44 protein-coding genes are annotated in these 43660 nt (G+C 68.3%); 13 read left to right on the top strand and 31 right to left on the bottom strand.

The window, feature by feature from the left end; translation table 11 throughout:
* On the bottom strand, positions 1 to 4148 hold a 4148-nt coding region (locus PQI23_RS12815), incomplete at its 3' end, for an Ig-like domain-containing protein (RefSeq protein WP_339975141.1).
* Between the two features lie 280 nt (positions 4149 to 4428).
* Between PQI23_RS12815 and PQI23_RS12810 the strand changes: the two genes are divergently transcribed.
* Positions 4429 to 5358 carry a 3-methyladenine DNA glycosylase gene (locus PQI23_RS12810; RefSeq protein ID WP_445238435.1) on the top strand — a complete coding sequence of 310 codons (930 nt, stop codon included), beginning with the start codon at positions 4429 to 4431 and terminating at the stop codon, positions 5356 to 5358.
* 37 nt (positions 5359 to 5395) lie between these two features.
* Here the strand turns inward: PQI23_RS12810 and PQI23_RS12805 are convergent, their stop codons facing one another.
* Positions 5396 to 6454 carry an Rv2578c family radical SAM protein gene (locus PQI23_RS12805; RefSeq protein ID WP_339975139.1) on the bottom strand — a complete coding sequence of 353 codons (1059 nt, stop codon included), beginning with the start codon at positions 6452 to 6454 and terminating at the stop codon, positions 5396 to 5398.
* A gap of 40 nt (positions 6455 to 6494) precedes the next feature.
* Positions 6495 to 7421: a helix-turn-helix domain-containing protein gene (locus PQI23_RS12800; RefSeq protein ID WP_339975137.1), complete on the bottom strand. Its 927-nt coding sequence runs from the start codon at positions 7419 to 7421 to the stop codon at positions 6495 to 6497.
* A gap of 198 nt (positions 7422 to 7619) precedes the next feature.
* Between PQI23_RS12800 and fdhA the strand changes: the two genes are divergently transcribed.
* On the top strand, positions 7620 to 8831 hold the full coding sequence (gene fdhA, locus PQI23_RS12795) for a formaldehyde dehydrogenase, glutathione-independent (RefSeq protein WP_339975135.1): 1212 nt from the start codon (positions 7620 to 7622) through the stop codon (positions 8829 to 8831).
* 71 nt (positions 8832 to 8902) lie between these two features.
* On the opposite strand, the gene PQI23_RS12790 is transcribed toward fdhA, so the two are convergent.
* The 4 genes from PQI23_RS12790 to PQI23_RS12775 all read right to left on the bottom strand — a co-directional run bounded on the left by PQI23_RS12790 (position 8903) and on the right by PQI23_RS12775 (position 11552).
* Positions 8903 to 9205 (bottom strand): chorismate mutase, encoded by a 303-nt coding sequence (locus PQI23_RS12790; protein ID WP_339975133.1) that lies wholly within the window; start codon positions 9203 to 9205, stop codon positions 8903 to 8905.
* A gap of 14 nt (positions 9206 to 9219) precedes the next feature.
* Positions 9220 to 10506, bottom strand: coding sequence for an adenylosuccinate synthase (locus PQI23_RS12785; RefSeq protein WP_339975131.1), 1287 nt, complete (start codon positions 10504 to 10506; stop codon positions 9220 to 9222).
* A 104-nt stretch (positions 10507 to 10610) separates the two neighbouring features.
* Positions 10611 to 11027, bottom strand: a complete 417-nt coding sequence (locus PQI23_RS12780) for a DUF3151 domain-containing protein (protein WP_339975129.1) — start codon at positions 11025 to 11027, stop codon at positions 10611 to 10613.
* Between the two features lie 36 nt (positions 11028 to 11063).
* Positions 11064 to 11552, bottom strand: coding sequence for a YajQ family cyclic di-GMP-binding protein (locus PQI23_RS12775; RefSeq protein WP_339975127.1), 489 nt, complete (start codon positions 11550 to 11552; stop codon positions 11064 to 11066).
* 315 nt (positions 11553 to 11867) lie between these two features.
* On the opposite strand from PQI23_RS12775, the gene PQI23_RS12770 reads away from it, so the two are divergent.
* On the top strand, positions 11868 to 13259 hold the full coding sequence (locus PQI23_RS12770; protein WP_339975143.1) for a dicarboxylate/amino acid:cation symporter: 1392 nt from the start codon (positions 11868 to 11870) through the stop codon (positions 13257 to 13259).
* 140 nt (positions 13260 to 13399) lie between these two features.
* On the opposite strand, the gene PQI23_RS12765 is transcribed toward PQI23_RS12770, so the two are convergent.
* From PQI23_RS12765 to PQI23_RS12755, 3 genes are read right to left on the bottom strand one after another with little or no spacing between them, the layout of a single operon-like run.
* A complete protein-coding gene (locus PQI23_RS12765; RefSeq protein WP_339975125.1) occupies positions 13400 to 14110 on the bottom strand; it encodes a hypothetical protein in 711 nt (236 codons plus the stop codon).
* Positions 14107 to 15021: an ABC transporter ATP-binding protein gene (locus PQI23_RS12760; RefSeq protein ID WP_339975123.1), complete on the bottom strand. Its 915-nt coding sequence runs from the start codon at positions 15019 to 15021 to the stop codon at positions 14107 to 14109. The genes PQI23_RS12765 and PQI23_RS12760 overlap by 4 nt, the downstream gene beginning before the upstream one ends.
* Positions 15018 to 15377: a GntR family transcriptional regulator gene (locus PQI23_RS12755; protein WP_339975121.1), complete on the bottom strand. Its 360-nt coding sequence runs from the start codon at positions 15375 to 15377 to the stop codon at positions 15018 to 15020. Before PQI23_RS12755 ends, PQI23_RS12760 begins: the two co-directional genes overlap by 4 nt.
* Positions 15378 to 15573: 196 nt before the next feature.
* Here PQI23_RS12755 and PQI23_RS12750 point away from each other — a divergent pair, with 196 nt between their 5' ends.
* A complete protein-coding gene (locus PQI23_RS12750) occupies positions 15574 to 16392 on the top strand; it encodes a siderophore-interacting protein (protein WP_339975119.1) in 819 nt (272 codons plus the stop codon).
* Between the two features lie 191 nt (positions 16393 to 16583).
* On the opposite strand, the gene PQI23_RS12745 is transcribed toward PQI23_RS12750, so the two are convergent.
* The 4 genes from PQI23_RS12745 to PQI23_RS12730 all read right to left on the bottom strand — a co-directional run bounded on the left by PQI23_RS12745 (position 16584) and on the right by PQI23_RS12730 (position 20493).
* Positions 16584 to 17222, bottom strand: a complete 639-nt coding sequence (locus tag PQI23_RS12745) for a response regulator transcription factor (RefSeq protein WP_339975117.1) — start codon at positions 17220 to 17222, stop codon at positions 16584 to 16586.
* A complete protein-coding gene (locus tag PQI23_RS12740; RefSeq protein WP_339975115.1) occupies positions 17219 to 18511 on the bottom strand; it encodes a sensor histidine kinase in 1293 nt (430 codons plus the stop codon). The genes PQI23_RS12745 and PQI23_RS12740 overlap by 4 nt, the downstream gene beginning before the upstream one ends.
* A 198-nt stretch (positions 18512 to 18709) precedes the next feature.
* Positions 18710 to 19606, bottom strand: coding sequence for an ABC transporter permease (locus PQI23_RS12735; protein ID WP_339975113.1), 897 nt, complete (start codon positions 19604 to 19606; stop codon positions 18710 to 18712).
* Positions 19607 to 19611: 5 nt separating this feature from the next.
* The gene (locus PQI23_RS12730; RefSeq protein WP_339975111.1) at positions 19612 to 20493 is read right to left on the bottom strand and encodes an ABC transporter ATP-binding protein; all 882 of its coding nucleotides are present in this window, start codon (positions 20491 to 20493) and stop codon (positions 19612 to 19614) included.
* Positions 20494 to 20608: 115 nt separating this feature from the next.
* On the opposite strand from PQI23_RS12730, the gene PQI23_RS12725 reads away from it, so the two are divergent.
* Positions 20609 to 21679: a threonine aldolase family protein gene (locus tag PQI23_RS12725; RefSeq protein WP_339975110.1), complete on the top strand. Its 1071-nt coding sequence runs from the start codon at positions 20609 to 20611 to the stop codon at positions 21677 to 21679.
* Positions 21680 to 21742: 63 nt separating this feature from the next.
* Here the strand turns inward: PQI23_RS12725 and codB are convergent, their stop codons facing one another.
* From codB to PQI23_RS12700, 5 genes are read right to left on the bottom strand one after another with little or no spacing between them, the layout of a single operon-like run.
* A complete protein-coding gene (gene codB, locus PQI23_RS12720) occupies positions 21743 to 23026 on the bottom strand; it encodes a cytosine permease (RefSeq protein ID WP_339975108.1) in 1284 nt (427 codons plus the stop codon).
* Positions 23023 to 23529: a nucleoside deaminase gene (locus PQI23_RS12715; protein WP_339975106.1), complete on the bottom strand. Its 507-nt coding sequence runs from the start codon at positions 23527 to 23529 to the stop codon at positions 23023 to 23025. Before PQI23_RS12715 ends, codB begins: the two co-directional genes overlap by 4 nt.
* Positions 23530 to 23555: 26 nt before the next feature.
* Positions 23556 to 25091 carry a tripartite tricarboxylate transporter permease gene (locus tag PQI23_RS12710; protein WP_339975104.1) on the bottom strand — a complete coding sequence of 512 codons (1536 nt, stop codon included), beginning with the start codon at positions 25089 to 25091 and terminating at the stop codon, positions 23556 to 23558.
* A 2-nt stretch (positions 25092 to 25093) separates the two neighbouring features.
* Entirely contained in the window at positions 25094 to 25735 is a 642-nt protein-coding gene (locus PQI23_RS12705; RefSeq protein ID WP_339975102.1) for a tripartite tricarboxylate transporter TctB family protein, read from the bottom strand.
* Positions 25732 to 26733, bottom strand: coding sequence for a tripartite tricarboxylate transporter substrate binding protein (locus PQI23_RS12700; protein ID WP_339975100.1), 1002 nt, complete (start codon positions 26731 to 26733; stop codon positions 25732 to 25734). Before PQI23_RS12700 ends, PQI23_RS12705 begins: the two co-directional genes overlap by 4 nt.
* 157 nt (positions 26734 to 26890) lie before the next feature.
* Here PQI23_RS12700 and PQI23_RS12695 point away from each other — a divergent pair, with 157 nt between their 5' ends.
* Together PQI23_RS12695 and PQI23_RS12690 are read left to right on the top strand one after the other, a co-directional pair.
* The gene (locus PQI23_RS12695; RefSeq protein ID WP_339975098.1) at positions 26891 to 28126 is read left to right on the top strand and encodes a sensor histidine kinase; all 1236 of its coding nucleotides are present in this window, start codon (positions 26891 to 26893) and stop codon (positions 28124 to 28126) included.
* Positions 28123 to 28893, top strand: a complete 771-nt coding sequence (locus PQI23_RS12690) for a response regulator transcription factor (RefSeq protein WP_339975096.1) — start codon at positions 28123 to 28125, stop codon at positions 28891 to 28893. The genes PQI23_RS12695 and PQI23_RS12690 overlap by 4 nt, the downstream gene beginning before the upstream one ends.
* A 27-nt stretch (positions 28894 to 28920) precedes the next feature.
* On the opposite strand, the gene PQI23_RS12685 is transcribed toward PQI23_RS12690, so the two are convergent.
* Entirely contained in the window at positions 28921 to 29535 is a 615-nt protein-coding gene (locus PQI23_RS12685) for a LysE/ArgO family amino acid transporter (protein ID WP_445238434.1), read from the bottom strand.
* A 90-nt stretch (positions 29536 to 29625) separates the two neighbouring features.
* Here PQI23_RS12685 and PQI23_RS12680 point away from each other — a divergent pair, with 90 nt between their 5' ends.
* The 3 genes from PQI23_RS12680 to PQI23_RS12670 all read left to right on the top strand — a co-directional run bounded on the left by PQI23_RS12680 (position 29626) and on the right by PQI23_RS12670 (position 32191).
* Positions 29626 to 30504: an ArgP/LysG family DNA-binding transcriptional regulator gene (locus tag PQI23_RS12680; RefSeq protein WP_339975092.1), complete on the top strand. Its 879-nt coding sequence runs from the start codon at positions 29626 to 29628 to the stop codon at positions 30502 to 30504.
* 25 nt (positions 30505 to 30529) lie between these two features.
* Positions 30530 to 31516 carry an AEC family transporter gene (locus PQI23_RS12675; protein WP_339975090.1) on the top strand — a complete coding sequence of 329 codons (987 nt, stop codon included), beginning with the start codon at positions 30530 to 30532 and terminating at the stop codon, positions 31514 to 31516.
* Between the two features lie 99 nt (positions 31517 to 31615).
* Positions 31616 to 32191, top strand: coding sequence for a nitroreductase family protein (locus tag PQI23_RS12670; protein ID WP_339975088.1), 576 nt, complete (start codon positions 31616 to 31618; stop codon positions 32189 to 32191).
* 82 nt (positions 32192 to 32273) lie between these two features.
* Here the strand turns inward: PQI23_RS12670 and PQI23_RS12665 are convergent, their stop codons facing one another.
* The 9 genes from PQI23_RS12665 to PQI23_RS12625 all read right to left on the bottom strand — a co-directional run bounded on the left by PQI23_RS12665 (position 32274) and on the right by PQI23_RS12625 (position 39804).
* A complete protein-coding gene (locus tag PQI23_RS12665) occupies positions 32274 to 32693 on the bottom strand; it encodes a hypothetical protein (RefSeq protein ID WP_339975086.1) in 420 nt (139 codons plus the stop codon).
* A gap of 3 nt (positions 32694 to 32696) precedes the next feature.
* Positions 32697 to 33488, bottom strand: coding sequence for a uroporphyrinogen-III synthase (locus tag PQI23_RS12660; RefSeq protein WP_339975084.1), 792 nt, complete (start codon positions 33486 to 33488; stop codon positions 32697 to 32699).
* A gap of 169 nt (positions 33489 to 33657) precedes the next feature.
* Positions 33658 to 33918 carry a DUF3618 domain-containing protein gene (locus PQI23_RS12655; RefSeq protein WP_339975082.1) on the bottom strand — a complete coding sequence of 87 codons (261 nt, stop codon included), beginning with the start codon at positions 33916 to 33918 and terminating at the stop codon, positions 33658 to 33660.
* On the bottom strand, positions 33915 to 34379 hold the full coding sequence (locus PQI23_RS12650; protein ID WP_339975080.1) for a phage holin family protein: 465 nt from the start codon (positions 34377 to 34379) through the stop codon (positions 33915 to 33917). Before PQI23_RS12650 ends, PQI23_RS12655 begins: the two co-directional genes overlap by 4 nt.
* Positions 34376 to 34858, bottom strand: a complete 483-nt coding sequence (locus tag PQI23_RS12645) for a YtxH domain-containing protein (RefSeq protein ID WP_339975078.1) — start codon at positions 34856 to 34858, stop codon at positions 34376 to 34378. Before PQI23_RS12645 ends, PQI23_RS12650 begins: the two co-directional genes overlap by 4 nt.
* A gap of 112 nt (positions 34859 to 34970) precedes the next feature.
* A complete protein-coding gene (locus PQI23_RS12640) occupies positions 34971 to 36440 on the bottom strand; it encodes a hypothetical protein (RefSeq protein ID WP_339975076.1) in 1470 nt (489 codons plus the stop codon).
* Complete coding sequence (locus tag PQI23_RS12635) at positions 36433 to 37611, bottom strand: CPBP family intramembrane glutamic endopeptidase (RefSeq protein WP_339975074.1); 1179 nt, start codon at positions 37609 to 37611, stop codon at positions 36433 to 36435. Before PQI23_RS12635 ends, PQI23_RS12640 begins: the two co-directional genes overlap by 8 nt.
* Positions 37612 to 37829: 218 nt before the next feature.
* Positions 37830 to 39215 (bottom strand): glycine--tRNA ligase, encoded by a 1386-nt coding sequence (locus tag PQI23_RS12630; RefSeq protein ID WP_339975072.1) that lies wholly within the window; start codon positions 39213 to 39215, stop codon positions 37830 to 37832.
* 130 nt (positions 39216 to 39345) lie between these two features.
* Complete coding sequence (locus PQI23_RS12625; protein ID WP_339975071.1) at positions 39346 to 39804, bottom strand: hypothetical protein; 459 nt, start codon at positions 39802 to 39804, stop codon at positions 39346 to 39348.
* 149 nt (positions 39805 to 39953) lie between these two features.
* Between PQI23_RS12625 and PQI23_RS12620 the strand changes: the two genes are divergently transcribed.
* Positions 39954 to 40883 (top strand): LysR family transcriptional regulator, encoded by a 930-nt coding sequence (locus PQI23_RS12620; protein ID WP_339975069.1) that lies wholly within the window; start codon positions 39954 to 39956, stop codon positions 40881 to 40883.
* A gap of 21 nt (positions 40884 to 40904) precedes the next feature.
* Here the strand turns inward: PQI23_RS12620 and PQI23_RS12615 are convergent, their stop codons facing one another.
* Positions 40905 to 41846: a 2-hydroxyacid dehydrogenase gene (locus PQI23_RS12615; RefSeq protein WP_339975067.1), complete on the bottom strand. Its 942-nt coding sequence runs from the start codon at positions 41844 to 41846 to the stop codon at positions 40905 to 40907.
* Between the two features lie 147 nt (positions 41847 to 41993).
* Here PQI23_RS12615 and PQI23_RS12610 point away from each other — a divergent pair, with 147 nt between their 5' ends.
* Both PQI23_RS12610 and PQI23_RS12605 read left to right on the top strand, forming a co-directional pair.
* A complete protein-coding gene (locus PQI23_RS12610; RefSeq protein ID WP_339975065.1) occupies positions 41994 to 42728 on the top strand; it encodes an endo alpha-1,4 polygalactosaminidase in 735 nt (244 codons plus the stop codon).
* 136 nt (positions 42729 to 42864) lie between these two features.
* Positions 42865 to 43242, top strand: coding sequence for a hypothetical protein (locus PQI23_RS12605; RefSeq protein ID WP_339975063.1), 378 nt, complete (start codon positions 42865 to 42867; stop codon positions 43240 to 43242).
* 9 nt (positions 43243 to 43251) lie between these two features.
* Here PQI23_RS12605 and PQI23_RS12600 read toward each other — a convergent pair whose 3' ends face one another.
* A complete protein-coding gene (locus PQI23_RS12600) occupies positions 43252 to 43515 on the bottom strand; it encodes a helix-turn-helix transcriptional regulator (protein WP_339975062.1) in 264 nt (87 codons plus the stop codon).
* Positions 43516 to 43660 lie beyond the last annotated feature (145 nt).

Genomic DNA, 43660 nt, shown 5'->3' with positions numbered 1-43660 from the left:
GTCGCGGTTGAGGTCTCTCCCTCGTCGTCCGTCACCTGATAGGTGATCGGGGCCGGGTTGCCCGAGAAGCCCTCCTCGGGAGCGAACGAGATCGCACCCGTCTCAGGATCCACCGTCCACGTGCCCTCGCCCTCGACGACCAGCTCGGTCAGGAGCTCCTCGCCGTCCACGATCCGCACCGAGGCGGGATCGAGCGCACCCAGGTCATTCGCGAGCACCGGCACCGAAACCGTGGCACCCTGCGCGTTGTTCAGCGACTCGTCGTTCGTCGCCTCGGGAACGTACGTCACGGTCACCGTCGCGGTTGAGGTCTCTCCCTCGTCGTCCGTCACCTGATAGGTGATCGGGGCCGGGTTGCCCGAGAAGCCCTCCTCCGGAGCGAACGAGATCGCACCCGTCTCAGGATCCACCGTCCACGTGCCCTCACCGTCGACGACGAGTTCCATAACGAGCTCCTCGCCGTCCACGATGCGCACCGAAGCGGGATCCAGGGCACCCAGGTCATTCGCGAGCACCGGCACCGAGACCGTGGCACCTTGCGCGTTGTTCAGCGACTCATCGTCGGCGGCAGCCGGAGCATAGGTTACGGTGACCTCGGCCTCAGACGACTCCCCCTCGGTATCCGTCACCTGATAGGTGATCGGGGCCGGGTTGCCCGAGAAGCCCTCCTCCGGAGCGAACGAGATCGCACCCGTCTCAGGATCCACCGTCCACGTGCCCTCGCCGTCGACGACGAGTTCCATAACGAGCTCCTCGCCGTCCAAGATCCGTAGCGAAGCGGGATCCAGGGCGCCGAGATCATTCGCGAGCACCGGCACCGAAACCGGGGTGCCCTGCGCATTGTTCAGCGACTCGTCGTTCGCGGCGGCAGGCGCGTACGTCACCGTCACAGTGGCGCTCGACGTCTGATCCTCGACATCGGTCACCTCGTACGCGATCGGCGTCGGGTTGCCCGAGAAACCGTCTTCGGGAGCAAACACGATCACCCCGTTGATCGGGTTCACCGACCAGGTGCCCTGGCCCTCGACCTCGAGCTGCACCACGCGGTTCTCACCGTCGACGATCCGCACGGAAGCCGGGACGAGCGCGCCGAGATCGTTGGCGAGCACCGGCACCGAGACCGTAGCGCCCTGCGCGTTGTTCAGCGACTCGTCATTCGCAGCGGCCGGCGCGTAGGTCACGGTGACCTCGGCCTCCGACGTTTCCCCCTCGCTGTCGGTCACGCGGTACGTGATCGGGGCCGGGTTGCCCGAGAAACCCTCCTCGGGAGCGAACGAGATCACCCCCGTTTCAGGATCGACCGTCCACGTCCCCTGCCCGTCGACCACGAGCTCGGTCACGAGTTCGTCCCCGCTCAGGATTCGCACGGAAGCGGGGTCGAGAGCGCCGAGATCGTTCGCGAGCACCGGCACGGACACCGTTTCGCCCTGCGCGTTGTTCAGCGATTCGTCGGCCGCCGCGGCGGGCGCGTATGTCACCGTGATGACCGAGGCCACGGTCTGCCCCTCGGTGTCCGTCGCCTGGTACACGATCGGCGTCGGGTTGCCCGAGAATCCCTCCGCGGGAGCGAAGGAGATCGCACCCGTTTCCGGATCCACCGTCCACGTCCCCTCGCCGTCGACGACCAGCTGCGTGGCGACGTCCTCGCCGTTCGCGATGCGAACCGATGCGGGGTCGAAGTCACCGAGATCGTTATCGAGCACCGGAACCTCGACGGTCGCTCCCTGCGCGTTGTTCAGCGACTCATCCGTAACCGCTTCGGGGGCGTACGTCACCGTGACGCCCGCCTCGGTGGTCTCTCCCTCGGCATCCGTCGCCTGATAGGTGATCGGCGTCGGGTTGCCCGAGAAGCCCTCCGCGGGAGCGAACGAGATCGCACCGGTCTCCGGGTCCACCGTCCAGGTGCCCTGGCCATCGACTACGAGCTCGGTCACGAGCTCCTCGCCATCGATGATCCGCACCGAAGCGGGATCGAGCGCCCCCAGGTCGTTCGCGAGTACCGGCACCGATACCGTCTCGCCCTGCGGGTTGTTCAGCGACTCGTAGGCGACCGCCGTCGGCGCGTACGTCACGGTCACCGTCGCACCCGACGTCTCGCCGTCCGCATCGGTCACCTCGTAGGCGATGGGGGCCGGATTGCCGGAGAAGCCCTCCGCGGGAGCGAACGAGATCGCACCCGTTTCGGGATCCACCGTCCACGTGCCCTCTCCGTCGACGACGAGCTCGGTCACCCGCGCGTCTCCATCAGCGATCCGCACGGAGGCAGGATCGAGCGCCCCCAGGTCGTTCGCGAGCACCGGTACCGTAACGGTTTCGCCCTGCGCATTGTTCAGCGATTGGTCATTGGCGGACGCGGACGCATAGGTCACAGTGACCTCCGCTCGGGATGTCTCTCCCTCCGCGTCGGTCACCTGGTAGGTCACCGGTGTCGGATTTCCCGAGAAGCCCTCCTCGGGGGCGAACGACACCGCTCCCGTCTCGGGGTTCACCGTCCACGTGCCCTGTCCCGCCACGACCAATTCGGTCACGAGCTGGTCGCCGTCGACGAGGCGCACCGACCCCGCATCGAGCTCGCCCAGATCGTTGGCGAGCACCGGCACCGTCACGGTCGCACCCTGCTCGTTCCGCAGTGATTCATCATTCGCAGCGGCCGGGGCGAAGGTCACCGAGACCGAGTTGCGCGATGTTTCCCCATCAGCGTCGGCCACCTGGTAGGTGATCGGCGTCGGGTTGCCCGAATATCCTGCCTCGGGCGCGAACGAGATGGTTCCATTCACCGTGTCGACCGTCCAGACGCCCTGGCCCGCGACGGTGAGCGAGGTCACAAGTTCGTCCCCGTCGACGATGCGCAGCGAAGCCGGATCGACCGAGCCCCGATCGTTCCCGAGCACGGGCACGGTGACCGTTTCGCCCTGGGGATTGTTCGTCGACTCGTCGGCGCCCGTCTGAATCTGCTCCACGTTCGTGAACGAGCAGGAGACGCCGGGTGAGTTCGCGGGGAACACGAACGAGCCGTTGTTGCCCTCGCCCGACTGGACGACGGCGTTGGAGACCACGTCGGTGCACGTCCAGGTCGTGTCGTAGATCGCGATGTTGCCGGGCTTCGGCGTCTGGGTCACCGTGTAGGTCTCGTTCGGGAGCACGATGATCGGGCCGACGTCGGCGGTGCCGTCGGGATCCGCGGTCCCGGTGTTTCCCACGCTGATGCCCGGGCCGCCGATCGCGACGTCGAACGGCGCGTCGGGAGCGGCGCCGGAGGACGCGAGGTCGATGGTGCGCGGCGTCGCGCGGGAGCCGAGGTCGGTCAGCGGAGTGACCGGCGAGAGAGCACCCTGCTCGACGCGGTCGCCGGTGATGGGGCTGACCTTGAAGAATGTGCCGGTGCCGAAGAGGTACAGATATCCGTCGGCACCGAAGGAGATGGAGTTGACGCCGCCGACGTCGATGTTCGCGCCGATCGGAACCGCGGTCGCAGTGCCGGCGTCGAGCCCTTCGACATCGGCGCGATAGATCTGACCGCCCGGGGTGGCCGACGTTGCGGCGGCGACGAAGTACATGTTGCCGAGGCGATCGAACACGAGGTCGCCGTTGCCGCCGGGCGGGTTCGGCGCCGTGACCGTCACGATGCCCGGAATGAGCGTGTTCGTCGCCGGGTTGTAGCGGGAGAAGGTGAAGTTGTTCGTGCCCGACACCTGGCCGCCGTAGAAGAGGTACCCGGTGCGCGGGTCGACGCCGCCCATCGTGTTCGCGACGGTGGAGGGGCTCGGTCGCGCGACGGACGCCCACTGCTCGGTGTCGGTGCTGTAGCGGTACACCGTCGTCGGGTTGGTGACCATCAGGAACCTGCCGTCGACCGACACGCCGAGCTGGTTCAGCGTTGTGGATCCCGGCGCGGTCACCGAGTTGGTGACGGCCCGCGTCGCCGGGTTGACGGCGACGATGGTGCGACTGCCCTGAGTACCCGCAGGGGAACCCGCCGGAGCGGCTTGCGTCCCGTACAACAGCCCGGGTTCGAACGGCGGCGCGGCCTGTGCCGCCGAAGGAACGCCGAGAACGAGCCCCGACACCGCGATCGCCGCCGAGGCGATTCCGCTGAGAAATGTGACGAATGACGACCTGCCGCCGTCGCGTTTCGTGTCTTGCTGCACGACCCCTCCAAGTGCACGGTGCGCGCGAACGGCACCTTTTCGGCGCGACGAAGCAGCGTGTACGGCGCCCCGCCCCCTATGAAGATCGGCCCCGACGCGAGCTGCACAGATCTCGCCTCGAGTCCCGGTGACCGCCCCAACGGTCGCCCCGATCACTCAACATTCAATCAAAACGCTCGCAGGAATAACACCCCCTTCTGGGCGTCGACCGACCGTTCCCTGGGATCATCTGGGAACCGGCGGTTATCGGTCGGGCGTGTCTCGGCGCTACACTCGCGGGGTGTCTGTGGCTGCCCGAATACCTTCGCGCGAATGGCGCGGTCGGGCCGACCTCCACGCCGAGCGGGCTCATGCGCTGACCGCCGAGCATCGCGAGCGGCGGTTGCGGCGCGAGAGCCACCCGGTCGAGGATTTCCTCTGGACCTACTACTCCGTGAAGCCCTCGGAGCTCGCGAAATGGCATCCCGGCGCGGGCGTGCAGCTCGAAGATGCCTCGGATCGCGCTGCGTGGAAGCACTATCGCGTCGCGGGCGCCGGCGCCCCGGGCCCGAGTGACGTCACCGAGCATCCGACCGTGGAGGTCGACCTCCGAGCGTTCTTCGAGCGCCGCGGCGGAACCGTCGACTACGTCGAGCGGCTGCTCCGCGAAACGCTCTCGCGGCCTCCCCGGTTCGGGTGCTTCGGCCTCCACGAGTGGGCGATGGTCTACCGCATGACGCCGGAGCAGGTGCGCCACCGCGCGCTGCCCCTGCGCATCGGACACGCGGCGACGGACCGCGTGGTGGAGACGCACCCGATCGGCTGCTCCCACTTCGACGCCTACCGCTTCTTCACCGCCGACGCCGCGCCCCTCAACACGCTCAGCCCGACGCGGGAGACGCAGCCCGAGACGGAGCAGTCGGGGTGCCTGCACGCCGGAATGGACGTCTACAAGTGGGCGGCGAAGCTCGGCCCGATCATTCCCGGCGAGGTGCTGCTCGACGCCTTCGTGCTGGCGCGGGATATTCGCGAGGTCGACATGCGCGCATCGCCCTACGACGTCAGCGCGTACACGGGAGCCGACGGACGTCCACTCGCCGCGGTCGCGATCGAGACCCCGGAGGGGAAGCGCGAGTACGCTCACCTGCAGCGCGGCTTCGCCGAGCGCGGCGATGCGCTCCGCCGCCGCGTGCTCGACGCGATCGCGGTCGCGCGCACCGCTGCGGAGTAGCCCTCACCCTGAATGCGAGCGGGGCGCCGCGCGACGGTCAGAAGAGCGTCGGTGCGGGCGCGCCGGGCGTCGACTGCGCGGCGACCGTCTCGGTGTTCTGCGCGAATGTCCGAGTGCGCGAGGTGCCGGAGCGCTCGAGCCCGTAGCGGGCGATGAGCGGGCGGATCCGCCCGGCGAGCTCCACGCGGTAGGCCTGCGGGGCGCGACTCGCAGCGCCCGGGTAGAGCGACCGGTAGAGCGGCAGCAGCTCCGGATGCTCGCGCTCGAGCCAGGCGAGGAACCACGGCTTCACGTGCGACCGCAGGTGCAATGCACCGTAGACGACGGAGCGCGCCCCCGCGTCGCGGATGTCGCGGAGCAGTCTCTGGAGATGCGCCGGGTCGTCGGTGAGCCCGGGAAGCACGGGCATGAGGAACACGTCGGCCGCGAGCCCCGCGTCTCGGGCGGCGGCGATGGTGTCGAGTCGCGCGCGCGTGGAGGGGGTGCCCGGCTCGATCGACTGCTGCAGCTCGTGATCGCCGACCGCGATCGACATCGCGAGTTCGACGGGCACCCGTTCTGCGGCTTCGGCGAGGAGCGGCAGGTCGCGTCTGAGGAGCGTTCCCTTCGTCAGGATCGACATCGGCGTTCCGCTTCGAGCCAGTGCGGTGATGATGCCCGGCATGAGCCGATACCGGCCCTCGGCGCGCTGATACGGATCGGTGTTGGTTCCGAGTGCGACGCACTCCCGCGCCCACCCGGGCCGCGCCAGCTCGCGGCCCAGCACCTCGGCGACATTCACCTTCACGACGATCTGGGCATCGAAATCTCTGCCGGTGTCGAATTCGAGATACCGGTGCGACCCGCGTGCGAAGCAGTACACGCAGGCGTGCGAGCACCCCCGATACGGGTTGATCGTCCAGGAGAACGGCATCGAGGACTCGCCGTGCACGCGGTTCAGCGCACTCTTCGCGAGCACTTCGTGAAACGCGATGCCGGCGTACTCGGGCGATCGCACCGTGCGCAGATGACCCGGCACTGCTGCAACCTCCGCCACGGTCAGGCCCGCGAGGGCCCCGTCCTCCCGTGCAGCGACCGTCTGCCCGTTCCACCTCATACCCCCATTCGAACATATGTTCGAATGGGGCGCAAGTGCGTCAGCGGCGACGCCACTGCGTCGGCGAGCATCCGTGACTCCGCGTGAACGCCCGGATGAACGCGGCGGAGTCGGAGTACCCGGCCTCGCCGGCGATCGCACGCACCGTCATGCCCGTGCGGTGCCGCTCCTCGAGCAGCTCCGCCGCCCGGCTCAAGCGCATGCGACGCAGATACGCCGCCGGAGAGTCGGAAGCCTCCGCGAACAGCGCATGCACCTGTCGAACCGACAGGAAGTGGTGGGCCGCGAGGCGATCGACCGTGACGCCGGGGTCGCCGCAGTGATCTCGCAGCCACCGCTGCAGCACCACGAGGCGCGCTCGGCGATCCTCGTCCGGCGATTCGCCCCTCGCGAGAGCGCGCATCACCACTGCGAGCGTGTCGCTCACGGCGCGGGCGATGCCGGCTCCCGCGTGGGCGTCGAGCGAGAGCTGACTCGACTGCAGGCTGTACAGCAGTGCGCGGACCGCCGCCTGACCCGGCACGGACGGCCCCACCGAGCGCGCCACCGAACTGCCGATCGCGTGGCCGGAGAGACCGAGCGGTTCCCGGGTGAGTTGCAGCACGATGAGATCCTGACCGCGCGTCGGCACCGACATGCGATACGGCTCCCCCGCATCGACGAGGGCGAACGACCCGGCATCGAGTCGAGCTCCGCGCCCGCGCTGCGTCAGCGTCCAGCTCCCGCGCAACTGCATCATCACGAGCAGGTGATCGGCGGCATCGGCATCGACCAGCGCGCGCGGCCGCTCCGCTTCGTGCGCGTCGAACGCGACCCGACTCACCCACATCGACGGCGAGATGCGTCGCTGAGCGACCTGCGCCGCGAAACGGGATCCCTCCGCGCGGCACTGCAGCGGCACGAACATGCGACTGGCCAGGCGCTGCCACGCATCGATCCCTCGAACACTCAGCGGCTCCATTGGCATCCCCCGGCGCCTCGACACAGCTCGGTGCAACCTGTCATCTCGCACACGATCAGCGCCGGGCCACCCGCGCAGATACTGCCAACGCTCCTGCAGAAGCAGCACATATCGACGGGCGCTCGGTGCCTTACCGTGGTGCTACCGGTGATGCTACACGGTACCGAGCGGCGCAGCGCAGCGCCCCGTCAGAATGGAGTCTCCATGTCAGGCAACCGAATCGTCGTCTACAAGGGTCCGGGCGAAGTCGCCGTCGAGAACTTCGACTACCCGACGCTCGAGCTCCCGCAAGAAGTCGCCGAGGGGCTCGGGATCAAGCGATCCGCCCCGCACGCGGTCATCGTGAAGCTCGTCACGACGAACATCTGCGGCAGCGATCAGCACATGGTGCGCGGCCGCACGACCGCCCCCGTCGGCCAGACCCTCGGCCACGAGATCACCGGCGAGGTCGTGGAGGTCGGCGACGACGTGCTCTTCCACAAGGTCGGAGACATCTGCTCCGTCCCCTTCAACATCGCCTGCGGACGCTGCCGCATGTGCAACGAGGGTCAGACCGGCATCTGCCTCAACGTCAACCCGGCGCGCGCCGGCGCGGCCTACGGATACGTCGACATGGGCGGGTGGCTCGGCGGCCAGGCCGAGTACGTCATGATCCCCTACGCCGACTTCAATCTGCTCAAGTTCCCCGATCGCGACGAAGCCCTCGAGAAGATCCTCGATCTCACGATGCTCTCCGACATCTTCCCGACCGGCTATCACGGCGCCGTCTCCGCCGGCGTCACGACCGGCTCGACGGTCTACGTCGCCGGCGCCGGACCAGTGGGGCTCGCCGCGGCCTACTCCGCGCAGCTGCTGGGAGCCGCAACCGTCATCGTCGGCGACATGAACGCCGATCGTCTGCGTCAGGCCGAGAGCTTCGGGTGCGCTGCGGCCGACCTCTCGAAGGGCGATGCGCTCCCCGACATCATCGCCGACATCGTGGGCGAGCCCGAGGTGGATGCGGCCGTCGACGCCGTCGGATTCGAAGCCCGCGGCCACGGCCATGAAGCCGCCGAAGCTCCGGCAACCGTGCTGAACGACGTCATGAACGTCGCCCGAGCCGGCGCCTCGCTCGGCATTCCGGGCCTGTACGTCACCGGAGACCCGGGGGCGGTCGACGAGGCGGCCAAGCACGGCCAGATCGGTGTGCGCCTCGGTCTCGGCTGGGCGAAGTCGCACCGATTCGTCACCGGCCAGTGCCCGGTGAAGAAGTACAACCGGCAGCTCATGAACCTCATCCTGGCCGACCGCGCGCACATCGCGAAGGCCGTCGGGGCGACCACCATCGGCCTCGATGAAGCCGCCGAGGGGTACGCGCAGTTCGACGCCGGTGCAGCGCAGAAGTTCGTGATCGACCCCCACGGCATGGTGTCGTAGCGCTGCCGCAGCGATGAGGCGCTGCGCCCGCGAACCTCCGCGGGTACAGCGCCTCACTCGCGACCGGCTGCCTACGCCCGGTGCTCGTCGGCGATCTGCGTGTGGTGCTGAATCACCTCGGCGACGACGAAGTTGAACCACTTCTCGGCGAACTCGGGGTCGAGATGCGCCTCTTCGGCGAGCGTTCTCAGTCGATCGATCTGACGCGATTCGCGCGAAGGATCGGCCGCGGGCATGTCGTGCTCCGCCTTCAATCGGCCCACCTCCTGCGTGCACCGGAACCGCTCGGCGAGCATGTGCACGAGCGCCGCATCGATGTTGTCGATGCTCGATCGGAGCCGCTCGAGGCGTTCGACGGGAGTCAGGTCGCTCATGCGCGATCCTCCGCTTATCCCAGGAGGTCGTGCAGCACCACGACCTGCTCGCGCTCGGGCCCGACGCCGACCGCCGAGATGCGCGATCCGCTCATGCCTTCGAGTGCGACGATGTAGTCCTGCGCGTTCTTCGGCAGATCCTCGAAGCGGCGGGCACCCGAGATGTCCTCGTTCCACCCCGGGAACTCCTCGTAGATCGGCTTCGCGTGGTGGAAGTCGCTCTGGTTCACGGGCATCTCATCGTGCCGCACGCCGTTGACGTCGTAAGCGACGCACACCGGAATCGTCTTCAGGCCGGAGAGCACGTCGAGCTTGGTGAGCACGAAATCGGTGACGCCGTTGATGCGAGCCGCGTAGCGGGCCATGGGCGCGTCGTACCAGCCGCAGCGGCGCGGCCGGCCCGTGGTCGTGCCGAACTCGAAGCCCTGCTTGCGCAGGTAATCGCCCGACTCGTCGAACAGCTCCGTCGGGAAGGGCCCGGCGCCGACGCGCGTGGTGTACGCCTTGATGACGGAGATCACCCGGTCGAGCGCGTGCGGCGGCAGCCCGGAACCGGTGCTCGCCCCGCCGGCAGTCGCGTTCGATGAGGTGACGAACGGGTACGTGCCGTGGTCGATGTCGAGCATCGTCGCCTGACCCGCTTCGAAGAGCACGGTCTTCTCCGCCTGCATCGCCTCGTGCAGCAGCAGCGCAGTGTCGCACACCATCGGCTCGAGCATCTCGCGGTAGCTCAGCAGGTCTTCGACCACTTCGTCGGCCGAGATGGCGCGACGGTTGTAGATCTTGACGAGCACCTGGTTCTTGAAGTCGAGCGCGGCCTCCACCTTCTGGCGCAGGATCCCCTCGTCGAAGATGTCTTGGATGCGGATGCCGACGCGGTTGATCTTGTCGGCGTATGCGGGGCCGATGCCTCGACCGGTGGTACCGATCTGGCGCTTGCCGAGGAAGCGCTCCGTCACCTTGTCGAGCGTGCGGTGATACGCGGTGATGACGTGCGCATTCGCGCTCACCTTGAGGCGCGAGACGTCGACGCCGCGACCGCCGAGCGCTTCGAGCTCGCCGCGCAGCACCTCGAGGTCGACGACGACGCCGTTCGAGATCACCGGCGTCACGCCCGGTGTCAGAATGCCGGAGGGCAGCAGGTGCAGTGCATACTTCTCGGACCCCACGACCACGGTGTGACCGGCATTGTTGCCGCCGTTGAACTTGACGACGTAGTCGACGCGACTGCCGAGGAGGTCGGTCGCCCGACCCTTCCCCTCATCGCCCCACTGGGCACCGGTGATGAGCACTGCGGGCATTTCAGCCCCTTCCTTCGCAACGGCACGTACCGGCTCAGTCTAGCGAAGGGCGGTCTCTCCCGAGAGGCGGGGCGAACCCGGCGCGCTGGGGCGAAGCCGAAGACTCAGCGCTCGTTCTCGATCGCGGCGATCGCTGCCGCGTCCGCGCCGTCGAGGAACTTCGTGAGCCGCTCAACCTCGTTCGTCTCGCCGATGCGTTCGGCCGCGCGGCGCAGCGCGTAGAGCGCTCGGAGCACTCCCCGGTTGGGTTCGTGCGACCACGGCACCGGCCCGGCCCCGCGCCATCCCGCCTTGCGCAGCGCATCGAGTCCGCGGTGGTACCCGACCCGCGCGAACGCGTACGACTCGATCTCGCGCCCCTCGGAATCGGCGGCGTCGGCGAGCAGGGCCCACACGCGGGGAGACTCCGGGTGCTCGCGCACGACCGACTCGAGGTCGCGCCCCGATTCGAGCGCCTGCGACACCGCGGTGTCCTCGGCCAGGAGCGTGGGTTCGGGTTCGAGCAGATTCGCGCCGATCATCCTGTCAGTGTACCGAGGCGAACGGGGCGGCAGCGGTCAGCGATAGTTCACGAACTGCAGTGCGACATCGATGTCGGCGCCCTTGAGCAGCGCCATCGTCGCCTGGAGATCGTCACGGCTCTTGGACGACACGCGCAGCTCATCGCCCTGAATCTGCGACTTGACACCCTTCGGCCCCTCATCGCGGATGAGCTTGTTCAGCTTCTTCGCGGTCGCCTGATCGATGCCCTCCTTGAGCTGAGCGTCGATGCGGTACTCCTTGCCGCTGGCGTACGGCTCGCCGGTCTCGAGCGCCTTCAACGACAGGCCGCGCTTGATGAACTTCGAGTGCAGCACGTCGAGCACCGCGTTCGCGCGCTCCTCGGTGTTGGCCTTGATCTGGATCTTCTCGCCGGAGAGCGAGACATCGGCACCGACGCCCTTGAAGTCGTAGCGCTGCTCGACCTCCTTGCGGGCCTGGTTCACCGCGTTCTCGACCTCCATCGCGTCGATCTTGCTCACCACGTCAAACGAAGAATCAGCCATGCGCCCAGCGTACCCGAGGAGGGGCGCCGTGGCGCCCCTCCTCCACCGCCGCCCCTCCACCGCCGCCCCTCCACCGCCGCCTTCGGTTTTCGGAGCGGGGTCACTTCGGGAGGGTGTCGGCGCCTCGGCGCCCCGCGACACCCTCCCGAACCGACCCGGCTGTCGCATCGACACAAAAAGTAATGCCAGATATTCGCTAAACGAATGATTTGCTAAGCTGTCCGGGTTCTGCCCGATCGCACCCTCTCGAAAGGACTCCTCACCGTGTCTGCATCCCAGATCGCCCCGAAGAAGGAGCGCCGGCTTCCACGCTGGATGACGTCGTTCGGCTGGCAGATCCTCGCCGCGCTCGTCATCGGCCTCGTACTCGGCGGCATCGCGATGTCGCTCGGCCCCGACGCCGCCGACAACCCGAACGGGCTGCACGCGACACTGTCGACGATCGGAAGCAGCTACGTCTCGCTGCTCCGCGCAGCGGTGATCCCCCTCGTCTTCACCGCGATCGTGTCGAGCATCGTCGGGCTCCGCAAAGTCACGAATGCGGCTCGCCTCGCCGGGCAGACGCTGCTCTGGTTCGCGATCACCGCACTCATCGCGGTCACCATCGGCATCGCGCTCGGCGTCACCCTCCGCCCCGGTGCGGCGGCTTCGCAGACCGCACTGACGCCGGAAGCGCCGGGCTCAGTCGGCACCTGGTGGAACTTCCTCACCGGGCTCGTGCCCGCGAACTTCCTCGGCCTCGGCGTATCCGGCAGTGTCGACGCCGACAGCGGCGCGCTGTCAGCGAGCCCGAGCTTCAACGTGCTGCAGGTCATCGTGATCTCGGCGGCGGTGGGCATCGCCGCACTCAAGATCGGCGAGAAGGCGGAGCCCTTCATCGTGCTGACCGAGTCGGCACTCGCGATCATCCAGAAGATCCTCTGGTGGATCATCCGACTCGCCCCGATCGGCACCATCGGCCTCATCGGCAACGCGGTCGCCGAATACGGCTGGAACCAGATGGGCACGCTCACGTGGTTCGTGGCCGTGCTGTACCTCGGGCTCGCGATCGTGCTCTTCGTCGTGTACCCGATCCTGGTGAAGTCGCACGGCCTCTCCGTGAAGCAGTACTTCTCGGGCGTGTGGCCCGCGGTGCAGCTCGGCTTCGTGAGTCGCTCGTCGATCGGCACGCTGCCCCTCACGCAGCGCGTGACGGAGCGCAACCTCGGTGTTCCCCGCGGATACGCGTCGTTCGCCGTACCGCTCGGAGCGACGACGAAGATGGACGGCTGCGCGGCCATCTACCCCGCGGTCGCCGCGGTGTTCATCGCCCAGTTCTTCGGCATCGACCTCACGATCGTGCAGTACCTGTTGATCGTCATCGTCTCGGTGGTCGGCTCGGCCGCGACCGCGGGAACGACGGGCGCGACGGTCATGCTGACACTGACGCTGTCGACGCTCGGACTGCCGCTCGAGGGCGTCGGCCTGCTGCTGGCGGTCGACCCCATCATCGACATGGGCCGCACCGCGGTGAACGTCGCGGGGCAGGCGCTGGTGCCCGCTCTCGTGGCCAAGCGCGAGGGCATCATCGATCTCGACCTGTACAACGCTCCCCGTCAGGGCCTCGCGTTCGACAACAGCGACGTCGAGGCGGGAGAGGCATCGGACGAAGCGCTCCGCGACACGGAGAAGGCGTCGGAGAAGGAAGCGGCTGCCCGCCGCAGCTGAGCCCGCGCGGCCGACCGACTCGGGAACGCCGAACAACGCAGGAACGCATACGAGCGCCGGAGGGGCTGTGCAGGATGCCCCTCCGGCGCTCGTCCGCGTTGTCCGGCGCATGCACGGGATCAGCGGCGGATCGTCCCCGCCTACCGCACCGCGGCCCGCCGCATCGCGAACCAGGTGACGATCAGCGCCAGCACGATCGCTCCGATCGCCCCGAGAGCGATGTCGGCGCGCGTGATGCTCATCACGATCTCCGGCAGCTGCGGCGCGAACACCAGGAGCAGCGCCGCGAGCACGAGCCCGATGGCCGATCCCACGATCGCCGGGCCCTTCGCCCCGAAGCGGACCCAGATCGCTCCGAAGAACCCTCCGATCGTCAGGCAGAAGAGCACCCCGAGGAATCCGGTGGCCGCGAGCACCCACGGGTCTCCGGAACCGAGCATGTAGACGTCGAGCACGTACACCGACATGAACCAGTGGTCCGTGGCGAGCTCGATGCCGAGCAGCACGACGAGCAGCAGTGAGATGTACGCCGCCTGCAGCACATTCGAGAGCATCGTTCCGAGGATGAAGTTGCGACGCGTGGTGCCGAGCGTCAGCGCGAAGGGATAGGTCGTCGCGACCGCCTGCACGCCGTAGTAGACGAGGAAGCCGGGCAGCGACCAGACCACGCCTCCGTTCTGCCGCGCTCCGTCGACGTAATCGGCGCTTCCCACGCTCCCCGTCGCGCGCTGGATCGCGAGCGCGATCACGATCGAGATCACCATGACCAGCGCGAGGATGAGGATCGGGACGGAGATGAAACTCCCGATCTTGTTCATGTGCAGGCGGGTCACCTTCATGATGCGGTTCATGCTGCGCTCCGTTCCAGGTGGGAGTCCGCCGCGCCATCCGCGGCGGTGTCGCCGAGGCCGTAGGCGGCGACGAGGTCTTGCAGTGAGACGGGGGCGAGTTCGAGCCCGCCGGCGTTCGCCCGATGCTCGGGCGTCATCGGCGCATTGATCACGGCCGTCGCGAGTCCGCCGATGCGGCGTCGAGACAGAACCGGAAGGCCGGCGAGGAACTCGTCGACTTCGCTCGCCTTGCCCGCGACCTGGAAGGCGCTCCCCCGCATCGCATCCACGTCCTCGTGCCGCACGACACGACCCTGGTCGATCACGATCACGCGCTCCAGCAGTCGGTCCATCTCGTCGATGAGGTGCGTCGAGAGCACGATGGTGCGGGGGTGCTCGGCGTAGTCGCGCAGCAGTTCGTCGTAGAAGATCGCGCGGGCCGTCGCGTCGAGCCCGAGGTACGGCTCGTCGAAGAAGGTGATGGGCGAGCGGGATGCGAGGCCGAGCACGATGCCGAGCGCCGACAGCTGGCCGCGCGAGTACTTCTTCACGATCGGCTTGCTCGGAATGCGGAACGCGTCGATGAGACGGTCGGCGACCTCCTGGTTCCAGTTCGGGAACGAGAATCGCGCAGCGCGCGTCGCGAGCTTCAGCGTGTAGTCGTCGGGGTAGCGCTGGTTGTCGCGGACGAAGCACATCTGCTCGATGGTCTCCGCGCGCTCGAAGGGGTCGTGGCCGCCGACGGCGACGGCGCCCGAGCTGGGGCGATCCTGCGCCGTGATCAGCGACATGAGCGTGGTCTTGCCTGCGCCGTTGCGGCCGAGCAGACCGGTGATGGTGTTCGCGTGGACCTGCACGGTCACGTCGTCGAGGGCCGTGGCACCTCGATAGCGACGGGTGAGCCCGCGGGTCTCGATGGCGATCTGGGTCATTGTTCCGCTTCCTGTTCGATCAGTCGGATGACGTCGGTGTGGGCGAGGCCGAGTGCGGCGGCTTCGTGGAGGAGGGGGCGAACGAACCGTTCGGTGAGTCCGTGCTGTCGCTCCCTCGCGATGCGCGCCCTGGCCCCGGCGGCGACGAACATGCCGATGCCGCGCTTCTTGTAGAGAATGCCCTGGTCGACCAGCAGGCTGAGGCCTTTACCGGCGGTGGCGGGGTTGATGCGCATGTGTGCGGCGAGCTCGTTCGTTGAGGGAACCTGCTCGTCTTCGTCGTAGACGCCGCGCAGAATGTCGTCTGCGAGGCGGTCGGCGAGTTGGAGGAAGATCGGACGGTTGTCATCGAACACTCCTCACCTCGTTTCGGTCGGGGAAGCCGTGATCAGCAGCCTCCTTGGTTAGTTACTTCACTAATGAACCTACACACCCGCTCGCAACCTGTCAACGAGCGAGCGCGATTGGTTGCGAGCAAATCATCAGATGAACTACGGTGGGGGTGCCCCGGGCGTTCCAGCCCGTCGCCCGTTCGCACATCGAAGGACCCCCATGGCCTCCAGCAATCTCGTCGTCACGCACGCGGACACCGGTCTCGTCACCGCAGAGGTCGTTCGCGCCGAACGCATCTCGCCGAACTTCATCCGGATCACCATCGGCGGAGACGACCTCGCGCGCTGGCGCCATCTCGGGTTCGATCAGTGGTTCCGGCTCGCGATGCCCGTCGCGGGAGACGCCACCCGGTTCGATCGCATGTCCGACCGCTTCGATACGCGCGGGTATCTGAAGTACCTCGCACTCCCGAAGGCGACCCGGCCCGAGATCCGCAATTACACCGTGCGCGCGTTCCGGCCGGAGTCGAACGAGATGGACATCGACTTCGTCGTGCACGAGTCCGACGATCCGGCGCACGCCGGCGTTGCGGCGCCGTGGGCGATCTCGCTCCCGATCGGCGATCGTGTCGCCCTGATCGATCAGGGGTGCGGCTACCGCTCCGTCGAAGACACCGACCGGGTCGTGCTGGTGGGCGACGAAACGGCGTTGCCCGCGGTGCTCGGAATCCTGCGCGATATCGCGCCGGAGAGCGTCGGACACGCGATCATCGAGGTTCCCGAGGCGGCGGATCGCCAACCCGTCGAAGCTCCCGCCGGCGTCGACGTGCAGTGGATCGAGCGGAAGCCCGGCGAGCGGCCGGGCAGTCACGCCCTCGACGCGCTCCGCGGGCTGCCGGCGTCCGCCGCGGAGGGCGCCGTCTCGGCGTTCGTCGCCGGAGAGCAACAGCTCGCCACCGGGGGACGCCGCCATCTGGTGAACGAGCGCGGTGTCGCGAAGCAGGCCATCGACTTCTGCGGGTACTGGCGTCAGCGCTGACATCGCCTCGGAGAGACCGAATTACACACGTGTAATTCTTCACAGGTGGACGCGAGGGTGTGGAAACTCCACCTCTCAGGAGACCGGCGAACCGCCGACTTCCGCACGATGTCAACGGTTTCGAGCTGCGTGAACGGTGAATAACAGGGGTGTAGTTATCCACAGGCGGGGCGACTGCGGCGTACGAAGCGTCAGAGGATCCCGCACTCCATCGCCCGCGTGACCGCTCGGGTGCGGTCTGACACTCCGAGCTTCTCGAACGTTCGCAGCAGGTGCGTCTTCACCGTCGACTCCCCGATGAACAGCTGCGCCGCGATCTCCGGGTTGCTCAGCCCGGCACCGACCAGTCGCAGAATCTCGACCTCTCGTGGTGTGAGGCGGGGGCCGTTGTCCAGGCGATCCTCGCCGCGGGAGTGAGCACGCGTGACGAGCTGGGCTGCGATCGAAGGGGCGAGCACGGTCTGCCCCGCGGCGACCGCTCGCACCCCCGCTGCCAGTTCGTCTGCGGGCGCGGCCTTCACGAGGTAGCCGTTCGCACCGGCCTCGATCGCAGCGAGTATCTGGTCGTCCTCCTCGTAGGTGGTGAACACCAGTACCCGCGGCGGAGCATCGGGAAGTCGCGCCAGACGACGCGTGGCTTCGACACCGCCCATGCCGGGCATGCGCAGGTCCATGAGTACGACATCGGGGCGCGCCGCCGCCACCATATCGAGCAGCGCCTCGCCCGAGGCCGCCTCGCCGACCACCTCGAAATCCGGCTCCGTGGCCAGCAGCCCCGCGATGCCCGCACGCACGATCGGGTGATCGTCGACGACCAGAATGCGTATCATCGCTCGGCTCCTCCGCGGTGATCATCGAGCGGTGCCGTCGAGGACGTGGGCAGCCGCACTTCCAGTCGAGCCCCGCGCTCGGGCCCTCGACCGAACCGCACCTCGCCGCCGACGCCCCGGATGCGGTCGGCGAGACCCGTGAGCCCGTACCCTCTCGCGAGCGCGACACCGCCTCCTGCAACGCGCGCCTCACCGGCGGCATCCGGCCCCACGCCGTCATCGTCGACCCGCAGCACGACCGTGTCGCCCTCCGCGCGGGCGAGCGTCACCGACACCGCATCGGCGCGAGCGTGCTTGCGCGCATTCGCGAGCCCCTCCTGCGCAGCCCGCAGCAGCATCACCTGCCGCTCGCGATCCAGTTGCACCTGCTGGAGCTCGCAGGAGACCTGCAGACCGGTGTCCTCCTTCAGACGCGTCACCGTCCGCTCGATCGCCGCTTCGAGTCCGCCGTCGCCGATCGGCTGCGTCGTCGCCACGAGTGCTCGCGCCTCCTGCAGCGAATCTCGAGCCGCGGAACGCACCCGTTCGAGCCGATCCTGCGCGGTTGCGACATCGCCTGCGGCGAGCGCGCGATCCACCTGCTCGCTCAGCATGACCAGGCCGGTGAGCGTCTGCGTGAGCGTGTCGTGCAGGTCTCGCGAGATGCGCTCCCGCTCCGCAGATGCCCCCGCCGCTTCGGAGAGCGCGGCGACCTCGTGCTGCGAGCGACGCAGCGCATCGGCGAGCTCACGGTGACGCTCCCCCTGCGCGTGGATTCGAGTGATCCAGGTACCCATCACCACCGCGAAGATGAAGGACAGCACCGCGACGGCGAAGGCTCCCCAGAATCCGCCGACGCGGTCGAACGGCTCGCCCGGCCCGATGAAGCCGACGCAGACGGCGACGGCCAGACCTGCGCTCCACGCGACGGCCTCGCGATATCGGCGCGCGATCGTCCAGATGAGCGGATACCCGATCGTCTGCACCGTCGCATACGAGGCGATGCCGAACGTCGCGACCGCGATCAGCAGCGTCAGCACGATGAGGAAGACGGCGTCGAGTGCGCGGGGCGGCAGATCGCGCACGGCCCGCGACAGCACCCCACGACCGACCGCGAGGTACCACAGCAGGATGCCGAGCAGCGGTGCGAACGTCCACGCCGTCTGCCCCGCGGTCGGAGCGTTGCCGTCGAACTGCAGCTCGCGCCCGCCGACGAGCGCCATCACGCCGAGTGTCACGACGACGCCGGCGTCCCACCACAGCAGCGGATGTCGGCCCGCCGATGCGCCGGGCGACTCGAGCTGGGTCATAGCATCACTCTCTCACGCATTCGCCTACGACCTGCGCTCACCCCGCGCTCCGCTCCGTGGGCTGCCGCCGTGGACGGCACCAGCGCAGGTCGCGAATGCTCACGCATTCGCCTACGACCTGCGCTCACCCCGCGCTCCGCTCCGTGGGCTGCCGCCGTGGGCGGCACCAGCGCTGGTCGCGAATGCTCACGCATTCGCCTACGACCTGCGCTGCCATCTGAACGTGAGGAGGCTGAGTACGAGACCCGCCACCAGCCAGCCGACGAGGTTCAGTGCGACCAGTCCGAGATCCCACGATTCCCCGAGCTCCTGCAATTCGAAATGGCCGGGCAGAAACACCGAGCGCATGCCCTGCGCAAGCCATTTCAGCGGGAACAGACTCGCGACCTGCTGCAACCACTCCGGCAGCATCGAGAACTGCAGGTAGACGCCCGAGATGAACTGCAGCAGCAGCACGACCGGCAGAATCACGGCCGTCGCGCTCCGGGAGGAGCGGGGCAGCGCGGAGAGCGCGACGCCGAGCAGGGACATCGCGACGATCCCGAGCCCGAACAACCACGCTAACCGCAGCCACAGTTCCGGCTCCGTCGGCAGATCGACCTGAAATGCGATGACCGCGAAGACGATGAGCAGCACGAGCTGCGCGAGAGCGGTCACGAGGATCATGCCCACCTTGCCAATGAAGTAGCTGACGGGCGAGAGCGGCGTACCCCCGAGGCGGCGCAGCCAGCCATCGCTGCGTTCGCGGGCGATGTCGGTCGCGAGATTCTGCACGCCGATCAGCAGGAGCCCCGCCGCCGCCATGCCGGGAAGGTAGTACGCCGCCATCGTCACGCCGCCGGTGCCGTCTTCGCGCACACCGACCTCTCCCGACGCCTGGAACGCGACGCCGAAGATGCCCAGCATCACGAGCGGGAAGAGGAAGGTGAAGAAGACCGCATCCGGGCTGCGGAAGTAGCCGCGCAGCTCGAATCCGATATTGCGCACTCCCGACTCGAGGATCCCGGGGAGTCGCCCGCCCGCATCCGTTCTCGGGAGGGACGCGCTCGCACCCGCGCCCGCGCCCTCGCCAGCTGGAATCGCTTTGTTCGTCATCGTCATCATTCCGCTCCGTTCGTGCCGATCAAGTCGAGGTAGATGTCTTCGAGTGCCGGCCGCCGCACCTCGAGCTCAGCCGGCCCGTGAGGCAGCCCGATCTCTCGCGCCTCGTGCATCAGGCGCTCGACGAGCACCCCCGGGGTCGGGGTGCGCTCTTCGTGCCGCACGCCCGCGGCGTCCCGCCAGCTGACCACCGGCGTGCGCGCTTCAGCGCCGCCGAGCAGTTCGGGCGTCGCTTCGGCGACGATGGTGCCGCCGGAGAGCACGCCCACGCGATCAGCCAGATGCTCGGCCTCGTCGAGGTAGTGCGTCGTGAGGAGCACCGCGGCGCCCTCGCCCGTCAGCCCTTCGAGCATGGACCAGAACTGGCGCCGCGCCTCCGGGTCGAAGCCGGTGGTCGGCTCGTCGAGGAAGACGAGTTCGGGGCGCCCGACGATGCCGAGCGCGACGTCGAGGCGGCGCTGCTGACCACCCGAGAGCTTCGTCGCCCGCGTCTTCGCGTGCGCGGTCAGCCCGACGAGATCGAGCACCTCGTCGACGCCGCGCGGATCGGGGTACAGCTTCGCGAAATGAGAGATCAGCTCGCGCGGGGTGTACGGGCCCGGGTCGCCCGTGGCCTGCGCGACGATGCCGATCCGCGACTTCCACGCCCGCGGCGCCGCGAGCGGGTGCTCGCCGAGCACCGACACATCGCCGCTCGTGGCTCGACGCACCCCCTCGAGCACTTCGATCGCCGTGCTCTTGCCGGCGCCATTCGGCCCGAGCAGCGCGTACGTCTCGCCTCGGGCGATGTCGAGGTCGACGCCGTCGAGCACGCGCTTGGCGCCGTACTGCTTCGTGAGGCCTCGCACGGAAACGGCTGGGGAACTGGCTGTGCTGTTCATACACCCAGACTCGCGGACACTGCGCCGGAGCAGAACGACCGAACGGGCGAACCTCGCGTCCACCGATCGGTTGACAGAGCGCCGCGACACACCGCACCGCGCGTAGGCTGGAGCGATGAGCCAGCACGCCGCCGCACCTGAAGATGCCGTCGAGCACGTCTCGCGCGCGTTCGCATCCGACAACTGGTCGGGTGCGCACCCGGAAGTCATCGAGGCGATCGCACACGCGAACTCGGGCCATGTCGCCGCATACGGCGGCGACCCGTTCACGGCGCGCTTCAGAGAGGTCGCTCGTGAGCTGTTCGGCGCCGAGGCCGAGGCGTTCCCCGTGTTCAACGGCACCGGGGCCAACGTGCTGGCGCTGCAGGCCGCGCTCCCCCGGTGGGGCGCCGTCATCTGCGCCCGCACGGCGCACATCAACACCGACGAGGCCGGAGCTCCGGAGAAGACTGGAGGGCTGAAGCTCTTCGGCGTCGAGACTCCGGACGGCAAACTGACGCCCGAGCTCGTGGCCCGCGAGGCGTGGGGCCGCGGCAGCGAGCACCGGTCGCAGCCCGGAGCCGTCTCGATCTCACAGGTGACGGAACTCGGCACCGTGTACACCCCCGACGAGATCCGTGCCCTCGCCGACCAGGCGCACGACCTCGGCATGGTGCTGCACGTCGACGGATCGCGCCTCGGCAACGCCGCCGCGCATCTCGGCACCCCGCTGCGGGCGATCACCACCGACGCGGGCGTCGACCTGCTCAGTCTCGGCGGCACCAAGAACGGGCTGCTCGGCGCGGAGGCCGTGGTCGTGCTGCGCCCGGGGGCGGCGAACGGCATTCCCTACCTGCGCAAGATCGACCTGCAACTCGCGTCGAAGATGCGGTTCATCTCCGCGCAGCTCGTCGCCCTCTACGAGGGCGATCTGTGGGTGCGCTCCGCGACGCGCGCGAACGACCAGGCCCAGCGTCTGGCGGCCGGCATCCGAGCTCTCGAGGGGGCCGTGCCCGGCATCAGGATCGCGCAGCCCGTCGAGTCGAACGCCGTCTTCGCCGAACTGCCCCTCGACACCGCGACGCGTGCGCAGTCGGCCTTCGCCTTCGGCGCCTGGCCTACGCAGCCCGGGCTCTACCGCCTGATGTGCGCGTTCGACACCACCGACGCGGACGTCGATGCGCTCCTCGAGGTGCTCGCCGGCTGATCCGCTCGGCGCGCCGGGAGCGGCGCACCCCGCGCCCCGTGCACCCGCACGCGCGGACGCGGCCTACCCGGCGAGCGACCGCCGCGGCGACCAGCGGGCGAGCACGAACGACAGGACCAGGGCCGCGACGACGCCGATGATCGGCGGGATGCCGATCCCGAACTCGCCCGCGACCCATGCGAGCGCGCACGAGACGGCGTAGACGCCGAGAGTGACCCAGTTCGCGCGCGGCAGCGCCTCCCCCTCGGGCATCTGCGTGCGCCGCCACCGCGCGAGGTAATCGCCGATGATGACGCCGCCGAGCGGCGGGATGAACGTGCCGAGCAGCCCCAGGTACTGCGGGAGATGCTCGTTGACGCCGAAGAGCGCGAGCACCGTGCCGACGATCGACCCGACGATCACGAATCGGGTCTTGCTCGGCTTCTCGAAGAGCTCCGCTCCCGCGACGCCGAATGAGTAGGCGGCATCGGCGTTCGACTTCCAGAGGTTGCCGAAGAGCAGGAACAGCCCCCAGCCCACGAGGCCGAGGTTGAAGAGCACGAGCACGAAGTCGCCCTCGCCGAACGTGATCGCCCCGACCGCGCCGAAGAAGATCATCAACCCGTTGCCGATCAGGAAGCCGATGATGCACGCCAGCACGGCCTGCCGCCCGGTGCGGCCGAACCGCGTCCAGTTCGGGGCCTGCGTCCCGGCCGAGACGAAGGTGCCCACGACCGCGGTCACGGCGACCGCGATCGGCATCGACTCCCCCGGTTGCACGGCAGCGAGGCCGGCCCAGCCGCCGACTTCCTCGAGCGAGCGGAACATCACCCAGAACGCCAGGATGAGGATCAGCGGGGTCGAGATCAGCGACACCCAGTACATGCCCCGGTAGCCGTAGACGGCGGTGGCGCACATCAGCGCGCTCACGACGATCATCACGGCGGCCTTCGCCGCGTAGCTCTCCCACCCGAAGGCCTGCGCGGTCAGCTCGCCGATCGTGCCGATCACCACGCCGTACCAGCCGATCTGGGTGCCGCCGAGCAGAATCGAGGCGAGCTTCGAACCGCGAGTGCCGAGCGTGTAGCGCGCCATGACCACCGTGGTGAGCCCGGTGCGGGCCCCGATCCAGCCGAGGATGGCGACGTACGCTCCGAGCACCGCCGAGCCGAGCAGGATCACGAGGAGCAGATCGTTCAGCGCGAACGACTGCCCGAGTGCGGCGCCGGCGAGCATGGTCGGCGTGAAGATGGTGAAGCCGAGCAGCACCACCATGAGCGAGAAGAACCCCTTGCGAGCGTGCTGCGGCACGGGGGTGACTGGGTAGTCCCGGTCGACGACCGTCTCGGTCTCGCGCGCTGCGCTCACTCGCCGACCCGGGCGCCGCCGGCGAGCTCGTCGGTCTCGATGCCGATGTCTTCCGCCCAGATCTCGGGGCGTTCGCGCATCATGCGATCCATCAGGTCGATGCAGGTCGCGTCATCGGCGATCACGAGCTCCGTGCCGTTGCTCGCGAGCCAGGATTCGGAGACCTCGAAACTGCGGTGCTCGCCGATCACGATGCGCGGGATCTCGTACAGGATGGCGGTGCCCGCGCACATCGTGCACGGCGACAGCGTCGTGTAGAGGGTGCATTCGCGGTAGACGCTCGCCGGCAGACGACCAGCGGTCTCGAGGCAGTCGGTCTCCCCGTGGCGGATCACGCTGCCCATCTGCACGCGCCGGTTTCGGCCGACGGCGAGCACTTCGGGTCCGTTCGCGCCGTGCCGCACGAGTGCGGCGCCGATCGGCACTCCGCCCTCCTCCCATCCGAGTTGCGCCTGTTCGATGGCGAGGTCGAGGTACGTGCGGTCTTCAGCGGAAATCGGCATGATTGCAATCGTATCGTCGCGCGAACTCACACCGTGGCAGCGCTGAGCTCCTCCGCCTCCGCCTTCGCGCGGCGCCGAGCTACGATCCGCCCCCGCACCGCGAAGGTCAGCACGAGCAGCAGAATCGCGTACAGCGTCAGCACGATCGGCCCCTGCACCAGCACCGAGAAGTCGCCGTTCGCGCTCATCGCCGCGTCTCGCAGGCTGGTCTCGGCGAGCGGCCCGAGCACCATGCCGATGATCAGCGGCGCGATCGGGAAGTCGAGTGCGCGCATCAAGAACCCGACGAAGCCGATGCCGAGCAGCAGGAACAGGTCGAAGATCGAACCCGATGTGGCGTAGATGCCGAGGGCGCAGAACAGCGTGATTCCTGCGTACAGATACGGGCGCGGGATCAGCAGCAGCTTCGCCCACAGCATCGCGAAGGGCAGGTTCAGGATGAGCAGCACGATCATGGCGATGAAGAAGCTCGCGAGCAGCACCCACACCAGGTCGGGCGCGCGTTCGAAGAGCAGCGGTCCGGGCTGCAGTCCGTACTGACGGAAGGCGGCGAGCATGATCGCCGCGGTCGCCGAGATCGGAAGCCCGAGCGCCAGCAGCGCACCCATGGCCATGCCGGTGGTCGAGTTGCCCGCCGCCTCGGGGGCGGCGAGGCCGCGGATCGCACCCGTTCCAAAGCGGGGCGACCTGCGTCGCTGATCGAGCCGCTTCTCGAGACCGTATGCGAGGAAGGTCGGGATCTCCGAACCGCCGGCCGGCACCACGCCGAAGGGCAGACCGATCGCCGTGCCGCGCAGCCAGGCGGGCACCGCCTCGCGGAACTCGGCCTTCGAGAGCCAGGGGCGCCCCTTCGGCTTGATGATCGACTTGTCGCTCATATGCCGTTCGAGGCACGCGACGTAGATGACCTCGCCGAGCGCGAGCACCGCGACGGTGACGGTGACGAGCGAGACGCCGTCGAAGAGGAACGGCGAATCGAGCGTGAAGCGCGGCGCGCCGGACGCGCCGTCGATCCCGATCACCGCGATGCCCAGACCGATGAACAGCGCCGCGAGTCCCTTCACAGCGTTGTCGGTGACGACCGACGAGGTCGCCACGAACGCGAACACCGCGAGTGCGAAGAACTCGGCCGGGCCGAAGCTCGATGAGAAGTCGGCGAGCGCGGGCGCGAGGAAGACGACGAGGATCGAGGCGACGAAGCCGCCGACGAATGCGCCGATCGCGGCCGTTGCGAGCGCCTGGGCCGCCTTGCCCTTGAGCGCCATCTTGTGGCCCTCGAACGTCGAGGCGATGGCCGAGGCCTGACCGGGCGTGTTCATCAGGATGCCCATGGTCGAGTCGCCGAAGAGCCCGCCGAAGTAGACGCCCGCGAACATGATGAACGCTGCGGTGGGCTCGAGCGAGAACGTGACGGGCAGCAGCAGGGCCACCGCCATCGAGGAGCCGAGGCCCGGCATGACGCCGACGGCCGTGCCGAGCAGGCAGCCGACGAGCACCCAGACGAGGTTCTGCCAGGTGAGGGCTCCGGCGAAGCCCTCCATCAAGAGCTGCAGTGCTTCCACGATCAGAACCCCCCGCCCAGAATGCCCGACGGCAGCGACATGCCGAGCGCCATATCGAACGCGATGTAGGCGAGCGAGCTCACCGTGAACCCGGTCACGAGGCTCACGATCGGCTTCTGCGCCCCGAATCCGCGCGCCACGCACCAGAACAGCAGGCCGGCCGCGATGATCCATCCGAGCACGTCGAGCAGCAGCGCGAACCCGGCGAACGACCCGATGACCCACGCGAGGGATCGCCAATCGATCTTGACCGCGCGCGCACCCTGAACGGCGGCGTCAGCACCGGCCGCAGCCGCGTCGTGCTCCTCGCTGAGCAGCTCGAAGTCGTCGACGCTGCGGGTCGCTGCGGCGCGGGCGGCGCGTTCGGCCCGGAGACCCTTCGCGGCCGAGACGATCAGCAGGATCGCGAAGAGCACCAGCCCGCTCGCGATGATCGCGGGGAAGAAGCGCGGCCCCGGGAACGCCGTGCCCTCGGGCACGCGCATGGTGAGCATGCCGTAGCCGAGATAGGCGGCGAAGGCGAGCAGCAGGACGGGCATGATCAGGTGCCTGAGCCATGCCGTGGTGCGAGGGCCTCCCGCTGAGAAGCGGATCTCCTCGCCGACGACCGCAGACATCGCGGTCGGATTGTTGGTCGGCGTCATTGCCCCATCTCCTCGTACAGGCGAGCGATGCGGTCGCGTTCCTCCACGAGGAAGTCGTCCAGCTCCTCGCCGGTGATCACTTGTTCGGTCCAGTGGTAGCGTTCGACGGCCTCCGACCACTCGGGCGTCGCGAGGGTGTCTGCGACGAGGTCGCTGAGGCCGGCGGTCTCCTCCTCGCTGAGCCCCGCAGGAGCGGCCAGCATGCGCCAGTTCGCCAGCGTGATGTCGTACCCCTGCTCGCGCGCGGTCGGGATGTCGACGCCCTCGATGGGCTCCTCCGCCACAATCGCGAGTGCCCGCAACCGGCCCGACTCGATCTGGTCGATGTTGTCGGGGTACCCGCCGGTGGCGGCCTGCGCGGTGCCGTTCAGCAGAGCTGCGACCGCCTCGCCGCCGCCGTCCGACGAGATGTACGTCGTATCCGTGGGTTCGATGCCTGCGGCGAGCGCGAGGTCGGTGACGACCAGCTGATCGAATGATCCGCCACCGGTCCACGGAATCGACTTCGGGTCCGCACGCCAGGCCTCCACGAGATCGTCCAGGGTCTCATAGGGGGAGTCGGCCGGCACGACGATCACGTCGTACTCCTCGAACACCACTGCGAGCGAGGTCACGTCGTCGAGTGTCGCGTCGGAACCGTATTGAATGGTCGCTGCGAGCAGCCCGGTGCCGCCCACGAGCATCGTGTTGGCCTGCCCCTCGAGTGTGGAGAGGTTGCCGAGCGCGATGGTGCCGCCGGCTCCCGGCATGTTCACGACCTGCACGTTGGCGCTCAGGCCGTTCGCGCGCTGCGCCTGCTGCATCTCTCGGGCGACGGTGTCCCAGCCGCCTCCGGCTGCCGCCGGCGCGATGATCGTGAGCGACGAGTGGATGTCGCTGCCGACCTCCGCCGAGCTGATCGATCCGAATGCCGCCACGCCGATGGACGCTGCGGCGACCGCGCCGCCGATGATCCGGAAGGCCGTACGACGCACGGTTCGCTTCGGGGTCTCTGTCATCTTCACTCCTCCGTGCGGACGCCGTTGTGCCGCACCAACGCCTATAAGATGTCAACCATTTGCCGCGTGCGCGGGGCGCGCGCGCTTTGTGCTCATAAGTGCTCACAGAGCCGGCCGTGCCGCCCGAGCTCTGACGGTGCTGACAGGAGGTGCTGCGATGTCGCGCTGGTCGGTGTCGCGCTGCGCGCGTCTCGCGATCCTCCTGCTCCCGACGCTGCTCGTGCTCGCGAGCGTCGGGGTCACGACGAGCATCGCGGTCTCGGTGCAGGAGTCGAGCATTCGCGAGGCGACGGGTGAGCGAGTGCGAGACGTCGCCACGAGCCTGGCACAGCTGGATCAGGTGCGCACCGTGCTCGAGCGCACGGGCGTCGACGTCGGCGGGGCGACGCTCGAGCTGCAGCCGCTGGCGGACGTCGTCGAGCGGGCTGCGGGAGTCGACTACCTGGTGGTCACCGACGACCGCGGAATCCGCATCACGCACCCCACACCCGAACTGCGCGGAGGGCACGTGTCGACCTCGGTCGACGCCGTGCTCGCTGGAGAGGAGTTCTTGGGAACGGAGCGCGGCACGCTCGGCAGGACGCTGCGCGCCAAAGTGCCGGTTCGCGACGGCGAGGGCGACGTCATCGGCTCGCTCTCCGTCGGCATCCTGGAGACTCGCATCGCGGCCGACTTCGACGATGCCCTCCGGCGACTGCTGCCGTGGGCGCTCGGCGCCCTGCTCGTCGGCACGCTCGCGAGCTCTGCGCTCGCGGCGCACCTCGAGCGACGGTTCAGACGTCTCGACGCCCTGGCTCGTGAAGCGGAGAGCGTGCGCCGAACGGCCGACGCGCTGCGCGAGCAGACCCACGAGTTCCACACGCGTCTGCACGTGATCCACGGGCTCGTCTCGCACGGCGACACGGCGGAAGCACTCGCCTACATCGACGCGGCGGCACCCGTCGATTCGGGTGACGCACCTGCCGAAGCGCGCTATCCGCTGCTCCGCGCGACGCTCGACGCCCTGCGCGTCGAGCTCGGGGGTCTGGGGGCGGAGCTCGAAACCGCGATCGATGTCGATTCCGACGTCGATGATGACGTGACGCTCGTGCTGGCCAACCTGTGCCGCAATGCGGGCGAGGCGGGGGCGACCCGCGTGCGGTGCTCCCTCACCATGGTCGACGGCGTGCTTCACGGGGAAGTCGCCGACGACGGGCCGGGGATCGCGGGGCCGACTGCCGATCGCATCTTCGCCCGCGGATTCTCATCGAAGTCCGACTCGACCGGGCACGGTCGCGGTGTCGGGCTCGCTCTCGTGCGCCGCATCATCACCGATCGGGGTGGAACCGTCGAACTGGGGCGCTCTGAACTCGGCGGTGCCCGGTTTCGATTCGAGCTCGGAGCTCGATCGTGAGTGCGCACGAGGCGGCGGCGATTCGCGTGCTCGTGGTCGATGACGACGCCGGCGCGCGCAGACTGCACGGCCACTACGTCTCCCGCGCTCCCGGTTTCGTCGTGACGGCCACGGTCGGCACCGGTCGCGCGGCGGTGCAGCACAGTCTGCGCGGGGACGTCGATCTCGTGCTCCTCGACATGCGGCTCCCCGATATCAGCGGTATCGAAGTATTGAATCGGTTGCGCACCGTTCGCCACGCGTCTCCAGACGTGCTCGTCATCAGTTCCTCCCGCGACCAGGTCACGGTTCGCCAGGCGCTGGCCGCCCGCGTCATCGGATACCTCGTGAAACCCTTCACGGAGTCCGCCCTGCACGCACGCCTCGCGAGTTACCGCGCCGCGCAGCGAGAGGCCGCCTCGGCCGCGCGCGAGGTGGCTCTCGGCCAGGGAGAGATCGACCGCCTGCAGTCGACGGGTCGCATCGAGGTACCCGCACCGGCGCGCGGAGAGCGCGGCTCGCCGGCGATCGAGCAGACGGATGCACTGCCGAGAGCCTTGCCGAAGGGCATCTCCGAGATCACGCTCAGCGCCGTGCTCGCGGCGCTCGACCCGGTGACACCGCTCTCCGCGGTCGAACTCGCCCGCCAGTGCGAGATATCCCGCGCCACCGCCCGCCGATACCTCGACCACCTCGTCGAAGTCGGGGCGATCGACCTCGCGCACCGCTACGGCAAGCGCGGCCGCCCAGAGGTGCTCTACCGCCTCGTGCCGCCTCCCGCCGGCTGACGGCTCCGCCGCGCCTTCGGCGGCGCCTCAGTGCGCGACGCCGCCGAAGGCGATGCGGGCCGCGATCACGAGCATCGTGACCGCCACCACGGAATCCAGGATGCGCCAGGAACGCGGAGACTCGAAGAAGCGTGTGAGCGCCCGGGCGCCGTAGCCGAGCACGAAGAACCAGCACAGGCTCGCGGCGGCGCCGCCCAGCACGAACCACCAGCGATCCGGGTCGCCCTGCGCGTTGCCCAGAGAGCCCATCAGCACCATCGTGTCGAGGTAGACGTGCGGGTTGAGCAGCGTGATCGCCAGGCACGCGATCACCGTCTGGCGAAGCGTCGCCGCATCGGCGATTCCGGCGCTCAGCGCCGCGGGGCGCAGGGCCCGACGCAGCGCCGACCAGGCGTACCAGAGCAAAAACGCGACCCCGCCCCAGCGCACGATCTCGAGGAGCACGGGCGCGCGCTCGACCACGAAACCGATTCCCGCGACGCCGAGGAACTCGAGCACCGCGTCGGCGAGCCCGCAGATGAGCACCACGGGCAGCACGTGCTCTCGCCTGATGCCCTGCCGCAGCACGAACGCGTTCTGCGCGCCGATCGCCACGATCAGCGAGAGACCGCTGCCCGCTCCGACGAGAAAAGGAATGATCACGCTCACAAGCTACGCGCTGCGGCGCCCGAACCACGACTTCAGCATGCGTCAATCTCCTTCACCATCGTGAGCTGTGCTTAAGATCGCAGCATGGAGTTCCCGGTCGAGCATCTCGCCACCTTCGCCGCCATCCTCGAGGAGGGGAGCTTCGAGGGGGCTGCTCGGCGTCTGCACGTCACTCCATCCGCGATCAGCCAGCGGGTGCGCGCTATGGAGCAGCGAGTCGGGTCGGTACTGCTGCAGCGCACCCGTCCGGTCACCGTCACGGCCGCTGGCGCCGTCGTGCTGCGCGCGGCGAGACAGGTGCACCGCATCGCTGCGGACGCGTCCGCAGAACTCGGATCGAGCGAGGCGCCGGGCACGCTGATCCCGATCGTGGTCAACGCGGATTCACTCGCGACCTGGTTCGTGCCGGCACTCGCGCGAGCGGCGCGCGAGACCGGCGCAACGTTCGAGGTGCTGCGCGCCGATGAGACCATCTCGACGGAGCGGCTGCGCAGCGGCGCTGCAATGGCCGCACTGACGGCCACAGCCGGCGCCGTGCCGGGGTGCACATCGACGCGCGTCTGCACCGACCGGTACTTCGCGGTCGCGAGCCCCGACTTCGCGGCGCAGCACTTCCCGAGCGGCGTGACCGCTGCGGCCCTCGCCGCCGCACCGCTCCTCGAGTTCGACCGGCACGACGCGTTCCAGCAGCGCTTCATCCGCCGCGTGACCCGCGCAACCCATACTCCGCCCCGGCACTTCATCCCCTCGTCGGCCGAGTTCGCCCACGCCATCGAACTCGGGATGGGCTGGGGCATGCTTCCCGAGTTGCAATGCGCGGCAGCACTCGCCGACGGACGCCTCGTCGCGCTCGGCGATCGGCCGATCCTGATGCCTCTGTTCTGGCAGCGCTGGAAGCTCGAGTCGCCGGCGATCGACGCCCTCTCGCGGGTGATCGCCGAGGAGGCCGCCGCCGCCTTCTAAGATGGGAGGTGCCGGAAGGAGCTGAATGTTCGGAGTGCTGCAGGGATTCGCGCTCATTCTCGGGATCATCGGAGCCGGGTACCTCACCGCTCGTTTCGGCGTCGTGCAGGGCGACCAGCGTCGCGTGCTCAACAACGTCGCCTTCTTCGTCGCGACCCCCGCCCTGCTCTTCACGGTGCTGCGGCAGAGCGATCCGAGCGTCATCCTGTCGCCCGTGATCCTGATTACGAGCCTCGCAGCGATCATCGTCGCCGCGGTCTTCGTCGTCGCCTCCCGGCTCTGGTTCAAGCGCGACCTCGCATCCACGACCCTCGGCGCGACTTGCTCGGGCTACGTCAACTCGAACAACCTCGGGTTGCCCGTCGCCGTGTACATCCTGGGCGACGCGGCCTACGTGGCACCGCTCATTCTCGTGCAGCTCATCTTCTTCGCGCCCGCGATCCTGTCGGTGCTCGAGGCGACGCGCACGAGCAAGCTCATCGATGCATCGCAGGATGAGCAGGTCGCCGATCAGGCAACCGCGCTGCGCCAGCGCGGGGCGTTCCGCGGGGCGCTCGCCGCGCTCGGTCGCGCCGCATCGAACCCGATCATCATCGCATCAGTACTCGGCCTCATCGTCGCCCTGATCGGCCTTCCCATTCCCGAGATCGTCGCGGCGCCTCTCGACATGCTCGGCGACGCCGCCATACCGATGGTGCTGCTCAGCTTCGGCATCTCGCTGCGCGGGCAGCGCGCACTGCAGCCGGGCACCGGACGAGCCGCTGTATTCGCGGCCTCCGCGCTCAAACTTCTGCTCATGCCCGTCGTCGCCTGGGGCCTCGCGACGTCGTTCGGCCTCGGAGCGCATGAGGTCTTCGTGGCCACGACGATCGCCGCCCTTCCGACGGCCCAGAACGTCTACAACTACGCGGCGACCTACCGGCGCGCGGAGACGACGGTGCGCGACACCGTCTTCCTCACCACATTCGCGTCGTTGCCCGTCATCGCCGGCATCGCGTGGCTCCTCGGATGAGACCGCGCGCGTCGCACTCCGGCGAGCGGGAATAGTCGGCGTGCTCGTTCGGTTGGAAACATGCGGAAACATCATTCGCACGATCTGAGGAGCACCCCTGTGAGCCCCCGCACCGCAATCACCAGCGCGCCCGTCATCGATTCGCTCGCCGAGCGCTGGAGCCCGCGCGCCTTCGACACGACGCACACCTTCCCCGAAGGCGCGCTTCGCGGCATTCTCGAGGCGGCACGCTGGGCGCCGAGTGCGAACAACACCCAGCCGTGGCGGTTCATCGTCGCGCGTCGGGGCGGTGAGAACTTCGCGCGGATCGCCGAGACGTTCGCCGGCTTCAACCGCGAATGGGCGGTGAACGCAGGCGCTCTCATCGTGAACGTCGCTGAGATCTCCGATGCCGACGGCAACGTGCGGCCCTGGGCGGAGTACGACCTCGGGCAGGCGGTCGCGCACCTGAGCGTGCAGGCGACGCACGAAGGGCTGCACCTGCATCAGCTCGGAGGGTTCGACCGCGACGCGATCCGGGCCGCCTTCGATCTCGAGGAGCGCCTGGTTCCCGTCTCGATCAGCGCGATCGGCAAGCTCGGATCCGCAGAGACCCTGTCCGAGGTGCTTCGCGAGCGCGAAGTTGCGCCCCGCACGCGACTCGACCTCGAATCGCTCGTACTCGTCCGCGACTGACAGGCGACTCGGTTCGCGGATCACGCGGCTGCCGGTCCGCGCGGCCGGCAGCCGCGCGGGCCGGCAGGAAGCGGGTTCCGCGTCAGGCTTCGGTGTCGACCGCGGTCGCGCCGCCGTCGAGGCGCAGAGCCTGGATGAGCTCGCCGGCGTGCACCGTCGACACGATCACGCGGGAGAAATGGTCGAACTCACCGAGCCATCCGTGATCCTCATCGGCCCCGTCGGGGTTCTCGAAGTCGATGACCACCGCTTTGCGCCCCGTGCGGAGGAGGACGAAGTCCCGACCGGTGAAGTTGCGCCAGGTCCCGGCCGCGAGTCGACCCGGGAGTGCGGCACCGGGCGCGCGCACGCCTCGCACCCAGACCCACGGGTCGTCTGTGACGATCGCCGAGGTGATGGCGGAGCGGTCGAGCTCGATGTCGCGTCGGCGCATCGCCGCGAATCGCTCAGACGCGGTCAAGCGGATCACCACCCGATCGGGATGCACCTCGACTCGTGCCATCGATCAGTCCAGCATGTCGCTCTGGTCGATTACCGATTCGACGGTCTCGATGATCGCGCGCTTCAGCGCGTATTCGGGATGCGACGGGTCATCGGCATCGGCGGGAAGACCGAGCTCGGCCGCGGTCTCGAGCGTGTTCACGCCGACGCACGCGACGATCGTGTCCGGCGGGAGGTCGGGGAACTGCGCCGCGACCTCCTCGGCGATCTTCGCCGAGGCGACGAGCAGCGCATTGATGCGACCCGATTCGATGTCCTCGCGAATGTGAACGGATGCGGGGACGCCGACGGTGCGGAAGGCGAGCACCTGGGTCACATCGTGGCCCCGGCTCATGAGCCCCTCGGTGAGCACGGGGATCGCGACGTCCGAACGGAGCGTGAGCACTTTCAGCACCGAACCCGAATCGATCTCGCTCCATTCGTCCAGGAGCGCGTGCGTGCTGTTCTCCTCGCTCGGAGTTCGCGTGATCGGGTACCCCGCGTCGGTGAAGGCGACCGCGGTCGCTTCTCCCACCAGGGCGACGCTCGTGCTCGGAGGGATCACCGCGTTGTGGTGCTTCAGCACATCGGCGACCGTCGAACTCGTGGCCGTGAGCCAGTCGAACTCGCCGGCCTCCAGATCTTTCAGCGCGTCGACGAGCTTGTCTTCTTCACTCGTGTGCGCGAAGTCGACGAGCGGCGCGATGACCGTGTGCGCCCCGCGCTCGCGGAGGGCTCTTGAGACCAGATCGCCCCAGGTACCGCCCCGAGGAACGAGTACCCGAAGACCACTGAGCGGCTTCGCCTCAGCAGACATACACCCCACTCACTCGATACGAATACGAACGGATCGCTCACGCAGCGTACGGCTGCGAGCCGACCCTTCCCGGAACTCCATTGACCCTATTCTTACCCTGCCGCCTCGCCGAAGCAAAACGACGGAGGTTCCCGCGGGGAACGAGATAGAACTGTGACCTGCTCCGGGCTCAGCTGAAGCGTCTTGCGACTGCGGAGGCGATTCCCCACACTGCGAGGCCTGCGAGCACGGCAGCTCCGGCCACTCCTGCGGCGAATCCAGCAGGGTTCTCCCGCTTCTCCTCAGCGATCCGCGACTTCGCGTCGTCGAGTGCATCGTCGACGCGTTGCGCATAGTTGAGCCTCACCTTGAGCTGCGACAGCGTGTCGTACAACTCCGATCGGGCCTGCGCCGCTTCGGCGATTCCGTGGCGCTTCTCTTCGGAGCTCATCGCCAATTCCCTTCTCCGCCCACGCGCGGCATTTCTCGAGCGGAGTGGTGCGGCACCGGCGGTTCTGCGTTGACGCGCACTTCACCGATCGCCGAGATGTCTCCTCCGACGCGGTCGAGCGTCTCTTCGGGCACGGGGTTGCCTCGCTTGATCAGTGCGATTCCGCCGAGGATCGCGAGAGCCGCGAGCAGCAGCAGCCCACCCGCCACCACCAGAGCGGCCAACCACCACGGCCAGACGAGCGCGAGAGCGGCGATCGCTGCGACCACCAGGGCTTGCAGCATGAAGAACAGGAAGAAGAGCGCGACGACGATGGCGCCGGCGCCGATTCCCGCGCGCTTCGCCTTCGCGACGGCCTCGCGCTTCGCGTTCTGATACTCGATCTTCGCCAGCGTGACGAGCTGATGGGGTAAACGGGACAGCAGCTCGAACGTGCCGGCTTCGTCCTTCTTCCGACTCATGCGCTCTCTCCGTCCGCCTCCGCGGACGAGTTCGCCTCCGTCGCGGTGCCTTGAGCGGGCTTCGCAGCGCTGCTCGGCGCGGGCTTCGGCGTGCTGCTCGGTGCCTTCGGGGTGGTCCCCGACGATTTCGAGGCGCTGCCCGACTGCGCGGGCGTCGAGGCCGCGTGCTGCGATGCGGCGCCGTGCTGCGACGAAGCGCTGCGCTGAGACGCGGAGGACGCCGACGACGATGCCGAACGGTCCTGACCGCCGACGAGCGACGCGAAGGCGTTCTTACCCGCGCGCAGCGCCGAATCCTTCAGGTTCTCGACCGTGCCCCGCGTCGCGTCGCGCACTGCGTCGACGCCCTGCTGCACGGGTGCGGTGTGCCACACCTGCTCCGCGCCACGCTTGATCTGCTCGTAGCGCTCGCGTCCGGCACGTGATCCGAGCACGTACCCCACAGCTGCGCCGAGAACGAATGCGATCTTGCCCTTCATGATGCCTCCAGTTCGTGGCGTTTCCTGGTCTTCGCCCAGCCTACTCCCGGAAGGGGTGCGGACGCGGCGCCTACGACTCCGCCGCCCGAACGACTCCCCCGACCGGTGCTCGTTACTCTGCGATCCCCGTCAGGCGCCGACGCACGTGCGCCGACTTCTCTCGGGCGTCGCAGATGGCTGCGGCCAGGTCTCCACTATGCACCTCCGGCCCCACCCTGATACAAGTGGATTCCCCTGCGCCCGGCGAAGTGGTATGACCGAGTGCTTCATCGCGGGCGGCGACCGTGGCGAATGGCGCGGGCACCAGCCGCAGATCGATTGCAGGATCAGCGGCGGGCCGAGCCCCCGCCGCACCGAGCAGATCGCGCAGCAACCCGTCGAGCGTGGAGCGCACGTGGGAGCGCGCAGCGCTCGACTCAGCAACGCGATCTCGCGCGAAGGCGGGGCCGCTGACGCGGAGTCGCCACTCCGGAGCACTGGCGGAATCCCTCTCCCAAGCCGCGCACCACCGATCCCCGTTCGCGGCCGCAACGACCTCGACCGCTGCACGAGCACCTGCTTCACCAGCCGCATCGCGCGCTGCGCCCTGCTGAGCGAAGTCGGGCGCCGTCACCGCGAGCTCCGCCATCCACCGAACCATCCGCGGGCCGAGTGATGCGACTTCATCCGGTGCACCGGGCAGGTCCACCCCTCGATCGCCGAAGACGACCGCGCTCGCGGGTATCTCCGTTCCCGTCTCCGCGATGAGCCACTCTCGCTCCTCTCCGCCTTCGCCGCCGGCGGCATCGATCACCCGGCTCACGCCGCTCACCGGCTCGCTCGCGACCTCGACGCCGTAGAGCTCGAGCCGCTTCACGAGGGCGCCCTGCAACGAGCGCCACCCTCCCGCGGGGTGCACACGGGTTTCACGTGCAACATGCCGCTCCGCGTATGCGAGCGCGGCGCCGCACAGTGAGCCGGTGGTGGTGACGTCCTCGTTGAGCCCGGGAGCCGCAATCGCGACGTCGACGCTCTCGGCGCCCACTCCGTATTTCGCGCGCACGAACGGATCGACCAGGCGGTCGAGCGCAGTCGCCCCGATGCGCGAGCGCACGAGCGTACCGAGCGAACGCGTCTTGCCGATGGTCAGTACCGGGCGCACCCGGTCGAGAAATGCTCGCGCTGCCCCCCGCTTTCCGAGCACCGAGAGACTCGCCTGCGAGAGCGGCACTGCGGGGATGCCGAATACCGAAGGCGTCGGCTGCATCGTCCACGTGCGATCCGCTCCGCGCAGCAGCGACGGGACCGGCGGAACCACGACCGAGCGCGCCGCGTCGAGGGAGGCACCACCGGTCGACAGCGGTGAGGCGACATGCTCGAGAAACTCGCGGAGCGCTCCGTCCGGGTCCGTCACCTCGCCCGGCGAGAAGCCGGCGACCGCTTCGTCGGTCCAGTCGGTTCCCTCGCGTTCGGGCAACGCACCATCACTCTGCGGCGCCGCAGTCGCAACTCGACCGAGCCGAACGCTCAAGCCGACTTCGGCGAACTCCAGGGCGGCGGCCAGTTCGACGGGTCCCTGCCCGATGACGTAGACATCAACCACGAGACTGGGACTCCTGCGGCGCTCCAGCATCGAAGGCGGGCGCCGCAGCGTTCGGCACCGGAAGCGTCACGGGGACCTGCACGAAGTCGATGCGCGACCGGCCGTACCCGTGCTTGCGGAAGATGCGAAGCACGAGCCAGATGAACACGGCGTACCCCGCGATGGATCCGATGAACGCTCCGGGGCCGCCCGTCGCCTCCACCTGCGCCGTCTCCCCGCCGACGGCGAACGTCATGAAGCCGAATGCGATGAGGTTGTTCACGATGTGGATGGCGATCGCCGCCTCCAGGCCTCCGGTGCGCCACGTCAGCCATCCCGCGACGAGCCCGAGAGCACCCACCGAGAGGAGCCCCCAGATGTCGTAGATATGTGCGAGCGCGAACCCGACCGAGGGAATGATGATCCCGAACCACGGGCTCTTCAGCCAGGAGCCCAGCACCTGCATGAACAGGCCGCGGAATACCACTTCCTCAGCGGTCGCCTGCAGCGGGACGAGAAGCACGATGATGATCAACGAGGTCCACGCCGCCGCCCAACTGAAATCAGCACCCGACGAGGAGGTCTCCGCGGTCTCGCTCAACGACGCGGGGTCCATCGCGATCTCGAGCGCGATCCCCGCGATGTTCATCACGACCACGGCGAGGAGCGCTGCGAGCGAGAGCCGTCCGAGCAGACCCCAGCGGATGCGCCCGGCGACCGACCAGATGCGCCCGTTCGGCCGCATCCCCAGCGTCAGCATGGCGAGAATGACCGAGGGGATCATGACGATGATCGACACGAGACTCAGCAGCACCGAGACGGGCACCTGCGTGTCGAGCACGTCGCCCTCGCCCGTCATGATGCCGTCGAGGTACGCGGGATCCATCATCAGAATCGGAATGAACGCGACGCTCACGACGATGGTGAAGACACCGAAATACACCGCGGAGAGCAGCAGGAGAAGCAGCGGCTTCCACCAGCGATAGTTCGAGACCCCGCGAAGCAGGCGATGGTACTCGAGCGGTTCCGTCTCCACGGTCTGCATCGCGACCTGGGGGCGCGCCCAGGCATACTGGCCCGCGGGCACGCTCGGCTGGGCATCGTCAACGCCCGGCTGCGGCGGGGTGGGATCGTTCGGCTGCTGGGCCGGGAACTCGGGGCGCTCGGGGGGCTCGGATCCGGTGCTCGTCATGCCACCTATCCTCTCATCCGCAGGCAGCGCCCGTCTGAGGCGGATCGTCAATCCACGTACCGCTCCCTACCCACCCCTCGCTGCGCTCCGTAGGCTGACGCTTCGCGTCACCGGAGCCGACCGAAACGCTGCGCGTTTCGCTAGGCTCCCACCCCTCGCTGCGCTCCGTGGGCTGACGCTTCGCGTCACCGGAGCCGACCGAAACGCTGCGCGTTTCGCTAGGCTCCGCGCAAGCGCTCGGCGAGGAACGCGTGCAGCTCGGCGCGGGGCACCCGCACCTGCTCCATCGTGTCGCGCTCGCGCACGGTGACCGCATCATCGTCGAGCGAATCGAAGTCGACCGTCACGCAGAACGGGGTGCCGATCTCGTCCTGGCGACGGTAGCGGCGGCCGATCGCGCCCGAGTCGTCGAAGTCGACATTCCAGTCGTCGCGCAGATCCTGCGCGATCTCCCGGGCGAGCGGCGACAGCGCCTCGTTGCGGCTGAGCGGAAGCACCGCCGCCTTGACGGGCGCGAGGCGCGGATCGAGAGCGAGCAGCGTGCGCTTGTCAGTGCCGCCCTTCGCGTTCGCCACCTCCTCCTCGCGGTACGCGTCGACGAGGAACGCCATGAGCGAGCGCGTGAGACCCGCCGCGGGTTCGATCACGTAGGGCGTGTACCGTTCGTTCTTCGTCTGATCGAAGAAGTTGAGATCCTTGCCCGAGTGCTTCGAATGCGTCGACAGGTCGAAGTCGGTGCGGTTCGCGATGCCCTCGAGCTCGCCCCACTCGCCGCCGGCGAAACCGAAGCGGTACTCGATGTCGGCGGTGCGCTTCGAATAGTGGGAGAGCTTCTCCTGCGGGTGCTCGTAGAACCGCAGGTTCTCGGGATCGATGCCGAGGCCGACGTACCACGCCATGCGCTCGTTCATCCAGTACTCCTGCCACTCCTCGTCGGTTCCCGGCTCGACGAAGAACTCCATCTCCATCTGCTCGAACTCGCGAGTGCGGAAGATGAAATTGCCCGGGGTGATCTCGTTGCGGAAGCTCTTGCCGATTTGGCCGATGCCGAACGGCGGCTTCATCCGAGCGGCCTGCAGCACGTTCGCGAAATTGACGAAGATGCCCTGAGCGGTCTCGGGTCGGAGGTAGTGCATCCCCGCTTCGTCGTCGACCGGACCCAGGTACGTCTTCAGCAAGCCCGAGAACGCGCGCGGCTCCGTCCACTGGCCGCGCGTGCCGCAGTTCGTGCAGACGATCTCGGCGAGGCCATCCTTCGGGGCCCGCCCCTTCTTCTCCTCGAAGGCCTCGATCAGGTGGTCTTCGCGATAGCGCTTGTGGCAGTGCAGGCATTCGATGAGCGGATCGCTGAACACCTCGACATGGCCCGACGCCTCCCAGACCTGCTTCGGCAGAATCACACTCGAGTCGATGCCGACCACGTCATCGCGCTTCTGCACCATGGCCTTCCACCACTGGCGCTTGATGTTCTCCTTCAGCGCGGTGCCGAGGGGGCCGTAATCCCATGCCGAGCGCGATCCGCCGTAGATCTCACCCGCTTGGAAGACGAAGCCGCGGTGGCGGGCGAGGGCGATGACCTTATCGAGGCGGGACTGCTCAGCCATAGTTCTGTATCACTCCAAGGTGCAAGCGGGGATCTTGGCGCCGATGCGCTCGTGACGCGCGGCATAGAGGGCCAGTCTACCGACCGCGGCCGCCGCTCCCGGCGAGGCCTGCCCGAGGCGGGGCTGATCCTCACGCCGCGATCGCGACGGGCTTCGTCTCGCTCGCGGCGATCCGGGACTCTCCGCCGGCGGTCGCCGTATCGGAACCGGGCAGCCACGGCAGCCTGATGGATGAGGCTGCGGTGCTGGAGGGATCCCACGGCGACTGCGGCAGGGGAAGCACCGGGAGCGGCACCGTCATCACCGACACGGGGGTGGCCGACTCGTCGGGACGGGCGACGGCGGGCCTCTTCCTGAAGGTGGCGTACAGACCGTACGCGCCTATGACGCCCCAGACCACGTTCGAGGCGAACGACGGCCACGCGCCGTAAGCGAGCGCTCCACCGGCAGCGAGCAGTCCGCCCACCGCGTTGAGCGTGAGGTAGCTCCGGGTGGAGGGCGACCAGGTGCCGCGCAGCATCAGCACGTAGGCGACGAATGTGCCGAGCGTTCCCAGCCAGCCGAGTGCGCTTCCGATCAGCGTTTCCACCGCCGCTCCTTCCCAGTCGTTTTTCGGCGCGCCGCTGAAACCTCGGGAGAGTTGCCCTGCTCCCAGCGCCCGCGACATGACTATTTTCAGGCGAGCGGGCATCCAGCACAATCGCATCTTTCGTGATGCGGGATATAGAATTTCTGAACATGAGAATCGCTGTCTCCAGGCTGCCGTTCCTGCTGCAGATCGCCAGGAGCGGCGGGGTGCTCGCCGCCGCGGAAGCACTGAGCCTGACACCGTCGGCCGTGTCGCAGCAGCTCGCCAGGCTCGAAGCGGAGGTCGGCGTCCCCCTGGTGGTCCGCAGCCCGCGTGGCATCACACTCACCGCCGCCGGCCGCGAGCTCGTCGAACTCGCGGAGAACGTGGAGCGCGAGGTCAACGAAGCCGCATTGCGCGTCGGAGCCGCGAGCGAGATGCCGAGCGGAACGGTGCGCTTCGGCGCGTTCCAGAGCTTCTTGAGCGGCGTGATCGCGCCGGCGCTCCCCCGATGGCGTACAGAGCTTGCGGGCGTGAACCTCGAAGCGGCCGAAGGCGACCTCCCCGACCTCCTCCGGGGGCTCCGCGCCGCGGCGTTCGATCTCGTAGCGATCGAGCGGGACGAATCGATCCCCCCTCCTCCGCTCGGGCCGGGCGTGCGAGAGGTCGCTCTCCTCGACGATCCGTGGGTGCTCGTGGCCCCCGCGGGAACTCAGGCGTCGATGGGTGTCATCGAGTTGGATCAGCTGCGTCTCCCCTGGCTCGAAGTCGACCGCAGTTCCGGGGTGCACCAGGCCGCGCAACGCGTGCGCGAACGCATCGCGTCATCGACGAGCTCGCCGCATCGCTATGCGAGCCATCAGTCGGCGCTCGCGCTCATCGCGGCGGGTGAAGGGGTCGCTCTCCTTCCACAGCTCGCCCTGCAGGAGTTCTCGCTCACCGGCGTCGAAACGCACGAACTTCCCGGGCTCGGAACGCGCCATATCTCGCTGCGCTACCGGGTCGGGCGCAAACCGGATCCGGCTGTCAGTGCCGCCGTCGAACTCCTGCAGCTGCTCACCGCTCCCGGCGAAGCGGTTCCGGATCACCCGAACCGTTGAGCCGTCGGCGTTCGAAGTCGATCAGCCCCACGCGCCGAGCACGAGGTTCTCGGGGGACTCATCCTGCTGCAGGTGAGCGATCTGTCGTCGAATCAGCGCGGACATGCGGGGAAGCATCGCGCTCGAGTCGCCGCCCACGTGCGGCGTGATCAGCACGTTGGGCGCCGCCCAGAGCGGGTGCCCCGCTGGGAGCGGTTCGGGATCCGTCACATCGAGCGCGGCTCGCAACCGCCCCGACTGGAGCTCCTGCACCAGCGCGGCCGTATCGACGACCGGGCCCCGAGCCACGTTCACGAGCAGTGCACCATCGGGAAGCGCGGCGAGCGCACGAGCGTCGATGAGCCCCCGCGTCTCCTCCGTCAGCGGCACCGCGAGCATCACGACCTCCGCTTCTGCGAGGCTCTCGCGCAGTGCATCGAATCCGCGCACCTCGACGACGTCGCCGGCGAGATTGCGCTCATTCCGCGCCGTGCGCGCCAAGCGAGTGATCTCCACCTCGAAACCGGCGAGTCGCGCCTCGATCGCCTTCGACACGCCGCCGTAGCCGATGAGCAGCACGCGCCGATCGGCGAGGCTCGGTAGTGAGCGAAGCTGCCACCGCTCTTCTTCGCCGTCGCGAACGAACTGGGGGAGCCCGCGCTGCGCTGCCAGCGCGAGGCTCATCGCGAGCTCCGCGGTGGACCCCTCGTGCACCGTCGCCGCATTGGCGAGCGAAAGCCCCTCCGGCAGGTGCTTCGCGACGCCGTTGTAGCCGATCGACTGCCACTGGACGAGACGCACGTCGACCTCCGCGAGCCGCGCGAGCGGCCGAGCACCGCCCCAATACGGCGGCACGACGACATCGAATCGCTCGCGCGGCGCCGGCCCATCGAGATCCCACTCGACGAATTCGACGTCGGGCAATGCGCCCACCGCCTCACGAAGTCCGGGATCGGAGGGCAAGGACACGAGGAGGGCACTCATGGCTGCGAGTCTAGCGCCAGCTGTAGCATCGTAACGCTGTCGGAGGGAGGGCGATCTATGGGAACACGCCGACGTGCAGGCGCGGTCGCAATTGTCGCACTCGCGCTCCTCCTCAGCGCCGGTTGCGCGCCGCAAGATCCTGGTCCGATGCCTGCACAGTCTTCGTTGCCGCCCGCCGGTGGTACACCGGACTATCAGCTCGGCGGCGCCTACGAGCCCGAAGCGATCGTCGACATCGTCGCTCGAGATCGCCGGGCTGACCCCGATCCCGCTCGCTACTCGATCTGCTACGTGAACGGCTTTCAGACGCAGCCGGGCGAGGAGCAGCTCTGGCCCGGGGAGACGCTCCTGCATGATGCGGCCGGCCCGGTGACCGACCCGGACTGGCCTGACGAAGTGATTCTGGACACCTCGTCGGCGGACTCTCGCGAGCGCATTCTCGCGATCGTAACACCCTGGATCTCGGGCTGCGCCGACGACGGCTTCGATGCGGTGGAATTCGATAATCTCGATACGTACACCCGGAGCGCGGGTGCTATCACTCGTGAGGATAACCTGGCCCTCGCGACCGCCTATGTCGATGTCGCACACCGTTCGGGTCTCGCCGCGGCCCAGAAGAACTCTGCGGAGGATGCTGCGATCCTGGAAGCTGAAGCCGGCTTCGACTTCGCGATCGCAGAAGAATGCGCCGCCTACTCCGAGTGCGGCCGCTACACCGAGGTGTACGGCGAGCACGTCATCGACATCGAGTACGACGATGCACTGCCTCGGCCCTTCTCGGAGATGTGCAGCGACCCTGAGACACCCGCTTCGCTCGTCCTCCGCGACCGCCGACTGGTCCGCCCGAGCGACTCCTCATACCTGTTCGCCGCGTGCCCATAACCCCTCCGCACCCCTGCGGCGAGTGTCGGAGGCATGAGGCAGAATGACACATGTAGACAATGCGTCACATGATCGTCGGCGGATTCGACGGTGCTTGCGGGGGCAACGCGACGCGGAGACGGAATCGGAGTAGTCCATGGCACCGAGCGATGCCCCCGCATACGAACCCTTCGTCATCGCGCTCTTCGACGAGATCGACCCCGGGGGTTCCACCGTCGTGTACGGTGACGATCCGCAGATCTGGGAATGGCTCGTTCGCGCAGAACCGATTGCTCCCGGCCGGGAATCCGTCAAGATCCCGATTCCCGGAACGCACGCCCGGGCGCACGTCACCATCTGGGCACCTCGGAACGACAAAGCCCAGCACCTCACGCGAGTTCCCGGAACGATGCGCGTCCACCCCTCTCTGGTCGAACTCGAACTCGGGAGCGCTGAGACGCTCGATTTCCGCGCTGCGTACGCGCGGCTGCTTCGGGCCATTCCACACGACCGGGTGTTCGAAGGAACCTGGTGACCGACCCGCTTACTCGCGGGGCTCCGAACGCGCCGCAGTACCCATCTCGAGCGTCACTAAGGAGAACAGTTCAGGGAGCGGGACGTCGAGCGCTCCTGCGATACGCACGGCGACGTCGAGAGTCGGATTCCGTCGGCCGCTCTCGATGCCGCTGACATACGTCCGGTCGAGCCCTGCGTGCAGCGCGAAGGCCTCTTGGGAGCTCCAGCCGCGGGCCAGGCGCAGCTCGCGCAGACGGTTGCCGAAGGCTTTGCGATGCGCTGGAATCTCCACTCATCCACCCTGCCGCCGCTGAAGACTATGAGTCCACCGACGATGAGTCACAGCATGCTCAATATGCCGCAAAAAGGTTGAGGCTCGTGTTCCGGGACGACCACCATCATGGTGACCAGCCCCGAAACACGAGCCTCATAAAAAG

The sequence above is a fragment of the Leucobacter sp. USCH14 genome, from assembly GCF_037619215.1.
GTDB lineage: Bacteria > Actinomycetota > Actinomycetes > Actinomycetales > Microbacteriaceae > Leucobacter.
The sequence above is the reverse complement of the archived record's forward strand: the minus strand, read 5'-3'. Positions and strand labels throughout refer to the sequence as shown.

Coding starts and splice junctions, on each gene's coding strand:
- PQI23_RS12805 (WP_339975139.1), bottom strand. CDS start 6,454: ATGAGGTGGAACGGGCAGACGGTCGCTGCACGGGAGGACGGGGCCCTC.
- PQI23_RS12800 (WP_339975137.1), bottom strand. CDS start 7,421: ATGCCAATGGAGCCGCTGAGTGTTCGAGGGATCGATGCGTGGCAGCGC.
- fdhA (WP_339975135.1), top strand. CDS start 7,620: ATGTCAGGCAACCGAATCGTCGTCTACAAGGGTCCGGGCGAAGTCGCC.
- PQI23_RS12790 (WP_339975133.1), bottom strand. CDS start 9,205: ATGAGCGACCTGACTCCCGTCGAACGCCTCGAGCGGCTCCGATCGAGC.
- PQI23_RS12785 (WP_339975131.1), bottom strand. CDS start 10,506: ATGCCCGCAGTGCTCATCACCGGTGCCCAGTGGGGCGATGAGGGGAAG.
- PQI23_RS12780 (WP_339975129.1), bottom strand. CDS start 11,027: ATGATCGGCGCGAATCTGCTCGAACCCGAACCCACGCTCCTGGCCGAG.
- PQI23_RS12775 (WP_339975127.1), bottom strand. CDS start 11,552: ATGGCTGATTCTTCGTTTGACGTGGTGAGCAAGATCGACGCGATGGAG.
- PQI23_RS12770 (WP_339975143.1), top strand. CDS start 11,868: ATGACGTCGTTCGGCTGGCAGATCCTCGCCGCGCTCGTCATCGGCCTC.
- PQI23_RS12765 (WP_339975125.1), bottom strand. CDS start 14,110: ATGAACCGCATCATGAAGGTGACCCGCCTGCACATGAACAAGATCGGG.
- PQI23_RS12760 (WP_339975123.1), bottom strand. CDS start 15,021: ATGACCCAGATCGCCATCGAGACCCGCGGGCTCACCCGTCGCTATCGA.
- PQI23_RS12750 (WP_339975119.1), top strand. CDS start 15,574: ATGGCCTCCAGCAATCTCGTCGTCACGCACGCGGACACCGGTCTCGTC.
- PQI23_RS12745 (WP_339975117.1), bottom strand. CDS start 17,222: ATGATACGCATTCTGGTCGTCGACGATCACCCGATCGTGCGTGCGGGC.
- PQI23_RS12740 (WP_339975115.1), bottom strand. CDS start 18,511: ATGACCCAGCTCGAGTCGCCCGGCGCATCGGCGGGCCGACATCCGCTG.
- PQI23_RS12735 (WP_339975113.1), bottom strand. CDS start 19,606: ATGACGAACAAAGCGATTCCAGCTGGCGAGGGCGCGGGCGCGGGTGCG.
- PQI23_RS12730 (WP_339975111.1), bottom strand. CDS start 20,493: ATGAACAGCACAGCCAGTTCCCCAGCCGTTTCCGTGCGAGGCCTCACG.
- PQI23_RS12725 (WP_339975110.1), top strand. CDS start 20,609: ATGAGCCAGCACGCCGCCGCACCTGAAGATGCCGTCGAGCACGTCTCG.
- PQI23_RS12715 (WP_339975106.1), bottom strand. CDS start 23,529: ATGCCGATTTCCGCTGAAGACCGCACGTACCTCGACCTCGCCATCGAA.
- PQI23_RS12705 (WP_339975102.1), bottom strand. CDS start 25,735: ATGACGCCGACCAACAATCCGACCGCGATGTCTGCGGTCGTCGGCGAG.
- PQI23_RS12700 (WP_339975100.1), bottom strand. CDS start 26,733: ATGACAGAGACCCCGAAGCGAACCGTGCGTCGTACGGCCTTCCGGATC.
- PQI23_RS12695 (WP_339975098.1), top strand. CDS start 26,891: ATGTCGCGCTGGTCGGTGTCGCGCTGCGCGCGTCTCGCGATCCTCCTG.
- PQI23_RS12680 (WP_339975092.1), top strand. CDS start 29,626: ATGGAGTTCCCGGTCGAGCATCTCGCCACCTTCGCCGCCATCCTCGAG.
- PQI23_RS12675 (WP_339975090.1), top strand. CDS start 30,530: ATGTTCGGAGTGCTGCAGGGATTCGCGCTCATTCTCGGGATCATCGGA.
- PQI23_RS12665 (WP_339975086.1), bottom strand. CDS start 32,693: ATGGCACGAGTCGAGGTGCATCCCGATCGGGTGGTGATCCGCTTGACC.
- PQI23_RS12660 (WP_339975084.1), bottom strand. CDS start 33,488: ATGTCTGCTGAGGCGAAGCCGCTCAGTGGTCTTCGGGTACTCGTTCCT.
- PQI23_RS12655 (WP_339975082.1), bottom strand. CDS start 33,918: ATGAGCTCCGAAGAGAAGCGCCACGGAATCGCCGAAGCGGCGCAGGCC.
- PQI23_RS12650 (WP_339975080.1), bottom strand. CDS start 34,379: ATGAGTCGGAAGAAGGACGAAGCCGGCACGTTCGAGCTGCTGTCCCGT.
- PQI23_RS12645 (WP_339975078.1), bottom strand. CDS start 34,858: ATGAAGGGCAAGATCGCATTCGTTCTCGGCGCAGCTGTGGGGTACGTG.
- PQI23_RS12635 (WP_339975074.1), bottom strand. CDS start 37,611: ATGACGAGCACCGGATCCGAGCCCCCCGAGCGCCCCGAGTTCCCGGCC.
- PQI23_RS12630 (WP_339975072.1), bottom strand. CDS start 39,215: ATGGCTGAGCAGTCCCGCCTCGATAAGGTCATCGCCCTCGCCCGCCAC.
- PQI23_RS12620 (WP_339975069.1), top strand. CDS start 39,954: ATGAGAATCGCTGTCTCCAGGCTGCCGTTCCTGCTGCAGATCGCCAGG.
- PQI23_RS12615 (WP_339975067.1), bottom strand. CDS start 41,846: ATGAGTGCCCTCCTCGTGTCCTTGCCCTCCGATCCCGGACTTCGTGAG.
- PQI23_RS12610 (WP_339975065.1), top strand. CDS start 41,994: ATGCCTGCACAGTCTTCGTTGCCGCCCGCCGGTGGTACACCGGACTAT.
- PQI23_RS12605 (WP_339975063.1), top strand. CDS start 42,865: ATGGCACCGAGCGATGCCCCCGCATACGAACCCTTCGTCATCGCGCTC.